Origin of the sequence: Leptospira neocaledonica, from assembly GCF_002812205.1 — a bacterium.
Taxonomy (GTDB): domain Bacteria; phylum Spirochaetota; class Leptospiria; order Leptospirales; family Leptospiraceae; genus Leptospira_B; species Leptospira_B neocaledonica.
On the sequence record NZ_NPEA01000006.1, the window covers coordinates 328,089 to 374,595 of the forward strand.

Sequence of the window (46,507 nt, forward strand, 5' to 3'; positions counted from 1 at the left end):
GAACAAGATTTGCTCAAACAATCTGATCCAATGGAATTTTGGCCCACTTGGAAATTGTATCTGCCTTTGATCCCTTATATTGCTTTTGAATCGATCCGATCCATTCGATCCGGATCCATTTCTTCTTTAGGATTTGGAACAATTGCTGCCGCTAATCCAGGCATCCCATTAGGAGGACTCGTAGGCGAATCCAAATATCAAATCTTACAGAAAATAAATCCTACACATGTATTAAAATTCTTTTTAGTTCCTAAAGGTTCCAAAGACGTAAATTCCATTTTAGAAAAAATGAATACTCTTGGATTAGGATTTCCCGTCATACTAAAACCCGATTCAGGACAAAGAGGACAAGGAGTCAGAAAAATCCAAAACGAGAAACATTTAGAAGAATGTTTACTGGAATCGAACGTGGATTTGCTCGTCCAAGAATACCACCCTGGCCCATTTGAGGTCGGAGTCTTTTATTATAGATATCCGAATGAGACCAAAGGTAGAATATTTTCTATCACTAGGAAAGTGTTTCCCAAATTACTAGGAAATGGGATTTCCACTCTTTCAAAATTAGTAGAAAATCATCCCAGATTTAAAATACAGAAAGATAGATTTCAAAAAAGATTTTCGGATACTTGGGACAAAATCCCTAAATTGGGAGAGAATATTTTTCTATCGGAAGCCGGAAACCATTGCCAGGGAACCTTATTTTTGGACGGTTCGGAATGGATTACTCCCGAATTAGAAAACAAGATCCATGAAATTTCCTTGTCCTTTACCGGTTTTTATTTCGGAAGATACGATATCCGATTCTCCTCTCTCAAAGATTTTTTAGAAGGAAAAGATCTTCACATAGTGGAGTTAAACGGAGTTACCTCCGAGTCTACGAACTTATACGATCCAAGATTTTCTTTCAAAGAAAGGTATTCCATACTATTCTCCCAATGGAAAATACTATTTAAAATTTCAAGACAGTCCAAGGCGAAAGGCGCCGGCCTATTCTCCATATTAAAGGAATTGTACAATTTTTATTTCGGGAACAGGATTGTGTCCGATCTTTCCAGTTGAGGCTTGCAATTTTTTCTGGAATGTGAAAGTTTTATCTCTGCTCTAAATATTTAAATTTCTCAAGTTCCGGAGAATTTTATGAAACAAAAGTTAGTCCAGCTCATTTACCTGATCTTCGGAGATCCCAAAAAGAACTCCCTGGAACATAGACTTTTTAACGCCATCTCCCTAGTAAACGGAAGTTTAAATATATTAGGTTCCATCTTCGAAGAACAGACGGAATATTCTCACCGGGTTATTATTCTAAATTTGATCTCCGGTTCCATTTTGCTCATTATGTATTATTTTTCCAGATTTAAGAATATTTATTATGTTCTTTTCTGGCCATTAAACCTAACGATACTCATATACTTATCTTCTCTCTGGTTTTTACATGGGGGTTCTAACGGAGGAAACCATTATTATTTTATCCCTGCGCTGGTGATCGCCACTATTCTTTTAAAAAATCATAATATCTTTTTCATTTATGCGTTTTACGCTTTTGTAACCGGCTTCTTATACATATTCGAATATTTTTATCCGAATTTTATCGTACCTCAAAAAGATCGGGATGCAGAATATATGGACCTGGGAGGAAATTATATCTTCGTCCAGATCCTGACAGGGATACTTATCTTTATACTCAGCAGGAATCTTAATATAGAAAGAAAAAAATCGGATAATCTTCTTCGAAACATTCTTCCCGAATCAATCGCAGACGAATTAAAAATGAACGATACTGTCCAGCCAAAACGTTATGATAGTGTTACAGTATTATTCACCGATATGGCGGGTTTTACCCAAATCGCAGAGAAGATGACACCGGAAGAACTAGTGAAGGAACTCCATTTCTTTTTTGCAGAGTTTGATAAGATCGCCAAAAAATACGGCTTAGAGAAGATCAAAACAATCGGAGATGCATACATGGCAGTTGCCGGACTTCCTACCCCAAACCACACTCATGCAAGAGATGCCGTTTTCTGCGGATTGGAATTCCAACAATTTATGAAAAAGCAAAAGGAAGAGAGACAAAGTTTGGGCCTTCCTACTTGGGAATTACGTTTAGGAATCCATACAGGAAGTGTAGTGGCTGGAGTGATAGGAACTGAAAAATTTGCCTATGATATCTGGGGAGATACAGTTAACACAGCAAGTCGGATGGAGAGTTCCGGAGTCGCGGGAGAAGTCAATATATCCCTAGATACATTCCACTTTGTGCGAGAAGATTTTATCTGCGAGTCTAGGGGACTGATCAAGGCCAAGAACAAGGGAGAGATCGAAATGTTTTTGGTGAAGGGGGCCAGAGAAGCATAATAGGTTCTTGACCTAAGGGTCCCAGGAAAGAATTTGAACCAGTCAGATTTTCTTTCCCATGAATTTTAATAGTTTTGGATTTTTCATATTCCTACTGATTACCTTTGTTCTTTATTATCTTCCTTTTTTAAAAAGATTCCAACTTCTGACAGTCGTTGCCGCAAGTTTTTATTTTTACGCATATACTGATCCTTGGTTGCTTATCCTGCTCTTGTTCTCCATCTTCTGGAACGCGAGTATCGTATATCTGATCCAGGCCCCGGATTTCAAATCCAAAAAAGGAGTCTTGGCCTTAGGCGTGGTCCTGAATCTAAGCGTATTATTCTTCTTTAAATATAGCGGATTGTTCGCTAAAACTTTTTTAGGAAGCTCGGGATCCTCGGATCTACATTGGATCTTCCTAATCCCTCTTCCGATCGGTATTTCTTTTTATACCTTCCACGGGATAAGCATGGTAGTGGATTTTTATCGGATAGGTTCCGAAATTTTCAAGGAGAAGGTCCCTTATCCTAAGCTCGTCCTACAATCTTCTCTATATATTAATTTTTTCCCTCAGTTGGTAGCCGGCCCTATCGTGAAGGCAAAGGAATTTTTTCCCCAGATAAAAACAAAAAATTTCAAGGATATTCCTTGGATCCAAGCTGCAAAGATATTGATTTTGGGATATTTTCTAAAAACCGTAATCGCAGATAATCTAAATGATCTTACGTTCGTTATCGATTTTCCATATAATACTCATCATTCTACTCTCACTTTAATACTTTTGATCTTCGGTTATTCTGCGCAGATCTTTGCTGATTTTGCGGGTTATTCTTTGATCGCAATAGGTACTGCGTTCTTATTCGGTTATAAGTTACCGACCAATTTCAATTTTCCTTATATATCCTCTAACTTTTCGGAATTTTGGAGAAGATGGCATATCTCTCTTTCTACATGGCTTAGGGACTATTTGTATATCCCCTTGGGTGGAAATCGAAAGGGAAATTTCAGGACTTATATAAATCTATTTTTGGTTATGGCCTTGGGTGGACTTTGGCATGGAGCAGAATGGAGATATATGGTCTGGGGAATTGGACATGGACTCTTATTACTAGTCGAAAGATTTTTGGATCAGAATCTACCGTTCAGATTACCGGAGAATCGTTTTTTCTCCTTTATAAAAGCCGGATTCGTATTCTTGAGTGTTTCCCTTCTATGGTTATTATTCCGATTACCTGATTTCGGAACTGCGATTAAATATTTAAAATTAGTAGGTACAAACGTAAGTTTGGGAACAGACTGGGAGCTTTGTACTTTCTTAATATTCTTTTCCATTCCCGTATTCTTTTATCATTTTTATGGATGGTATAAGGAGAAATATCCGGAAGAAACGATCGAGAAAGTTTCCATTATGGGTTATGCATTCCTTCTATTCCTGATCGTTCTGAATAAGGGACCTTCTGCCGCGTTTATCTATTTTCAGTTTTAATTATGAAATTTTTTATCCGACTTAGCATATTTTTTCTGATCTTCTTAGGATTGTATTCCTGTTTTGTATATTTTTTCTCTCCTCAGAAAATTCCAAAACAAAGCTGGTGGCAACATAATAGGGTTAGAGTAGAAAGTTTTTTAACGGAAGGAAAAGATTCCAAATTTGTGATCGTTGGCTCTTCCATGTCGGACAGAATGTTACCAAAACAAAACTCGGGCTGGTTCAATCTTTCTTTAGTGGGAGAAGGTGCGCTAACAGGATTATCTATATTAAAAAATTCGGATACTTCTCCCAAATTTGTTCTGATAGAAGTAAACCAGCTTTCCGTTAAAGAAAATAAAAAATTTTCCCAGGAAAATACCGAGCCGTTTTTCGTTTTTACCAGAAGAACTTTCCCGGTCCTCAGATCCGAAAAACAACCATTGAACTACGCTGTAGGATTTGTGATACAATTTACGGATCGGTTTTTTGCTGCAGAAGCCAAACAAGAACCTAAAGACGAAAAAGAGGCTCTCGAAATTTCGAAAAGACTAAAAGAAGAACATCTAGAAGAAGTAAAACGTTGGTATGGAGCCGCGGTCGAACAGAAAAAGTTGAATGAAAGAATGACGTATCTATCTTCCGCTCTGAAAGATTTGGAAACAAAAGGTATCCGGCCTATTTTTTTCGAAATGCCAATGCATCCTGAAATTCTTGTCTCCGCCAAAGAAACCAGGACCAGAGAAACTGTTCTAAAAAATTTTCCTCCTTCTCAATATCTCTGGTTTATAGATGATAAAAATATCTACGAAGATAGCGATGCTCTACACCTGGCATATCCGGAAGCAGATCGATTCTTATCCAAATTAAAAGAATACGCCGAATCCCTACCCTAAAGGAGTTCCTACCCTCTTAACTTGGTATTTCTCCGCAATCGGGCTATATTAAACATTTTATTCAATATAACAGAATTTTCTGGTATCCAAGAAGACCTGATTCCAAAATTCTTGGACTAGTAAATCCCCACCAATAGGTGATCCAATGAACAAAAAAATATTTATCATATTACTTACCCTTCTTCCTTTTCTCGCCGCTTGCGGAAAGAAAGAAGCTCCCAATCTCCCTGGAGATAGAAAGAACCTGAAGATAGGGATTTGTCCCGGGCCTTACGGGGATCTTTTGAAAAAAGGTGTTTTTCCGGATCTAGAGAAGAAAGGATACAAGATAGAGATCGTTCAGTTCAGCGACTATATCCAACCCAATCTTGCATTAGCTTCCGGTGATATAGATGCAAATTTGTTCCAGCATCTTCCTTATCTGAAAAAATTTACTGCGGATAAAAATCTAAAATTAAGCCCCATTATCAATATCCCAACTGCTCCTATGTCGGTGTTTGCAGGAAAGACCAAAAATCCTAAGGATATAAAGGAGAAGGCCTCCATCGCTCTTCCAAACGATCCAACTAATTTGTTAAGAGCCTTAAAACTTTTTCAAGAATTAGGTTTTATTAAAGTAAATCCAGATGCACTTCCTACTAAGGCGTCCTTAAGCGATATTACCGAAAATAAAAAACAGATCCAGTTCTTACCTTTAGAAGCGGCTCAACTTCCAAGATCTTTAGAAAGCACAGACTTTTCGGCGATCAACGGAAATTTTGCGATCGCATCCGGATTGGATCTGACAAAAGCAGTGATCTTGGAAAAATTAGCAGAAGAACATAAAAACATTATCGTGGTTCGAGAAACAGAAAAAGACAGCGTATTCGCCAAGGATATAGTCGAGGCAGTACAGTCTGAAAACTTCGAGACAATTGTAGACCAAGACTTTAAAGGATTCCAAAAGCCGGAATGGTTCGGGAAACGGAAATAAAAGAAAACCCACAAATTATATTAGAATTTCGGAACGTTTTTAAAACGTTTCCGAAATCTATATATCCTTCTATTGAGGATATCTCTTTAAAAATAGATAAGGGAGAAATTTTCGGTATTATAGGGACTACGGGAGCCGGAAAAAGTACTCTACTTAGATTTGCAAATTTACTAGAAACACCCGATTCAGGTCAGGTATTCTTTCAATCCGAAGACATCTCCCATTTAAAAGGAGAAACACTCAGGCGCCATAGATCCAAAGTTGGAATGGTATTCCAACAATCCCATCTAGTATTAAATAAAAAAGTTTTCGACAATATCGCACTCCCTTTAAAGGCTTCTGGCTGGAAAAAAGAAGAGATCCGTTCCAGAGTGATCGAACTGCTTTCCTTAATCGGACTCGAAGACAAAATCGACGCTTATCCGAATCAACTCAGTGGCGGACAAAAGCAAAGAGTGGGAATTGCAAGAGCGATCGCAAATCATCCCACTCTACTCTTATGTGACGAACCGACTTCTGCATTAGATCCGGAAACCACTCGTTCCATTTTAGGACTTCTGAGAGACATTCATAAAAAATTTTCCATCACCATTCTGATCGTAACCCACGAAATGAATGTAGTACGAGAGATCTGCAATTCGGTAGCAGTATTAGAAAAAGGCAAATTGATCGAAACTGGTTCCGTATACTCCTTATTTGCAGATCCTTCTCAAGAAATTACTAAAAAACTTACAGGTCACGCGTTCACGAATTCTATCCCGGAAGAGACCTTGGCAAGAACAGAAGGAAGGATATTGAGAGTAGTCCTGAAAAACGAGATCGCCACCGAACCTGTGCTCGGAAAAGTCATCCGTGCTACAAACCAAGTTCCGAATATTATCCATAGTAAAATTGAATATATTTCAGGACGACCGATTGGTGTTTTTTATCTAGAAACGGATCCTTCCGACAATAGTACGGACACAATTAAAGCAGCATTCGTTCGATATGGAGCAAGTGTGGAGGAAATTTTCAGATGAATTTTTCCAAGTGGATCGAATTATTTCCTGAACTAGTTAACGCATTCGCACAAACATTCCTAATGCTTGGGATCTCCTTATCTTCTGCTTTGGTATTCGGAATTCCTTTGGGATTTTTAATCTATCTCACCGATAAAAAATTATTCATTCCGAATAGATTTTTTCATACAATACTCGGAGTATTAGCGAACTTGATCCGATCGATTCCATTCGTGATCTTACTCGTCGCACTTATACCACTCACTCAATCCTTGGTAGGAACTACAATCGGCCCTCTTGCTGCCTCGGTTCCACTATCCGTAGCTGCAATTCCATTCTTAGCCAGGTTAGTCGAAACATCACTGAGAGAAATTCCGGAAGGTGTTTTAGAAGCTGCAGTTTCTACGGGAGCAAAACTATCTTTGATCATCAAAGAAGTTCTAATACCGGAAGCATTGCCGGGAATTTTTTCAGCAATTACAGTCACTATCATCAGTTTATTAGGGTATTCTGCGATGGCCGGAATTGTAGGTGGAGGAGGGATCGGAGATCTTGCGATCCGATTCGGATATTATAGATACGAGGATGATATTATGTTCGCGACGGTTTTTGTGCTGATCGCATTAGTTCAGACTTTCCAATGGATCGGAGACAAAACCCGTAAAAAAAGCGATAAACGAGTCTCGCATTAGTTTTATATTAAGGAGAATATTTTACACTACCCGATTAAAAAGAATCCGCAAGTAGACCTGCGGATCAAATGTTGTGGTAATGAAAGCGGCACCGTCTCATTTTCCGAGAAAAACGATCCGGTCCCGACCATTGCATATTCATAAATATTAATTATCAAATGCTCCTAAGGAAACCCATTCACTTCCTTCCTTTTTATATCTAAGAACTCCTTTCAAAGGAATGATCTGCCCACTCTTCGCATCATACCAACGAGAAGAAGAAAGGTTCGCGAGCAATGAAAAATGTAATAACTTCTCCGTTCCGGATTTATTTGTGGAATTTTGCATCACCCAGCCTACATATTCCCTATGATATCTCCCTTCTTGGGCATGATGAACGTAATTACGAACATCTTCTTTTAGTTTTACGTTCGCGGAGAAGGGAACAAACAGCAATTCTTTACTTCCTGAGGAAAAAGATTCCTTCACAGGGATCGCTTTGTCCGCATGTATATCTTCAACGGTTCCAAATAGAGAAAGTCCCTTTTCCAGATCGGATCTATATCTGGAATCGCTGATCTCAGATCCGCAAAAAACCAAGAAGGAGAATAAAATCAAAATGATTCCTGAAAACAAAATAGATCTGACCATATTCATTTCCTCTAATGTTTTCCAGGAACCAAGACAGAGTTCCTTCTCTCAAACATGATATAAGCTTCCAATGCAATCATTTTTGGATCGTCATAAGCCAAGGGTTTTCCTTGCAGAGGATTCTGGATGCACCAGTTGATCATCTCCCTTAAGGTGGAAACTTTACCGATCTGTTTCTGGAATTTAGGATAGGTTTCAGGATGTGTATTGGTCGCATTTGGATGGCACATGGCGCATTGGACTGTATTACCTCCCAGTTGAGGGCCATGAAATAGTTTCTCTCCTTGTGCGACTGTTTCCATAAAGGCTGCATTCCATTTATCCACATTCGATTTCTCCCAGTCATCTCCGAAGACAAGGGATACAATTCCGAAAGTAAAAAAGAATACAGAAACAAAGATCCCGAATAAAATTTTGGATTTAGATTTATCTCTAAAAGTATGCGGATAGTCCATAAAGTTCTCCTAATAATGTGTCTGAGGAAGAATTCTAGATTCCGGTTTTTGGTATGTTGAATCCACCGGATGCCCCGCTGAATCGTCGTATTTTACGATCCGGTCCTTGTTCTCCCAAAGTTTATAATGCATTTCCTCTCTTGCATTGTCCATGTTCACGAACGCCCAACCCGTTCCGTCTCTTTCATGAAATGGGTCCTGACGATTCATAAAAACAGTCATCTTAGGAATATAATGGGGAGACTGAGTATAACTTTCCGGATAAGGCCAAGGCCATGCAGTAGACATCAATGCATAAAAGCTTATATTCTTGATCTGGTTATACAAAACTTGGTGAACATGTCCGTGAAAAACGGTAACATTATCAAATCTACTCAGAACGGATTGGATCTTCTCCGCATCATCCGTCCAAAAATTCCAAGGCTTATAAATTTTATATAACGGTGAATGGGAAAGGACTACTAACGGAGTTCCATTTTTTATATTCTCTAGATCCTTTTTCAACCAAGCAATCTGATCATCACCCACCATAAAAGGAGAGCCGTTCGGATTATCCAGACGAGCCATCTCATTCATTCTTTCTTCCGGAGTTTTCCAACGTTTGATCCAAGTATCATAGGTTAAGATACTATTTAAGACCACGAAGTGAACTCCCTTATGATCGAAGGAATAATTGAGTTTGCTGATCTTATCCTGCCAATAATTTCCCATATCCAAATAATAATCATGCTCTCCGATCACAAACTTGACCGGAACTTTCAATTTGGAGAGAAGTTCCATACCATGATCCAACTCTTCTCTCTTGCCCAATTGAGCAAGATCTCCTCCGAATACCACAAAGTCAGGTCTTGGAAACATCAGGTTCACCGTTTCGATGGCTTTATTTAGACCACTATCAAAATTCCGAACAAAATTAGTTCCTTTAATATGTGTTAGGTGTGGATCGGATATAAAGGCAAAGGTAAATTTTTCGTGAGTGCCTTTTCCTCTTCCTCCACAGGCAATCTCGACTAAACTCATTGGAACGATACTCGCTGCGAGTAGCCCCCCGGTTCTGCGCAAAAAATCCTTCCTGCTCAGTTTTCCTTCTTCCATAACTCCCCTCCTTGTCGGAATATTTCCGATCTCCTCACTTCGGCATGCTAGGCAAAACCGGACTTGTTAAGGATTTCAAAAAAGACACAAGATCCGCTTTCTCTTGGCCGCTCAGTGCCAATGGACGGATACCACTGCTTAAAAAAGGATTTGCTTCCCCGCCTCTATCATACAAATCGATAACCTGCTCTAGGCTTGTTAAACTTCCGTCATGCATATAAGGAGAAGTTAATGCGATATTTCTGAGACCGGGGGTCTTAAACGTTCCAAGATCCTCACTGATTCCAGTCACTGCAAATCTACCAAGTTCGGAAGATTCTAGATTCGTAAGTATTTCTTCGTCTGAAGTCGGACTGTTTTTGGATTCTGCTTTTTTCCGAAGGATCTCCTCTAACTTAGGTTGTATCCTTTTGAACCCGACTCCTAGGTTATGAAATTTATCATCCGTAAAAATTGCATATGTCTCACCTATCGTGTGGCAATCTTGGCATCTAGCCTTACCCATATATAGGTTCAAACCTCGGATCGCAGATTCGGATAATGCCTTTTCCTCTTTTCCAAATCTATACCGATCGAAAGGAGAATTTCCGGATATGATTGTTCTTTCGAAAGATGCGATTGCTAAAGCAACATGGTCTATTCGAATAGAATCAGGATCGATCCCAAATACGGTTTTGAACTTAGAAGTATACTCAGGATCCGCCTTTACGATTTTTATTAAATCATCATGACTGGATAAACCATGCTCTACCGGATTTAAGAGAGGATCTTTAGACTGTCCTTCTAAATCGTTTCTTCTTCCGTCCCAAAACTGTGTTTTATAATAGGCAGCATTTAATACTGTGGGGGCGTTTCTTGTTCCGGTAAGATTTTTAATCCCCCTGGAGACCTTAAGTTTGTCTACAAATGCCTGTTCAGGCTTATGACATGTGGCACACGAAACTGTTCCATCTGAGCTAAATCGTTTATCCGAATATAATTTTGCGCCTAACGATATTTTATCGCTGGACTGAGGATTGTTTTTAGGAACAGGTAAGTCAGGTAACCCTAAAATTCCACTCGGAATATAAGTAAGTTCTGTTAAGTCGGTATCTTTTTTCTTCTGTGAGTCACAACCTACACAATAAAAAATGAATATAAGAAATATATATCCTAGATATTTAGAATCGATTCGCGAAAACATATGAACTTTCATTCGACATCGCCGACAAAATTTTCGCTTAGAATAGTTCTATAATTAAAATAGGTCAAGGCCCGGAGGTAAAAAAAGTTAAGATTATAAAAATTTTTTACATCTCAATTTGAGAGTAAGTTTCAAAACTCAGTAACAAGCTAAAACATTCGTTTTATTTAAAGTAGTAATATAACAGAAAAACTACACATTCTTAAAGTATAATATAACTGAAATAAAAATAAGAAATTGGTGCTTATCTTCTTCTTTTGAAGTTTTTCACGTTATTTTATGTTTGGCGTGCGTTCGGGGAAATTTGAATATTTTAGCGAATTTGGAAATAATTTATTTCATTTCAAAAATGTATATTTGTTTCATGTTGGTATTCCAACACTATCTGGAAGTGTCTGATGTTGGAGTTCCAACGTCAGATTAATAGAATAAGTCGCTACAAGTAGGAACTCCTACATAACACTCAGATCACCTTCTCCGTATAAAATACTGGCCTAGTCCCTAAACAATTGCTCACTCCTTCTCTATTTTTCTCAGTTTCCCGGTAAATCTGAAGGCAATTTCTGTTATTGCAGATATACTATCCGACATGTCAAACTCAACTGTATTGCAAAAAGAAACCAGCAAAGTGCACCAAGAAGTTATTGAAGCGAACCAGAAATACGTTTCCGAGTTCGGGAAAAAGGGAGAATTGGCACTTCCCCCTGCCAGAAGTTTCACGATCCTAACCTGCATGGATGCACGTTTAGATCCAGCTAAGTATGCAGGTCTTTCCGAAGGAGATGCCCACGTTATACGAAACGCAGGAGGAAGAGCGAGTGACGATGCAATCCGATCTCTCATTATCTCCCACAAACTTTTGGGAACGAAAGAATTTTTCGTGATCCACCATTCTGATTGCGGAATGGCTCTATTCACGGACCAGATCATCCGTAATCTTTTGGAAAAAAGCCTTAAGACCGCAACTGTTGATTCCAGCGGATGGAAGAACAAAGAAGAATCCGGAGGATCTGATGAAGCAAGGTTTATCTCCTTTCTTACATTCGAGAGCCTAGAAAAAAGTGTGATAGATGATGTAAAAAGGATCAGAAACCATCCATTGATCCCTAAAGACATTCCTGTTTACGGATATTTTTACGATGTAAGAACCGGAAAACTTGTAGAAGTGGAAGAAGCGACCAAGATCGGAAGAGCTTCTTGATCCTTAAAAAGGGCAGCCGGAAGAAAAATTAGATACTTAATTTCTAATATTCTCTTCCGGTTTTTATTTTAGATCCTGATAGAATATCCGAAAGACCAGATAATACTATGTAACGGAATTTTCTGCTCCAAGTGTTTATTCACTAAGGCTTGTTTTACATTAGGATCCAGTCCGGAATTTTGGATGGAACTTAAGATAAAATCATTCACGAGCCCATAACCTTTGGAAGGATCTATAGTCAATCCGTCATTCGTATTTCCTGTTAAAGGCCCTACCCAAGTTGCTCCAGGAACTGTTCCGACCGTTTGACCTCCTACAGAATTTGGATAATAATAATTATTATCTATCATGTAAGTATTAGGCCTGTATACGTCAGTGAGCGAGAAAGAGAACCCCAAATACTTTACGGTTACCTTATAATCAATATTCTTAAATCCGGACCTTCTATCAATATTATCATTATAATATTGGTATCCGAAATCGATCCCTGGCTGGATTTTAAAATTTTCAGTGATATCGTATTCATGAAAAACGGAGAACCTATGAAAAGTTGTACCGTTAAACGCATTCGTAGGATATCCAGACTCCATATCCTTCTCCCCTGCGATACTTGAACCACCGATTCTTTCCGAAGTTACTCTCACATTATAAGTATAAGTCGGATGAATATACTTTAGTACAGGCAATGCCCAACCGAAGGTAAAAAGTCCCAGAGCAAAACTCGGCTGGTTATTCGCATAATAGATCCAACCTGCATTCCAATCTCCTAAACGATTGGTGGACCATTTATAATTAAGAATAGTGGCAAGACCCTCTCTTAATCCGTTAGGTTCTTTTCTCAATCTGTTCGTATTCGGATCTTCCGCTACCTTCTCCAGGTCAACTCCCGGTCCGTACGGATGTGATTGAAAAACTCCGTCCACATCTCGATTCGTTCTTCCTGTTAAAGGAGAATAGTCCCTTATGATCAGATTCAAACCTTCCACAGGAGTGGGAATATTTACCATCGTATCTAGGATCAAAGATTTAGGAACTTCAGAATAAGGCAGATCTCCCCTTCTTGCAAAAGCATTTCCGAATAAGCTGTTCCCGTTGATGAACACATCATTTGTTAAAGATTGAGTCCAAACCAGATCATAATTTCTTTTTTGAGGGATTTGTTTTTGGTCCTTCAACTCTTGGATATTGTTTTCTGCTTGGACACTTGCAACCTCTGACTTGGAAATCCGGATCGGGATAGAATCCTCCAGACTGAAAATATAATATTCTTCCGCTTCTTTCTCCAACTTCAGATTTTTCAGTACTTTCCCGGATTTAAGCTTCACCTCGTCTCCGAAAAGTGGGGCGATCAAAAAGAAGGAAAACAGCAAAATTGGAAAACTTTGGTAGGTTTTCTGAATCGACCTAAGTACTATCATAGGAGTCTCCTCTGTCCCGTTCGCCGATCTTTTTGGGTTTTAAAGCAAAACGAGGCAATTCCCATTAGTTCAATAATATTTGAACTTTAAAACTTAGAAAGTACTTGTCAATCTTTTGTTCAAATATTATTGAACTTTATAAGGAGTACTTGGAAAAAAGTTCAGATGTCTAAACAGCCGACTCATCCTAATTTAGATCAGATCGAATTGAACTCCATATTCGAGGCAGTAAGCGATCCGATCCGAAGGAAAATCTTATTGGACCTATCAGAAAAGGGAGAATCCAATTGTTCCGCCTTCCTAATTTATGCGCCTAAAACAAATCTTTCGTACCATATGGGGAAATTAAGAGACGCAGGGATGATCTTTACTAGATACGAAGGAACTCAAAGGTTTTCCATCATTCGTAAGGACGATTTGGAAAAAAAATTTCCAGGGTTACTCGAAACAATTTTAAAAAGTGTAAGGATAGAAAACGATCAAGAAGAAGTTTTCGAGATCCAAGCCTAAAACAAGTAACTTAGCCTTTCATTAATTGCAAGCCTTGCGCCACGCTGACCACAGGTTTGTATCCTAATTCTTTTTTGGCCTTGTCTATCCGGATAGTACATTCTTTTCCCATAATATCTACCGGAAATCTCATCATAGGTGGTTCTTTACGAATTCCGAATATTCTCCAGATTCCCTCCACGATCATCGCCAAAAATCCAGCAAGTTTAGAAGGTACCGAAGCCTGAGGAAGTATAATTCCCTGTGTCTGCATCATCTCTGTTAAGAACGTTTTTACAGTTTTATCTTCGTCGTCTGTGATAAAATATATTTGTCCTGGCAAACCTTTAGTCAGAGCAAGTTCAGTTGCATGGACTAAATTCGGAATACAAGTCACGGAAGTTTTAGCCCTTCCCCCATCCAGCCACATAAATTTTCCTTCGGCCACCATCTTCTTTAGAACCGGAAGAACAGACGTATCACCAGGACCCCAAACTAACCTTGGTCTTAATACAATCGTCTCGAAGCCCGGTTGATTTGCAGATACTACTCTTCTTTCTGCCTCTCCTTTTGTGCGACTATAATAGTAAGGAGTTTTTTTAGGATAAGGATAAGTCTCATCGATTTGTACCATATTCTGTCCATGAAACAAAGCGGCCTCTGTTCCCATATGAATGAATCTTTTCACTCCTGCTTTTTGAGAGGCTTCCAAGAGACGAGTAGTTCCTTCTACATTTCCTTTCCAAAAATCTTGGTAACTTCCCCAAGGGCCTACAAATGCAGCGCAATGGATCACGATATCTGTTCCGGCCAAATCTTCCGCAGTAATGGATTCTAAACTTCCGCTCACTATCCCAAAACCTTGTTGGGTTAATGCAGAATCCGTCTTTGCAGACCTGGATAATACCTTTATTTTATGTTTTTCTTTCAGGTGACGAGCAATCGCACCGCCTACAAAACCGGAAGCTCCTGTGATGAATAGATTCATATCCTCTCCAGAATTCAATTTTCCATTGGAAAGTTTTGGAAGTATACCAGAAAATCCGAAAGTCGTTGACCTTTAGCGGTTTTAAAAAGAGAATTCTACACATTCTTTTTAGGTGCAGAAGAATATGGGTCTTTATCAGAAATATTATGTTTTTATTCTATTAAACCTATTTTTAATTTCAAACTCTCAAGCATCGGAAGAAATTCCCAAAACCGGAACTTCTGAAAAAAGAAAACAAAAATTCGAACTATTATTAAAGAGGCAAACTTACAGTTTTATTCCATATAATTTCACTTCTTATTCCGAAAAAACGAATCCGAATGAATCCATAGAAACAAACCATTTACAACAAAATCAAAAGGTATTAGTTCCGGCGGTTTTCAGTTATGAAAATTACGAAAAAAATTACAAAGCTGAGATCTCTTATTACGAAGTAGAATTGGTAAATCCGAATTCGAATGTGATTAGATCCAATTCTACAGGTTTATCGGCAGAAAGGTTCTATTATTCTCCTTTAGCAAGATCCGAATTTGAAACAAATTTTTATAAAATCATTTCTCTGATCCAAAATTGGAATTTATATTTAGGCGGAGGACTCCGCAATATCAACAAGTATACCTACGGCAAATACATGTTAGACGGTGCTTTCCAGGAATATTTTTATACGTACGGTCCTCAAGTTTCCCTCCAATCTTCTTATCAATTTGCAGAAAATTTTTCCGCAAATATAAGTTTGGATGTATTTTATACAGAAGGAACTAGATTTTTTAAAACCCCTATCATTTCTCCGGATACATTGGTTTTTACGAATGGAAGCGCAGGCACTAGGGGGATTTTCAGAGGATTTGAGTCGGAAATTTCTCTCCAATACAAGTTTCATGAGAATATGAGATTTCATTTGGGATACAACCAAATTTCCTCTTATTTTAGTTACTTACATTTCGATCAATGGAATTTACATTATAATTTTTCTTCACCTTCTTCTATCTCTATCAGCAATGGATCTAGATCTGGAAACTATGAGATTTTAAGAGGATTCTTCTTGGGCTTTTCAGTATTTTTTTAAAAACATTCTTATGCAAATTTCTATACAGGTTTCAAGCGGAGAATAAACTGGAGACCAGATATTAGGATGAGATCATCTATCTTTCATTTACTATTTCTCCTGGTATTTATGGGATGTTCTCAAAAAACCGAGGTCTATTCTCCGCAAGCAAAGGATGGGATTTTAGATCTGAGAGATTGGGATAGAGATCGTTTCTTTACCGTTGCCTTAGACGGAGATTGGGAATTTGCAGACGGAGTCTTAGATCCTGAAACTTTCACAAAAGATGGATTCATTTCCGTCCCAGGCGCTTGGAATTCGTTCGCAAAAAATGGCATCCGACATGAAGGAGAAGGTTTAGGAACTTATAAACTTACGGTTCTATTGGACAAACCGGTAAAAGATCTAGCCTTCCAAATTGGAGATGTTTCCACAGCATTCAAACTTTTCCTAAACGGAAAATTACTCATCGAGAATGGAAAGATAGGAAGCTCCAGAGATCAGATGCTTCCTTCTTATAAACATCCGATCGTACTCATAGACGAAGAATCCAAAGAACTAAAACTCATATTACAAATATCGAATTTTTATCATGTAACCGGCGGACTCCGTAAATCTATTAAATTGGGAAATACGTTAGCGGTATTCGAAGAGAAAAAAAGGCAGGTTGCACTTGGTTGGGTAGTTTTCGGCGCCACCTTCTTCATGGGCCTGTATCATTTGATTCTATTTTTAATGAGAAGAGTGGATAAATCCGCCCTTTGGTTTGGACTATTCTGCATCGATCTAAGTATCCGAGGCTTTTTTACAGGATCCGTCTTTATATACGAAGTTACTCCCGATTCCTTTTGGGTTTACATCCATAAACTGGATATCCTGACCTTCGTCTTGGCTCTTCCTTTATTTTCAGTTTTCCTAAAAGCGGTATTCCCTGACGAAAAATTCCATTATTATTTTAACAATATATTTATAAGTGTCAGCCTTGTATTTTTCATTCTCGTTCTTGTGCTTCCTTCTACAGAATACATGAATTATATCAGAATCTTCCAAGGTTTTGTAGGCGTAAGCATACTTTACTTTTTTGTAATGATCACTCTTTGCATTTTCAGAAAAAGAGAAGGTTCCATTTTATTTGCCGTAGGCTCCCTGATTTTATTTCTAACCACGTTAAATGATATCTTAAATCAAAGTTTGTTAATCAAAGCGGAATATATAGCAAGCTGGGGACTTCTCGCATTCTTATTCTCCCAGACAGTAATGCTTTCCGTTCGATTCTCCAATGCTTTCGTCAGATTGGAAGAGCTCCAAAAATCTTTAGAACATAAAGTGACGGAAAGAACTAAACAGCTTGCAGAAGCGAAACATATTGCGGAAGAGGCAAACTCACTTAAGGACACATTTCTGTCCTTGGTCACTCATGACCTGAGATCTCCTATCACAACAGTGATAGGCATTTTACAATTGATCAAAAACGATTATAAACAATTGGACGATGGATCATTATTAGAATGGATTTCCAGGGCGGAATACACTTCTTCCCAATCCTTAGAGATGATCGCAACACTTCTGGATTTGAACAGACTTAAATCGGGCTCTTTTCCTCTGGACAATAATTTAATCTATGTGTATCCGGAAGTAGAAGGAGTATTAGCTAAACTTATTCCTCAAGCGGAAGCCAAAAAAATTCACATCATAAATGAAATCCCCAATGATATAAAGTTGAACGTTGATCGGACCTTATTCGCCGAGATATTCATCAATCTAGTTTCCAATTCCATAAAGTTCTGTAGAGAGAATGATACGATTCGTGTCGGATTTTCCAACGAGAAGAATGATCCGGAATTTTTCGTGGCAGATACCGGAATTGGGATGCCTAAAGACATGATCCCGAATCTTTTTTTAACAGAGATCAAATCCACTCGATTAGGAACAAAAAACGAATCCGGCACCGGCTTGGGCCTTCCTTTGGTTTATAGCATTATAAAAGCATATAACGGAAAAATTTCAGTCGAATCGGATGAAAGAAATGGAAGCAAGTTTACATTCTGCATCCCTAGAATCTAAAAAGTTTTAGAACAAATATCACAATTTTCGCAAGAATGGAAAGTCGCACCGAAATATTCGTATAAAAATTCTCTTCTACATTTTTCAGACTTTAAATACATAAGCATCTGATATAAACGATTCAAACTCGCTTTTTTCCGTTCTTCCAAAATTTTTGGGTCGGTTAAAACTGCAGGTAATTCTCCGCGCAAAACAAGGGACCTTCTTTCCAACTCTCCGGATGTAACTCCATGTCTTTCGAAAAGGTTGAGAACCGTTTGTAAACGATGGTCTCCTCTATTTTTATGCACCACCATGGACTGCAGTTCTTCATATTCAAGAGAAGATAGTTTTTCCCCCACGGATTTTAAAACTCGATGCACTCGGATCATAAAATTTTCATCCGGATTCTGCCATTCGATAAAATCCATAAGAACAGCCAGATCATCCTGGTTATAAAATAATAAACATTCCGAAGGATTTCCATCCCTTCCCGCTCTTCCTATTTCCTGGTAATAAGATTCCAAGGAAGAAGGTAGTTCCGCATGGATAATTGTTCGAATATTCGCCTTATCTACCCCCATCCCGAATGCATTCGTAGCTAAAAGTAAACTGTCTTTCGAATTCAGAAAATCATTTTGTATTCTTCTTCTTTTGTCGGGAGGCAACATCCCGTGATATACTCGATACCGAATTTTTTCTAAATCCAATGCTTGCGAAAAACTTTCGATATTTTTGATCAGATTAAAATATACGATCGTATTTCCTTTTAGATGTTTCAGATAAGAAACTAGTTCTTTTGTTTTAGAGGAAGAATCAACAAAGGTCCTGACTTCCAAATAAAGATTCGGTCTAGAAATACCTTCATTATAGATTTGCACTTCAGATTCGGATAATCCGATCTGTAGTATCATATCCTTTTGTATTTCTTTTGTCGCCGTGGCTGTTAAAGCGATAACCCTAGGATTTTTTAAGATCTTTCTAAATTCTGAAATTTTAGTATAGTCCGGTCGGAAATCATGTCCCCATTGGCTGATACAATGTGCCTCATCCACTACCAATAAAGAGACTTTTCGAGTTTTAAAAATTTCTAAAAAGGAAAATTTGCGAAATCTCTCCGGGGAAACATAAAGAATTTTGTATTTTCCGTTCTTTAAGTTTTCATAACGAAGATTACGTTCTTCTTTAGAAATAGAAGAATTTACAAATTCCGCATCTATCCCCAAAGACTTTAATTTGTCCACTTGGTCTTGCATAAGAGCGATTAATGGTGAAATAACTACAGTTAATTCTTCCAATACTAGAGCAGGCAATTGGTAACATAAAGATTTACCCATCCCAGTCGGCATGATCACCAAGCAGTTCTTGCCTTCTAAAACATCTCTGATAATTTTTTCTTGAGAGGATCTAAATTCGGAGACTCCGAATTTCTTTTTTAATTCTTGTAAATCGGACATTCGGACTCACTCCGTTCTGGATCCGATCCACTTTTTGCCAATCCGGTTTTTAAAATTCTTTTAAGGACTTTTTGGTCAGAGAGTGAAATTTCTCTGGTATTCCCTACAAAAATTCGAATCATTTGCTATTAAACTTTCAACCAAGAGAACAAAATGAATCTTTCAACATTTAAAATTCTTCTGACTACCCTGGGTTCTATATTTACTGCAGGCTTTCTGTATCTCGTGATTCCACCTTTATCACAAAACTTCGATATTATCGGAGCCTTCTTAGGAGGATTCGTAAATCCATTCTCCAGCGCTTATGCTCTAGATATAATTTTCACATGGCTTGTTCTTGCAGCCTGGGTCATATATGATGCAAAAACAAAAGGAATCAAAAATGGATGGATTGCTCTATTACTCGGTGTGGTTCCAGGTGTGGCAGTAGGAGCAGCTTATTATATTTATCTGAGGGAAAAGCAGAATCGTAACTGATTTCTGTCTTCCATTTGTAGGAATTCCAACATTCGGTTTCCACTTTACGGGAACCGACCAACTTCCATCGACCTACAAAACCATTGTATCTTCTAAAATTGGTGTGGGCCAATCAACCTGAGTTTTGTATTTTGGATAATCCCATAATTTATTGAACGGTTTGAAGGAATCGTATGAACTCCAACTCTCCCATTGTTTCCATCCAAAACCTCTCCAAATCTTATTCAAACGGATTCCAAGCCTTAAAAAACATTAACTTGGATATTGAAAAAGGAGAGATCATCGCTCTTTTAGGCCCGAATGGCGCCGGAAAAACAACTCTAATCTCGGTGATTTGCGGGATCGTTAATCCCAGTTCAGGTTCTGTTTCCGTGGGTGGTTACGATATTATAAAAAACTACAGACAGACTCGATCTATGATCGGTCTTGTTCCACAAGAACTCACGGTTCACGCTTTCGAATCAGTATTAACTACTACGAATTTCACCAGGGGTTTATTCGGAAAATCACCTAACAAAGAATATATCGAAGAACTTCTAAAGTCTCTTTCTCTTATTGAGAAGAAGGACCACACAATCATGACTCTATCCGGAGGAATGAAAAGAAGAGTAATGATCGCTAAAGCATTATCTCATGAACCGTCAGTTTTATTCTTGGATGAACCCACCGCCGGAGTGGATGTAGAACTTAGAAAAGATATGTGGAATGTAGTGAGAGCTCTTAGAGACAAAGGAGTTACCATTATTCTCACGACACATTATATAGAAGAAGCAGAAGAGATCGCCGACAGAGTCGGTATCATGAACAAGGGAGAATTAGTCCTTGTAGAAAAGAAAACCGAACTCATGCACAAGCTTGGAAAAAAACAGATCTTATTAGATCTTGTTTCTCCTCTCCAAAGTTTACCGAATAATTTTAACGGTTACGAACTGGAATTAAAGAACGAAGGAAAACAATTATTATACACCTACGACGGTAAGGAAAAACAAACTGGGATTGCAAGTTTCTTAGATCAGTTAAAAAAATCCGGAATTGAATTCAGAGATTTGAATACAACCCAAAGCAGTTTGGAAGAAATTTTCGTACAATTAGTGAAGGAATCCAAATGAATCTGAACGCAATCAAAGCCATCTACTTTTTCGAAATGGCAAGAACAAGAAGGACGTTAATGCAAAGTATTGCGTCACCTGTACTTTCTACTTCTTTATATTTTATCGTTTTCGGCTCTGCGATCGGATCCAGGATCCAAGAAGTGAATGGAGTATCTTACGGATCTTTTATAGTTCCAGGGCTTGTGATGCTTTCCCTACTGACGGAAAGTATCTCCAACGCTTCTTTCGGAATCTATTTCCCTAAATTTACTGGCACAATTTATGAAATTTTATCCGCTCCGGTTTCTAGTATGGAGGCTGTGATCGGTTTTGTGGGAGCTGCTGCAACCAAATCTTTGATCTTAGGCTCGATCATGCTTGCGACTGCTTCCCTGTTTGTGGAAATCAAGATCGCTCATCCATTCTTAATGGTCTTCTTCTTGATACTTACCTGCATTTCATTTAGTTTATTCGGATTTATCATTGGGATCTGGGCGGATAATTTCGAAAAACTGCAAGTGATCCCTATGCTTGTGATTACTCCTTTGGTTTTCTTGGGGGGAAGTTTCTATTCTGCAAATATGCTCCCTCCCTTCTGGCAAAAGGTTACTCTATTCAATCCGATCCTATATTTGGTCAGCGGATTTAGATGGAGCTTTTACGAGATCGGGGATGTAAGTCTTGAGATTAGCCTAACTATGATCTTATTCTTCTTAGTTTCTTGCTTAGGAGTTGTTGCCTGGATGTTCAAGACAGGATATCATATTAAAAAGTAAGAATGTATTATCCGAAGGACACCTAACCCGACTCAGGTTCCTTCGGTTAACCGTTTCCGTTCGAAAGACGGTTCAGATATTTTTTCAAAAGGCCTTCCACTTTCAAAACTGCTTCATTCTTCGGGTCCAAACGAATCGCATCTTTTAAAATAGAATCTGCCCTATCAAAATTTTTGACTGCAATATAAATTTCTGCGAGATTGGCTAAATTTTTAATATGAGAAGGCTCTCTTAAACGAAGACGTTCACTAAAATCGAGTGCCTTTCTAATCTGACCGGCCTTTCTCGCAGCAAAAGAAGCCACATATAAAATCTCACTATCTATCGGATTCATCTTAAAATAATCTTCAGCGTATCGCGCAGCCTTTTGGTAATCCTTCAATTTGAGGAACAGTTTTATAAAATTCTTTTTCACCTCAGGAACACGGCTATCCAAAGATTCCGCTTCTTCCAAATAACTTAGAGCCTCTTGTGTATCTTTATTTAAGAAGGTCTCCTTGGCATTTCTAAGCAGCTCTTTGATCCTCTGCCTTTTTTCGTCCTGAGGAATTTGTTGTTTTCCATTTCCAGTAAAAGACAATCGGATCAAAGAAAGATCATCACTCAATTTACCGTTATTCAGAATAACATTATATATTTCCTGAAGATCTCCCCTTCCCTTTTCCACGGAATTTAAGAACAACTTTTCATCGTCGTTAATGATCCGGTCCCCATCCGAGTCCATACCAACAATGATATCATCCCTACCATCTGATCCTACAAAGATACAATCACCCGGCTCCAACTGGAAAGTTTTGATAAAAATAGTACCTTCTACGCCAGTAGTTCCCAACTTGCGAAACATAAACTCATTTTCTATAAAACTAGCGATCCCATCCCTATACAGTACCGTCCAAGGATGTTCAGCATTAATATAATATAATATTCCGAGTTCATCGTCCACTAATCCCATCACGGATGAAACCAACATTGACCCGTCAAAACTTTCGAAAACCTTATGTAATTCTATAAATGCGTTCTTTAACCATCTTTCCGGAGATTGTTTTTTGATGATGTCCACCACTCTTGTTCTTTCTATGATGGACTCGAAAACGGATCCAAGAACTAATGCACCCCCCGCACCCTGCATGGACTTACCCATTGCATCTCCGTTTAAAAATACCGTATAAGACCTTCCTTGCAAATCGATATGGTTTGAAATATTAAGGTCTCCTCCTATCTCATCCTCATGCTTCCGAAAAGTGAATTTTTTCTTTTGTTTCAGAAGGAATTCCACTTTTACGTTTTCCTGATTTGCCTTATTCGATCCCAAAGGTTTGATCAAAAGAGAAGTCAAAAAATAATCCGCGTCCTGCTGTTGTTTTAATTCCTGGACTTCGTTCAGAGTTTGCTCCAACTCTTTAGTACGATCTTTAACTTTTTCTTCCAGCTCGTTGGCGTATTGTTCTAATCTTTTCCGAGCTGCCTGTATAGACCTTGCCATCCTATTAAAAGAACGAGCAATAAATCCGATCTCATCTTCCACTCTTGGAACTAATCTATATTCTAAATTCCCGGAGTTTACTTCCGTCAAACCGACTACTACATCTTCCATCGGTTTTACGATCGCGTTATGGAAGAAGAGCCTGAAACCAAAACTAATCGTAACAACCATTACCAAAAGACAGATCACCAATATTAAAGAAGGAGAATGTAGATATTCTCGAAAGGATTTATAAGTGAATCCTACTTCGTAAATTTTTCCATTCTGAGGATGAATTACCAGATAAGCCAAGTAGAACTCAGGAGTTTTTTCGTTTGCCTTATTGAACTTGGCTCCTCTATACATCCTTTCTCCCACTTCTCTTAAAGAAGTTAATGGAAGAATAAGGGAAGATCTAACTTCTAATTCGGACTTCCCAGAAGAGATGTCCTTCTCCACTTTTTTACGAACTTGCTCTAATACCGACCTTAAACCGATCTCTTCGGAATTTAGAAGTTTAGCCACTGCGGCCTGATCGGTTTTAGATGGAAGATTGGAAAATTTATTTTTTATAATATTCAATTTTCGATTCAGAAAACGAAAAAAATCGACAAGTTCCTCATCCGAAATTTTTTCTTCTCCTTTTGATTCGTAAAAGTTTTTTATCCCTTCTGAATAAGCATAAAACTCCTTAGGAGAATCGGAAAGAATAACTTTGGACCTTTCCCATCTTTCTTTTGCATTTAATGTCCCCAAATTCGTAAGCTTTCGAGTCACATTAAAAAACTTGATCTCTAAACGATCTTCCGAATCGAATCTGGAGTCCTTCTCCCCTTTTTCCAAAATGAATTCTTTGGATTCCGGATCAAAAGATATAAGATAAGCAAATCCTTCAGGCTTCTTCCCTTGAAATGCAGCAAGTTCGGAGGCCTGTATCTTTAACGTATCAAAGGAAGTTTCATAACCATTTAATATTGCATAACCTACCAATTGAAACGCCAAAAGAAAAGTGGCCATGGTCACAGCCACAATCTTACTCAAAATGGTGGTCCTTTCCTTGGTGGCATTTGCATAAATGATCAAGACCAGAAAAAGACCAGCGACTAGTGCGATATCCGTAGTATGTTGGAACACCTTTCTAGAAACGGAACCATCCCTGCTCATCACATTCAGAATACCCGGAATAATAGTGATCGTAGAATATGCGATCGCGATATAAATGATCCATCTTCTCTCTTTTCCTTTTTCTACGACGGCTCTCCAGGTAGCCGATGCCAAAAAGGAAAAGTTATATATCAAAATTATAATAGAGAAAATTTTATAGAACTTATGAGATTCAAAATCCCAATAATTACTTCCGATATTAAAACGATGATCCGATTGTAATGTTACCACAATAAATGTAGCCGTAACAATCGCGAGCCCGGCATATAAAATGGAATAAACAGTTAAACCGAACTTAACATTTCTCGGATTCGGGAAATAAAAGAAAAATATAAAACACTGCACAAACCCCATCATAGGAGAAGGGATCGCCAACCATCGATGAACAATAGTCCATTGATCGAAAGAGATGAACGCAATAATATAAGCCAAATGGAAAATGGTCATCGCCAGAGTGGAAAGACCTAGGTGAAATGCTGCCTTACTTCTATCCTTGATACTCAAAAAGAAGAAGGTAACGTAGATGGAAAAAAGGCAGGCTAGTAGAGAACCGAAAAAGTAAAAATTAAAATAGAACTGATGCATATCGGCAGCATAAAAAGAATCTTAAAACCGGTTTCCGTCAAGAAGATTGTTTGCAGATTAGAACCGGTTATAGGAGAGCCTGTGATTAGAACGATTCCACTCGGAAAACAACTAAGCTCCCAACCTCTCCTGTTCTGAATTTCTAGGAGAAAGACCATGGATCCTTTTGTAAGCTTTGGAAAAAGCAAACGCAGAAGAATATCCTACAGTCCTTGCAATCTCTTCTAAGGTGAAATTCTCTTCTGCCATCAGAGTTTTTCCCCTATCTATTCTCAATTTAGCCAAATAATCCATGGGAGTACTTCCCAAAACTTCTCTGAATTTATTTGCGATAGATGCTCTTGAAACACCTACTGCTCTGGATAATTTTTCCAAGGTCCAAGGATAAGAAATTTTTCTGTGCAATGCCTCTAACGCTCTTAAGATTTTTTCGTCTTTAAAAGCGTTTCTCCAGCCGGGAGAAGAAGAAGGATGTGTCTCCAGCCAATGTCGAATTACGTAATACAGAAGGATGTCAGTTAACCTTTGCAAAATCAAATCTGATCCGATGCCAGAATCCAATTCTTGAGAAATTAATACTTGAGTAGTGTTTAAAGGATGATGAATCAAAACATCAGAAGACTTTACTAAAATATAATCAGGAAGTTCTAAGAAAAATGGATGTTGTGTAGTTTCCGGAACCTCGTAGCGAACGGAAACGAATGTGGTTAAGGGAAGTTTTTCCGACTTTTTTTGTTTTTCGGACATATCAAGAAACTTGGAAATTTCCACCACCTTGTCACTGGGAGAATATACCAATTCGTGATCCAAACCTTTTGCTACAAATAATGTATCTCCTTTTTCTAAATGGACCAGTTTTCCTTTGATCCGTGCATAACAGGAACCTTGAGAAATAATATGAAATCCTCCACTCCTTTCACATGGATAACGAAACCCCCACGGTTTATATAAAGAAGTCCTGGCAAGTAGATCTGCTTTCCAACCTGCATTGGTCAATATTTCCGAAAGAATGTCCATACTCTAAGAATAATCCATAATATCCAAAAGTCGATTCCTTTATACTCTTGGATATGTTTTTTGGATCCTCAGACATAGCCTAAATCCGGATCATCTTGTATCATTCAAAGTTACAGGAGAATAATCAAATGAAAATTTTCGTTTATGGCGGAGCAGGACAGATATCCAGTTCCGTAATTTCTAAACTATTAGATTTAGGGCATGAAGTTTATGCAGGTACGAGAAAACCCGAGGCAGGCAGAAAACTTCCAGGGCTACATTGGGTATTTGCAGATGCTACTCAACCTACAAAAGGAACAGAAATATTGGAAAAAGTGGAGAGAGCCTTCTTCATTTCTCCCCCAGGATATACGGACCAATATTCAGTATTAAGTCCTTGGTTTGAAAAAGCAAAAGTGGCGTCTTTAAAGAAGGTTGTTTTGATGAGCGCAATGGGAGTCGACTTTGCTCCTCCTGAAGCTCCATTTAGAAAGTTAGAGATCAGTTTGGAAAACTCAGGTGTCCCTTATACAATCTTAAGGCCGAATTGGTTTATGCAGAACTTCCAAACATATTGGCTTTCAGGAATATTAAAAGATAAGAAGATATACTTTCCTGCAGGAAACGCTAAGACCAGTTTTATCCATACGGATGATATTTCTTCTTCCGTGGTTTCCGCACTTTTGAATGACCAATTTAATGGTAAAGGAATTGCATTGACCGGAAAAGAGGCGCTCACTCATGAAGAAGTGGCCGAAAAGATTTCCAAACATACAGGCTTGAAAGTGAGTTACTCGGATATCAGTCCGGAGACATTTAAAACAAACCTTTTACAAGCAGGCGTATCCGAAGACTATGCAAGTTTTATGGTATTCATAGCCGGGTCACTCAAAGAAGGTCATTCCTCTCCCATCCTGAATACTGTTCGGGAGATCACCGGAAAAGATCCGATCTCTTTTGATGAGTATGCAGAGCAAAACAAAAAGGTTTGGCTGAATTAAAATTAACTCTCTTGTTCGACCTTAATCGTATCTTTTAGATCGATTAGGGCCGAGCGATTGTTATAAGAGATAAAATCACCTAATTATAGAAAGTCGAAAGAAGAAAATAGTACGAAAGTTTTAGTGCACTTTGCAATTTAGTATAAATTCTGAAACAGATTTGAAATGATTTTCTAATATCTCTTATTTTCTCTTCCTTCAAATCTTTTTGTCGATCAATTGCTCGATAAAAAACTGAAATAATTCTCTGCAATGCTGCTATTTATTCTGTATTCAAGAATCCTCTTGACATTTAGTCATTTATGCAAAATCTAACAAGTCCGATATGGAAGCCTCCATTCTATTCTCCCATCATGCAAGCGGTGTTTTCTCCTTATTCCTTTTAACCTTCGTTCTAAGCGGCTTCTTGGTATTCAAGAAAAGCAGGACCTTGCCTACATATTATCTACTTATAATGTATCTCGGCTATGGGACCATGTTTTTTGGGTATTTTCTCTCCTATTCCATATTCAGCCCGTTAGCGGCGTATCATAGATATCTTACAGTTTTTGTGATCTTCGGGATCGTTGGATTTATAGGTTTCTGTTATCATTTTCCAAGGAATATATATCCAAAAGAATCCAAGATAGTCATTCCATTATCCTTGGTGATCGCTTTAGCCGCATGGATCCATTTTATCCTAAAAACAGTGGGAAAAGAGAAGATATATCTATTCTCCGCTCACCATTATAGTTTCGATTTCGGAAAAGAAGCTAGTTTTGCGATCCTCTTATGTTTTATTATTAGCACAGTTATTCTGATTAGAAAAACGATCTATTTTTCTCGTTATTCTGGAATATTCCAAAAATGGAATACTTCTTCCGACTCTTTAGCTCTTCCTGTCCGTATTCTTGCAAAAACCCTTATTTTTCTTCCTTTGAATATCATGAAGATCATTCTCCCTTCCAGAAAAGAAGGGATCGCACTCCGAGCATTTTTAGTCACTGTAATCTTAAACATATTGAATGCGTATAATAACGTATTAAATAAATCTGGAGTTCTATCCTACGACACGTACGCAATCGCGTATTTTATCCTGTCAGTAGTCACAATATTTTTCATACAGAGTGCTTATCTAAACCATTCCCCGGAACCTACAAGCTTTATGGGAAAGATACTTTCCAGCGCAGTGGTTACTGTGGTGTTAGCTTTAGGAGCGATCAGTTATATTACTTTATTCTCCACAGATAAATCGATAGAAAAAGAGGATCTAGTCGAGATGAATTCGGTTAAAACTGAAATTCGAAATGGAGACACGAATTTTCCTCCTAATGTTAGATATGTTTTATCTCGTCCAGTCGGCCCGGGTATGTTTGATCATAAATATGATATTCTTTTTTCAAAGGACGGTTTGAACCAAACCATTCTGAAAGAAGGAGAAAAATATTATAAAAACCAACAACTGAAAGAAGCGATCGAAAAAAACAAAAAACTTCATAAAGGAAAATCCGAATCCGAATTAGAGGCAATTACTCTTAAAGAGATGAAGGATACAAATCTTCCATTAGGCTCCAGACTCTATAGAGTCGCCGGAGATTTTTTCATCCATTATGATTTTGTGATAGGTCAGACAAGATACGAGGTAGGATTTGCGTATGTCGAATTCAGACAAGTGATCCATGATGTAGCCCGTTGGTTAATCCTGATCATTTTTGGAACCACAATCTTCATATTGATCGCATTCCCGATCCTACTCAGAGTCAGCTTAATTCATCCTCTTAATAATCTATTGTCTGGAGTGGAAAAGGTCAACCACGGAGATCTAAATGTAAACGTTCCGATTAAAGCTATGGACGAGATCGGCTTCTTATCTCTTTCTTTCAACTCAATGGTAGATTCCATCCGAAGTGCAAGAGAACAATTGCAGGAACATGCAGACCATCTGGAAGAAAAGGTAGAAGAACGTACAAAAGAAGTTCAGGAGAAAATGGAGGAAGTCCAAAGACTGAAGATCCAACAGGATGGGGACTATTTCTTAACTTCTCTACTTGCAAAACCGCTCTTCTATAATGCAAACAAATCTTCCAAAGTAAACACTAGCTTCCTCATCAGACAAAAGAAATATTTCGAATTTAGAAATAAACAAGGCGAACTCGGTGGAGACATATGCCTAACAGGAAATCTGAGATTAGGAACTCCTGATAATTATAGAAAGTTCACGATGGCAATGAATGGAGATGCAATGGGGAAATCCATGCAGGGAGCAGGAGGTTCCCTAGTTATGGGAGTCGTCATGAACTCTATTATGGCAAGATCCGCTGCAAACAAAAGAGTCTTAGCTAAAACACCGGAAGAATGGCTGACCGAAACCTATACTGAGATACATTCCGTATTCAAAAGTTTCGACGGAACAATGGTGATCTCGGCGACTGTAGCCTTGATCGAGGATGAAACCGGAGAAATGTTCTACTGGAACGCAGAACACCCTTTCTCAGTATTATATAGGGACGGGAAAGCCTCTTTCATCGAAGACACATTAGAACTTCGTAAATTAGGGCTGGATTCGGAATTCGAATTTAAAGTAAAAACATTCCAGCTACATCCGGGAGATCTGATCATACTCGCTTCGGACGGAAGAGATGACCTTCTACTTTCCGTACATAATAACAAAAGAATTATCAATGAAGATGAAAATGTATTTTTGGACGTGGTGGAAAGATCTCACGGAGACATCAAATCCATCGAACAAAATATCCGAAGTATCGGAGAAGTCATAGACGATCTTTCCATCCTAAGGATCGGATTCCAAGAAGTGAATGCTCCTGCAATCGAACAAAGAGACGAGAATAACGAATTCGCGGACAAGGTAGTTTTACAAAGTTTATATAAAGAAGGAAAAGAATTATATCGCAACGGAGAAGCCCAGAAAGCGATCTCAATTCTTCTGGATGCATACGCAACAGATAATAATAACCAAAAATTGAACAAACTGCTCGGCTTGATCAGTTTTAAAGAAAAGGATTATCCTTTAGCAGTAAAAGTTTTGAGTAAATATCTGAGCCAAGACCCTGATACCGCTGAACTTTGGTATTATCTCTCTATAGCGGAAAAACGAATCGGCAACCTGGCCCAATCCCTGGAAGCCGCGATGATGGTAAATCAAATGCAACCTATGAATGTACAGAACTTGGTACATCTTTCCGATCTAAATCGACTTTTGGGAAATAGAGAAGAAGCCATAGGCTTCACAAAATCAGCGGAAGAGATCGATCCGGAGAATAAGAATATTCGAAAGTTGAAAAAACTTTTGGAAATGGATTAAAAATAGAGAATGTATTCTCTACTCTAAATAAAGCGTTCTTCGTAAAACATCTAATAGCTTCGGCGATTATGATCCAAGCTGCAACCCTGCTTTTCCTTATATATCGCCTTAGATTTAAAGTTGGAAAAGAAGGATGAAAATTCTATAGATAAAGAATTTTCATCCTGGATCCAAAGATCAGAAGAAAAAAATTGTTTTGTATAATCCTTACAATATTCTTCCGAACCTTTGGAAACAAATAAACAGGAACAACCTTCTTTAGCCACAAAAGAAGAATATACACTCCCAAGAGAGTCAGGAAGTATTCTCCATTTCCAAACAGAAAATACAACAAGGAAAAATACAACAAGAACAGACCCAGATGTATATAATATTTTTATAAATTTCTTCACTGTAATTTCCCCGAATCGCTTTTGTTCAAAATTGAAAGCAAACGATCTAAAAATTCTCTTATTGGAAATTTGGAGCCTCTATCATTTCCCAATCGAATCACTATCAATTTTTTCTCAGGATCCACTACTAAAAATTGTCCCCAATGTCCTGAAGCAAAAAAGGATCGAGGAGAAAGTTGTGGATAATACAGATCCTCCGAATCGGGCGAAAATCGATTTAAATATACGTGTCCCCCCATACTCGGAATACGAAACGTATCCAAGTACCAGGGTCTTTTACTCTTAAGATCATAAATTCGAAAAGTTTTTGAAATCCAATCTTTGGGAAAGATCCCGGAAGATCTTCCAGAAATTTCATCCGAGTAAAGAAGTCCGATTTTAGCCAGATCTCTTGCGGAAAGATAGGCATAAGAAGAAGCTACCGGAATTCCTTTGCCATCCCTTTCCCAAACATATAACGAAATCCCGGTCCGTTTAAAATACATCTCGGGAAAATTATTTTCCACTGAACTCAAGACAGCAGATAATAGATTTGAATCTCCGCTGGAATAAGATATTTTTTCTCCAGGAACATGAGAAAATTTTAATTTGGAAATATAATCCGTGATGTCCCGATTCCCTTCCCCATATAATATTTCTAGAATATCCGAATTAAAAGGTGCCCATTCATATCTTTCTTTCCACTCGATTCCGGAAGCAAAGAAGAGTAGATGTTTTACTTTCAGTTCTCCTAAATTTGAAATCGGGAATTTTTGGAGATAAAATCGGACAGGTTTTTCTAAATCCAATTTCCCGAGAGCCACAGCTTGTCCTACTGCCCCATTCAATAAAAATTTGCTAATAGACCAAGTTGGATGTAATGTTTTAGGCCCGAATCCGGAAGAGTAAGTTTCTAATATTATTTTTCCGTTTTGGATCACCAGAATCGCATTTGTGCGGATCTTAGAATTGTTTGTTTGGTATTGGCCCTCCGTAGCCCATCTTGCTAGGGATATGATTTCTTGTTTCTCGTTAAAATGGACTGTGTATGCAGAATATGGAAAATTTTCCGCTTTGGTACACCCACCAAAGAATATAAGAAGTATGGGCCAAACCTTTCTGAAATACATTCCCATCGAAAACCCTCGGTTAAAAATGAGAAAGATCTGGATTAAAAAATATTCCAAAATATCCGAATAGAATATGAAATTTTAGATACAAAGTGAGGTTGCTCGCGGCAGCGATGCGTAGATCTTTAGTCCGGGCAAAGCCCGGATGAGCGCTAGCGAAATCGGAGCAGCGCGACCCGAGCGTTAGCGAGTGGGGCCGCCCAGAAATTACATTAAATATCTTTTTCCTAAATTATCTCTTTTTTCCGTGTCTGCCCCATTGGAGATCAGAAGTTCAGAAATTTCCGCAAGCCCATCGTAACTATAAGAAATATGTAATGGAGTTACGCCGCTCGGATCGGAAACATTCGGGTCGGCTCCATGTTCCAGTAGGATCTGCACAGGTTTGATCTTACCATTTTCCACCGCTTTATGAATAGGAAAAATTCCGTTCCCATCCGGAAGATTCGGGTCCAAACCGGCATTCAATAGGGTTTCCAAATAAAATGGATCTTGGATCTCGGACGCACAAAAACCGAGAAGGCCCTTAGTACATTCTTTCAGCTCACCTTTGTTGGGAATCAGATCCAAAATTTTTCTAAACCCTTGCTTGTCTCCGTTTTCGATCTTAGAAAATAATTCTCTTCCCCTTTGTATCGTCTTACGATTCTCAATCCAATTTTTAACCCAAGCTAGCATATGATTCCCCGAATCTATATTTAGAAAATAGACTGTTTGGATCCGGATTTTGATCTTACCTTTATGGAGAATCCAAAAAATCTTGTACCAAGGCAGAGGTCAATTCAGGATATCGATCCCTTCCTTGTGACATGATCGCCTCTCCTAAATAATCACCATGTCCACCAGGCAAGATCAAAAGTCTTGCATTTGGGATCATTCGGACCATCTCGACGGCATGCTCCGGTTTAGGAACATCTCTATCCCCGAGCAGAATCAATGTTGGAATTCCGACAGTTCTAATATCTTTATCGTTAAGATCTTTGAAGTTACGCATTCTAGCAGCATCTTTCTCATACATAGTGTGCAATTTTTGAGGATCCGGATTTACTTTTAGAAACGCATCCTTGAGAGCCTGAGGCATATTTTCAAAAGTAGCATTCTTCATAAAATTCCAAAACATAGGATAGGCTCCTTCTCTCTTTGTAATGGAAGAGGCAAATACAAGCTTACGCACCAATTTCGGATGTCGAATTGCAATATGTAGGGCGACACTTGCACCATTACTAAAACCGAAAATATCCGCCTGCTCCACTTTGAGAAATTTAAGAAGTGCAACAACATCCTCCGCTGAAGTTTCGAAACTAACAGGTCCATTTCTATCCGTAGTTCTTCCATGCCCTTGCTCGTCCAAAGCAATCACTCTGCGATCTTGGGCCAGAATGGGAAGAATTCTACTATAAGTAACTTCTATCGTTGAGCCACCGCCGTTTAATAGAACAAGAGGAATTCCATCCTTCTTACCATGGATCTCATAATACATCTGGATGTCTTTGATAGGAGCGAGACCTTTTTCGATAGGTTCAGATTCAATCTTAGGAGGAATTCCACGAAGTTGAAATGGTTGGTTAGCCGAACAAGCCACCACCGTAAATAGTATAAAAATATAATGTAGTAAATTAGAAACTTTCATCTGAGTTCTCCTTATTTGACTTTTTCGAGATAGTCGGTTAATCTAACCAAATGTGCCAAGGTGCCTTCTTTTCTGGATGCGACACCTTCTCTACCTATGGTTTGATCTAAAAATGCAACCTGTTCTGTAAACGTAAGTTTTGTGTTAGAGGAATCCACTTCTTCAATTTCTACGGAAGCGATGGATACCGAATGGATCTTGCCGCTTAAAATCATATCATAAACGAAAACGATCCTCTGATTTTCAATCAGGTCAGAAAATCTAGCTTTGTATAAGGTCTCTTTTCCATTGGGGAATCGACCATGCAGTATTTCTTCCCCACCTACACGGAAGTCTAACTTTCTCTGAACTACCGACCAATCTCCAGGTCCTATAAACCAATTTGCTTTGGCTTCTATATCACTCCATGCGGAATACACAGATCCAGGATCGGATTGGTATATTCTTTCTATACTAAAAATTTCATGGGCTACTTTCAGTTTTTCCATTGTTACTTCTTCCCTCTCTCCGTTTTTTCTAAAAATTCTCCCAATCGATCCAAATTCCTTTCCCAGAATTTTCTACGTTGGTGGACCCAGTTCTCGATTAGTTCCAATGAATTCGTTTCGACCCTACATGATCGTACTCGACCTATCTTTTGGGTTTTAATCAAACCGCTTTCTTCCAAAATTTGTACGTGCTGAACAACTGCGGCCATACTCATGTCCAAGGGGCTTGCAAGTTCGCTCACGGAAGCTGGTTTTTTGCTCAGTCTTTCTACGATATCACGGCGAGTAGGATCGGATAAGGCGTAGAATATTCTATCCAAGGAGGAATTGTTAAGCATTTGCTTAAGTATATACATGAAAGATAAATAGTCAAGCGTTTACTTAAGTATTTTTTTTGAGATTTAGGCAACTCAAGAAAAAGTTTAAATATATTGTTTTCCAATGGAGAAGCCACCGAAAATCCATTTGAAGGAGGGGCAAACGACATCCCAATCACTTCAATGAGCAGGATAATTGAAATAGATTTAAGAGAACTTCTTAATGAAAAAGATATTCCGCCGCCCATTTCTCCGGTTAATAATATTTTAATGTAAAAACTTTTACTCCGGACAAACTTCGCATTCCAATCTCGGCAAAATAACAGTCTATTATTTATGAAGAAGATATTATTTACCCAGAGAGCGAATACACCTCATTGGGTAGGAGACGGTTTTCCAGCGAGATCCATTTTCAGCTACCACGATATAGCTAAGGATATTTCTCCATTTTTACTTATGGATTATTTAGGCCCTGCCGAATTTCCTCCATCAAGATCAAGTCATCGTCGAGGTGTTGGTGAACATCCGCACCGAGGCTTTGAGACAGTTACAATTATCTATTCTGGAGAAGTAGCACATAGAGATTCTTCCGGTGGGGGCGGCGTTATTCGTGCTGGCGATGTACAATGGATGACGGCTGGTTCTGGATTGGTTCATGAAGAATTTCATGGAAAGGAAATCTCAGAAAAAGGCGGCGAGCTTCATGGCGTTCAAATTTGGGTTAATTTGCCAAAAGAGCATAAAATGACCAAACCCAAATACCAAGCGATCAAAAAGGAAAACATTCCAGTAATCCAACTCCCAGATGGAGCTGGAAATGTAAGGGTAATCGCCGGTGATTTTAACGGAACAAAAGGTCCTGCATCGACTTTTACCTCTATCAATATGTGGGACATTGATCTTAAGGCTGGCCGACTAGTTGAGTTTAAGGTTCCTGCCGATCAAACTGCAGTCGTATTTGTGGCTCATGGACCGGTCTCAATCAATGAAGGTCAGTTCATTGAAGATGCAGAAATTGCAGTTTTAGAAAAAGAGAATGATACTTTTACTCTTAAATCTACCCAAGATGCGAAGCTTATGTTTTTGGGTGGCGCTACTATAAACGAACCGATTTCTGGATACGGACCATTCGTAATGAACACGCCGGCTGAAATCGCTGAAGCTTTGAAAGATTATGAAAGCGGAAAAATGGGTGTCTTAGAAAAGTTAGAAGGATCGGAATAAGACCGGTGGATAGAGATGGAGATCAGGTTCGTATGTATTTCTCGAATCCGTTAGTAACGACTGATATTTTGCTCAACAATCTTTCCACTTATTTTGAAAAGACCTCGTATAACTACGATCTTATCTCCGAAGATTAGGTATTAGTACCAATAGAAATTCCCAAAAAATTTAGATACTATTACTTATTACCTAAATCTTTCGGGACTTTTCCATGATCCTTTTTAAACAAATTCGAAAACTATTATATGCTGTTTTTTTTATATTCTTCTTAGCCGCTTGTTCTAATGGAAGCGGCGGAAATAGTTCTCTTGCTTTAATAGCTCTCTTGGGTGGATCTTCCGAGTTGCCTGCACAATGGACTTGGGTAAGCGGTCGTTCCTTTGATACCGTAGGTGGTGGATACGGCATAGGAGTATACGGTACAAAGGGTATCGCCGACCCCGCAAATTTCCCGGGAGGGCGTCAAGATGCAATGCAATGGGTAGATTCCTCGAACAACCTCTGGCTATTCGGAGGAACTGGTAGAGATCCAGGTACAGGTTTTGGAAGATTAAACGATCTCTGGAAATTCGACGGCACCAATTGGACTTGGGTGAAAGGATCCAATACTGTTAATGCTGCTGGGGCTTATGGAACGAAAGGTGTCGCTGCTCCTGGCAATGATCCAGGAGCAAGGGTTAGCGGAACTACTTGGGTAGATTCGTCAGGAAACCTATGGCTATTCGGAGGTTGTGGTAATATTAACAGTGGGGATTGTTATAGCGATCTTTGGAAATTTGACGGGACAAATTGGACCTGGGTAGCGGGGCCAAATACCAAAAATACAAACGGAGTTTATGGTACAAAAGGTGTAGCAAATTCGGCCAATTTTCCGGGAGGACGGCAAGGTGCAGCCGGCTGGAAAGACTCATCCGGCAATTTATGGATATTCGGAGCAAACGCCGGCTTAGAAGAATCGTTTGGCACTCCTTCAACGCTGAACGATCTATGGAAATTTGACGGAACCAATTGGACTTGGGTAGCAGGACTAAAAACAATAGGAGGACCAGGAGATGGGAACCGTGGAACAATCAATGTCCCGGCTCCGAGCAACCTTCCTTCTTCTCGAGGAAAGGCAATATCTTGGGTTGACTCTAACGATAATCTTTGGTTATTCGGGGGAGATAGTTACGATGGCTATTGGAATGATCTTTGGAAGTTTGATGGAGCAAATTGGACATGGGTAGGCGGCTCCAGTACACCAAACGAAGCCGGAGTTTATGGTAAGAAAAATACCCCTAGTTCTCAGAACAAGATTGGATCTAGAGGAAATGGGATAGGAGGGAAACTTCCGAACGGAAAGATCTGGATTTTCGGAGGAACAGGAATAGATTCCGTGGGCACCTCAGGCGGATTAAATGATCTTTGGATCTTTGACGGAAAAAATTGGACCTGGAAGGGAGGCACAGACCTTGCCATTCAGGCGGGTAACTTCGGACCTAAAGGAAAAGCAGGAACTGACTACTATCCAGGCGGACGTTTTGGACCAAGCGGATGGACTGACTCCAAGGGATATATCTGGATCTTCGGAGGCCAAGGTATCGACGCAAACGGAAATAATGAATTCCAGAACGATCTGTGGAAGGTTCGTCCTTAAGTTTTAAAATATTCTAAAATACTAAAATACTAAAATAAAAAAAATCGAAGATTAATAATTACCTTCGGCTTTCTTTTTCAATAGTAATAAGGTCATGTCATCACTTTGATCCTTTTCGAACTCAGCAACCGCAGAAAAAATCTCAGTGCCTAATTGCCTAAGAGGTAGACGAGCGTTCGATTCTAAAAGTTTGATCAGTCTCTCTTCTCCGAATAAGTCCTCAGTCTGATTTCGTGCCTCCGTGATTCCGTCTGTGTACAATAGAACAATATCACCTGTTGACATTGGTATACGATTATCTTTTAAAACGGAACCCAGATCATCCACTATTCCCAGCCAAGATCCGTTAGTCGGAATTACTTCCACCTTTTTTTCTCTGGCACGATAAACCATAACATCCATATGTTTTCCGGCTGCTAAAAGATAATCTTCCTCTAATTGGAATAAAACCATCGTCATATATCGATCTGTTCCTAAACGTGCTATATTCTCCTTAATAACTCGATTGGCCTCGTGTAATATTTTCGAAGGGCAAAGTATCGCATCCTGTTGGACAATCGCCTGAATTGCTGTCTGAGCCATCATCATGATCAATCCGGATTCTATTCCGTGACCGGATACATCCCCGATTCCAACCCATTTTTTTCCGTTAGGTGCATCGATGATATCGTAGTAATCACCTCCAACCGAATCGGTAGGGACCATAAGTGCAGCTACTTCGTATTGTCCGATATGGTTTGCTTGCGGAAGAAGTGCAGTTTGGATCATCTTTGCAAGTTGCATTTCTCCCCAAAGAGCATCTCTTGCTCGGAGCACATCCGCTCTTGATTCATCCAAATTGATATTTGCGCAGACCAATTCGTCTCTCAAAAGATATTCCGATCTTACTAACTTAAATCTTACCCAAGATATGGCCGCAGTGATAATGATAGTGGATCCAAGAAAGAAAAGATTATTCACTAGGATCCTCGGATCGAAAGGAAGGTTCTCAAAAACGTTAAATCCAAGGTAGAGAGCAAGTACAACCAGACCATTGATCACTGAATGTATGGGTCTCCAAGAAAGTAGAATATTCACAGCCATCAACACAAGCATCAAGCCTGCATAATAACTCGAATTAAATCCACCTAGATCTACGGTCATCAGTACAATCATTAAACTGATCATTGCAGATATAATATATCCATGTAGAGGATAGTAACTATTTGGACGAGTAAACCGTATCAGCAAATATTCTATTATAACTAGGAAGGTAGTAGCACCTCTGTAGATCGCAAAACGTAAATGTAACTCGGGAGGCTGGGTATAATAATCCAAAAGTAAGAAGAATGGTATCAGGACGATGCACAACATCGTAAGAACCTGCATCCATTCTCGGACGATTCCTTGAAGGTATTTCTCAAAATCCTGTCCGACTTTCGAATTGATTATAACATTATCCTTAAGTTGCATACTATTGACCCACTACCTGTCGGGCGCCCGCAGCTCCATAAACATCTGGCATCCTTTTGCTTCGAAAAAGATTCGATTATAATGTGCCGGAAGGTTTTCCGTCAGAGCCAACATCTCTTCTTCGGTTCGATGATAAAGAACCCAATCCAGCCAATATTCCATAAACGCCTTATCCGGATTTCGAACATGAAAATTTCCAACAATCAGCCTTCCGCCAGGTCTTAATAATTCGAATAATCTAGTAAGAACTGCCTTAGCTACAGGAGGAGTCAGATAGTCGAATAATCCCATCGAATAAATGAAATCGAATTGTCCCCATTCTTTAGCGAGATCTCGAATGCGAAGCATAGAACGGACAGAGTCGTTTATGTAGTTAACGTTCAACGAAAAGCCCTTCTCCTTCTTTAATCTTTCCACATTGTCCATCGCCATGCGAAGAGCTTCCATGTCTTGATCCAATAATGTGAAATGAACATTTTCCATCTCTGTCACTTCTTCAAATGCATCTCCAATCTCCTCTGCGGGACCGCATGCAACTGACATTATACGAAACTCTGAATCGTAATGACGATACATCTCATCTCGGATCTCATCCGAAATCATCTTCCTCCGATTACGTACCGCGTCTGCTGCAGGAATTCGCAAAGGATAACTATGTAACAATCTGGAAAAGATGGTTTTTCCGGACGGCTGGTTCTCGTAAACCATTCGCATCATCTCATAATCGCCCGCGTAACCTCTAGGTTTCAAATTTGTTCGAAGCATAAAAGCAGATTGAAGAATAAAATCCCATACTTGCCTTCTAAAGAAAAAACCATGAGCTTCGTTCTCATCTTTGGAAAAATTTTTAGTTTGCTCATCCAATTCCCTAACCTTATCTTCGAAAAATTCAGTGAACGCGATCCCCTCGCGATCCAAAATCATCTGATGTAAATGATCCTGAACTGGTCCTGGCTCTTTTCTGAATTTTCTATCTAAATCGTCAAAGAACTGCTTATACACATTCAATTCAAAAGTAAGATTTGCGCTGTATTCCTTGAAACGATGGCTTACTTTTTCCTTTTGATTGAGTATAAGTTGGAGATTAAATAGCCCTGTATCATAAACAGTTAATCTACCTTTGCCGATCAGATCTCCTACATCTATTGTCTCATCCAAAAGTAGAACTCTGTATTCAGGAGTAGAGGCACTGCTCTCTATGGGCAGCATCCTACATCTACCTAACTCTATTTTTTTTCCATCCAACTCTATAACGAACCCATCGGCAACGAACGGGACTGCAAACAATGGAACTTTAGACATCCTGATCTGTAGCGAATAACGTGTATGACCGTATACTTGAACGGTCGTAACATTTCCGTTCGATCGAAGTATGCCAACGATGCTTCCTTCCGCGATCATACACTACTGCCCTACTACCTGGATTCTTCCGTCTTTGGTCTCGAAGATCCTTAACGCGGAAAAACTCAGGTCCTGCCATTTCTTATCTTTATTATAGATGAGCCGGATCTTTCCCGATCCTTTCTTTACGGTTTCCAAAATTTTGATCACCGGGGTTATTGTAGAAGAGTTCATATAGTCTAGATGAGTAAAGTCCCAAACGACGACCTTGTTCTCGTTAGATCCTCTCTTCATAACGTCGGATAACGTGGGTATGATAAATTGGCTCGGATTTCTTTGAACACTTTTGCCGAGCCAACGAACTTGTATAGGATCACCGTTTATAATTTCCAATTGAAGCTGGTCTTCCGAAAAGATCTGACTGTCTGCGTTCATTCTACAACCACCTGTTCCCTGTACAATTTCGGTTGAAGGGCCGATACATAGAGAATATTGTCTTCGTTCACATAGAAATCCAGGATTGCTTCTCCTTCATAAGCAATCCGAATGAGGCCTAAGCCGCTCTCATTATTTTCCAAAGGTTGACCTGCTACTAGTTTTAATCTTTCTAGATACGCTTGGAAAGGAGATTGAAAACTTCTGATCCATTGAACGATGGAATCTAATCTTCGTAGATTCTCTACAATCCCCGCGGAAGGAAGTGGGCTCCATGCTTGGACAAGTATCCCATCCTTACCTGCTTCTATCTTAAATGTAAATTCTTGGCTTTCATTTGTGAAATAACCGTATTTAATCGCGTTCTCAAGAATTTCAGACGTAATCATACAAAGTGCGTCGGAGGTTTCGTCAGTTGATCCTAACCTCTCCAAAAAGTTGCGACATTCTTCTCGAGCCCGTTCTATCTCGCCCCAAATTGGACGAAGTTTCATCTCAAGTAATTTAGGCTCATTGATATCGTTCATCTAAATCCTCCGCAGAACATGACCCTCATAACATACCGATTGGAAAAAAGACTTCCTGCGCTTCCTTTTTTCCCCTGATCTGAAACTCCCCGATCCTTTCAATATTGATCTCCTCCTTAACGCAACTAGTCGTAAAAGAATCCAAAAGAATATCATGCCCTGTTGTTTTGGTTAATGCTTCAAGCCTACTGGCAGTATTAACTGCATCTCCAAGTACGGTGTATTCCATATGGCGAGAAGAGCCAATGTTTCCTGCAAATACGTGGCCGGTGGAGATCCCCATTCCCATTGCCACGGAAGAGACTAGCTTAGGATTCCGATTCGAATTAAAGGCTCTTAAATACTCTCGAATTTGTAATGCCAAACGAACGCAATTGAGCGTATCATCCTCTTCCGGAAAAGGACAACCGAATGTAATCAAAAGTCCATCACCCAAGAGCTTGTTCACTGAACCTCCATTTGCATATGCGAGATCCATTAAGCCCGTGAATAACTCACTTAGAAATTCCGCAAACTCGTTCGGTCCTAATAGTTCCGCTATTCCTGTGGAATTTCTGATATCGCAGAACAACATAGTCGCGCGGACATTCTTTCCCTCCAGCTCTCCCTGACGTCGATGGTCCACAAGATAATCCACAAGATTCTCCGGGAAATAACGCTCCAGAAGACGTTTCGCCTGTTCTATATCCTCTACTCTTTTACTGAGTTCCATGGATTTGGCATGCAACTCGCTAATATCTCTAAATGTAAAAACGTATCCTTGAGAATTTCCGAAATTATTATGAATAGGAGCAACTGTACAAATAACAGGAGTATTTTTTCCGTTCGATCCAGAGAGCATAACGTGTTCGAAGACCGAAGGAATCCTTTTTTTGACCGCTTCCTGAACGATATCTTTAGTGACTGAACCTTTTGCATCACAAAGATTTATCACCTCATCAACGACCCTACCTCGTGCACTTTCCTCTTCTACTCCGAGTAACTTCTCTGCAACAGAATTTAAAAATTTCACTCGATGAATAGAGTCCGTAGCGATGACCCCATCTCCAATAGAACTTAAGGTGGTATTTAACCAGGCTGCATTCTCACGAGAACGTTTCTCCATTTTATGTTTATAAAGACACATTTCTATCGTGATTTGAAGTTCCTTAACATCGATTGGTTTTAAAATATATGCATAAGGTTCCGTTATTCGGGCCCTTCTTAAAGAAGATTCGTCGCTATGCGAAGTAATATAGATTACAGGAACATCAAGCAGTTCCTTAAGCTTAACCACAGCCTCGACCCCATCAATAAATCCAGTACTAAGTACGATATCCATTAATACCAGATCAGGTCGAGTTGCTCTGGCCATTTGTATCGCTTTTTCTCCGTTAGCAGCAATCCCAACGGAAGTATAACCGAATTTTTGAAGAATGATCTGGATATCTCTCGCGACAATTCTCTCATCTTCTACGATAAGGATCCGCGAAGTGTAAGATACTGCTCCATTCGCCGCCATTTTTATTACGACCTCCGTAACTCAGGCATCCAATTCGGCTCCACGCTTTGGAAATATCCTTTTAGCGGGATGTATTTTTCGTATCCGTATAATTTTCAACTATCGTGCGGCATCACTTAAGGAACTGTGTAGGCAAAAAACCAATGCGTTAGACACACGTTAGATGTTTAAACAAGCGAAAAAAGAAGGTAACAGAGAATAAAGCGATCGTCAATAAGTTATTAAATTAATTTGCGCAATTGAGATTTGAAGGGAAGAAACGGTGTGAAAAAAATATCTAAAAGCTTGTAACACAAATTAATAGGAAATCGGTCACAAAAATTAACGGCACCCAACTACAACTGAACAGAAAATTCGAAAAACAAATTTAAAAAAAGATCAAATCAACCCCCAAAGAGGAAGGCTTACTCATTTTTAAAAATTATATTAATAATAATTAATATACATACAACCATCAACCGATTTACATAAAACCGTCCATACGATAAAACTCTTTCGGGACAAAACTCATCAGCAAAAATCAAATTTGGGCTTCTTTTTTCGCTACGCACCAAAGCCAACATTCTAATTTTCTAAAATTTTTGCACCGTACAAGAAACAAACAAAATTGTTATGCGAACAGAACGGAAAACAAATTCACTTCAAATCGACTAACACAAACGTTCCAAATAAAATAGATTCCGAAATAACTAATAAAATATTTATTGACTAACACCCCGCCGCAACTAACGTCTCTCGAATCTCCCAAAAATATCATTCATAAAGGTTTCGATTGATGATTCATCAAGAGCAAAGTTTCAGACGATTCGTCTGGGCACTCGAAAAAAAATGGATCCAAACCGTCTGCATCTTAGGTTTCACCCTGGTTCCTATATTCGGAGGTTTGGATTATTTTATCATTCCGAAAGAATATTTAGACGAAAACCTCGGCTATTTTTTATCGTTAAGGGCCTTCGCTTCCGTTTTCGTATTTATCCAATATATAATATTACGTTTTTCCAAACCAAACGTATGGAATACGGTCCACGCGTTTGTCTTCACATTCGTTGTCGGAGGAATTATCACCTTAATGACCGCACGTTTAGGCGGATTCGAATCCTCCTATTACGCTGGATTAAATCTAGTTTTGATCGCGGTGAACCTATTCCTACCATGGAACGCCGTTAAAGGTGCCTTAAATAGCGGAATCATCCTCGTTCAATATATAGTTGTGAATCTGATATTCGACAATGACTACAAATTGATTTCGATTATCAATAACCTGTATTTTTTAGCCGGAACCATGATCATTTCGGTTACCATCGCCCATTTCAAATTTAATCTTACTAAATCCGAATTCGAAAAGATGGATGTAATCAGCACATTAAAGTCGCAACAAGACGGAGACTATTTCCTCACTTCTCTCGTATTACAGCCCTTAAGTCTGAATCTTTCCAAAAGTGATATCGTTCCTGTCGAATTCTTCACTAGCCAAAAGAAAAAATTCACCTTTAAAAATTGGACCCAGGAGATCGGCGGAGATATCAGCGTATCGAACGTTATTACTCTTAAGGGAAGAAGGTACGTTGTTTTTGTAAATGCGGACGCTATGGGAAAATCTCTGCAAGGTGCAGGCGGAGCGATTGTTTTCGGCGCCGTATTCCATGCGATGATCCAAAGAACGAAGATGCTGGAGGCGAACCAGAACCAGTATCCGGAACGTTGGTTAAGAAACGCGGTCATCGAATTACAAAAGACCTTCGAAAGTTTCGATGGGGCGATGATGATCTCCCTCGTAATCGGACTCGTAGACGAGGAATCCGGCTTAGTTTATTATATAAATGCAGAACATCCCTTTCCTGTATTATATAGGGATGGAAGAGCTTCCTTTATCGATTCACAGATATATTTTAGAAAGATCGGAATGTTGGAGATCAAAAGTAGATTTTTTGTAAGTATATTCCAACTTCTGCCAGGGGATAAACTGATCCTTGGCTCCGATGGAAGAGAAGACTTGATGATATTCGATCCGGCTATAGGCGGCAAGAGTATGGTGGAAGACGAAAATTTCTTTCTGCATATCGTTGAACAAGGAAAAGGCGAATTGAGAGATATAGTCTCCACTTTAAAGGATTCAGGAGATATAATCGACGACCTTTCCCTGGTAAAAATTTCCTTTGATCCAGCAAAACGAGAAATCGAATCGATAAATTCATTACGAGATTCGTTTCAAAATTCCGAAAACGGAACGTATACGTACGGTCATAAACCCACCGAAGATTTAGAAACTTTAAAAGAATTGGTATCTTCTTCCTCTAAGAACGGAGATATAGAAGAGTCCATTCGAGTCGCGATGAGGTTGGTGGACGTTTACCCCGGAGAAAGTAATTATTTTTACTTCTTAGCGAAAACTTTCAACAGACATAGAGACTACAAAGAATCCGTGGAACAAGGCGAACGTTTTCGTTACCGCCAACCGGATCATGTGAATAATCTTCTGGTACTTTCCGATTCTTATCGCCGCCTCGGAAACAGAAGAAGGGCCGAACTGCTCCTAAAAGAGGTATTTTCTTTCGAGCCCCAAAATCAAACGGCGATAAATCTTTTAGGTAAATTAAAAAATCATAATGGAAAAGACCTCATCAAATCAAATTGATAAAAGTTACGAAAAACTTCTTCCAAAAGAAGAGGTTTTTATCCCGACATATAGTTGTTTTTATAAAATTCACTCCGTGAATAAAGAGGAAAGTTCCGCGAAAGCAGTGTTGGGAGATATATCCAAGTACGGCACCAGGATCATCTGCGAAGAACGTATCTCCGACCAAACCGTACTAGGCTCGGTCTTAGACATGAGCATCGTTACGGATGTTCTACAATATAGTCGTAAACTAAGTGGCGTGATTCGTTGGGAAAAAAGATCTGAAAAAGGTTGGGAATACGGAATCCAGTTTGATGAGCCCATCCATTTAGATCTATTTCGAGCGATTCATGATTCGTTAACCGGAATCAAGGTCCGGGTAGAATCTGCGGAACCGAAAACTCCTCACCAGAAAGCATTATCTATCGTCTTTCAGACGAAGGAAAAAATCCAAAGCATCCAACCTTTATTGTCTCAACTTGAATCCAGTTTAAACGATCACGAATATGCGGTAGGCTATAATCTGAAAGAGGAAATTTACAAATCTGTATTTCTTCTTTTGAGCCCAATTTATAATTTTCTAAAAGAAAAAACGAATGAACTCTATCACGAATTAGATCCGACCGAGGTTAATTACAATTTCTCTTATCTTAGAGAAGAACTACAATGTTATCTTTTTCTAGATCCTTTCGTTAAAAGAGCCACGACAAAACCTTTAGGTTATGCAGGTGATTTCGAGATGATGGATGCAATCTATCGAGATACAAACGAAGGCACCAATCTTTTGGGAAAAAGTCTTCATAAATGTACCTTAAATCTGAAATCCGCACAAGCGGTGTTTCATAGGCAGAACTTTTTTTACAGAACGATCCTAGATAGATTAAAGAAAAAAGAAGATAAACTTTGTGTTCTATCTGTAGCCTGCGGTCCGGCAAGAGAAATGATTACACTTATCAACGATGCAGATCAAAGTACATTAGATAAACTGACAATCTACCTATTAGATCAGGATCCGAGAGCGATTACCGAAGCTAAACACGGAATCCGAATTGCCTTATTAAAAAATCATAAACAAGTCGATTTTCATTGTCTAAACGTAGAAATTGCAAGATTCGCTGCAAATCCAGGTAAATTCGTCCAGCACACTGGGATTGATATGATCTATTCGGCAGGACTTTTCGATTATATTAAAATGAAAACGGCGCAGAAGATTTGCACTCATCTGTATTCTATCCTGAATCCGACTGGAGAAATCTTTTTAGGAAATTTCTCGGATGCTTCCGATGAGATCGGCATCATGGAAGTTATGGATTGGAGTTTAATCTATAGAAGCGACGATGAACTTCTAAAGTTTGCGGATACTATCCGGGGTCCGAAAACGACTGGGATCATCGACGATGTTCTTCCTCAGAAGTTTTTCTATCTGTTAAAATCCAGTGATTCTAAAAATTAACCTAACCCAAGAAAGATTAAATATTCTCTCTTCGCCAGCTGAAAAGGCCTGAGACTTGCACGGGGCCTTAGTGAAGTACGGAGTTTGATCAACCTTCCCCAGCAAATAAAAAAGCCGAAGATTTCTCTTCGGCTTTAAGTGTAGAATATCTTCTACAAACGTTATAA

Annotated in this window: 41 protein-coding genes (1 of these 41 running past the window's edge); 21 read left to right on the forward strand and 20 right to left on the reverse strand. The window is 39.0% G+C overall.

The window, feature by feature from the left end; translation table 11 throughout:
• The 7 genes from CH365_RS12750 to CH365_RS12780 all read left to right on the forward strand — a co-directional run.
• Positions 1-1,059, forward strand: the 3' portion of a protein-coding gene (locus tag CH365_RS12750) for an ATP-grasp domain-containing protein (RefSeq protein ID WP_100768939.1). Its footprint begins 18 nt before the window's first position; the window shows 1,059 of its 1,077 coding nt (coding positions 19-1,077); its start codon lies beyond the left edge, outside the window; it ends in the stop codon at positions 1,057-1,059.
• A 78-nt stretch (positions 1,060-1,137) separates the two neighbouring features.
• Positions 1,138-2,352, forward strand: coding sequence for an adenylate/guanylate cyclase domain-containing protein (locus CH365_RS12755; protein ID WP_100768940.1), 1,215 nt, complete (start codon positions 1,138-1,140; stop codon positions 2,350-2,352).
• 58 nt (positions 2,353-2,410) lie between these two features.
• Positions 2,411-3,820, forward strand: coding sequence for an MBOAT family O-acyltransferase (locus tag CH365_RS12760; protein WP_100768941.1), 1,410 nt, complete (start codon positions 2,411-2,413; stop codon positions 3,818-3,820).
• Positions 3,821-3,822: 2 nt separating this feature from the next.
• Positions 3,823-4,698 (forward strand): hypothetical protein, encoded by an 876-nt coding sequence (locus tag CH365_RS12765; protein ID WP_100768942.1) that lies wholly within the window; start codon positions 3,823-3,825, stop codon positions 4,696-4,698.
• A 145-nt stretch (positions 4,699-4,843) separates the two neighbouring features.
• The gene (locus CH365_RS12770; RefSeq protein ID WP_100768943.1) at positions 4,844-5,671 is read left to right on the forward strand and encodes a MetQ/NlpA family ABC transporter substrate-binding protein; all 828 of its coding nucleotides are present in this window, start codon (positions 4,844-4,846) and stop codon (positions 5,669-5,671) included.
• Positions 5,650-6,690 (forward strand): methionine ABC transporter ATP-binding protein, encoded by a 1,041-nt coding sequence (locus CH365_RS12775; protein ID WP_100768944.1) that lies wholly within the window; start codon positions 5,650-5,652, stop codon positions 6,688-6,690. The genes CH365_RS12770 and CH365_RS12775 overlap by 22 nt, the downstream gene beginning before the upstream one ends.
• The gene (locus tag CH365_RS12780) at positions 6,687-7,361 is read left to right on the forward strand and encodes a methionine ABC transporter permease (RefSeq protein ID WP_100768945.1); all 675 of its coding nucleotides are present in this window, start codon (positions 6,687-6,689) and stop codon (positions 7,359-7,361) included. Before CH365_RS12775 ends, CH365_RS12780 begins: the two co-directional genes overlap by 4 nt.
• 147 nt (positions 7,362-7,508) lie before the next feature.
• Here CH365_RS12780 and CH365_RS12785 read toward each other — a convergent pair whose 3' ends face one another.
• Genes CH365_RS12785 through CH365_RS12800 form a run of 4 tightly spaced genes read right to left on the reverse strand, consistent with a single transcriptional unit; the run spans position 7,509 to position 10,724 of the window.
• Positions 7,509-7,991, reverse strand: coding sequence for a hypothetical protein (locus tag CH365_RS12785; RefSeq protein WP_100768946.1), 483 nt, complete (start codon positions 7,989-7,991; stop codon positions 7,509-7,511).
• 11 nt (positions 7,992-8,002) lie between these two features.
• The gene (locus CH365_RS12790; RefSeq protein ID WP_244283174.1) at positions 8,003-8,446 is read right to left on the reverse strand and encodes a c-type cytochrome; all 444 of its coding nucleotides are present in this window, start codon (positions 8,444-8,446) and stop codon (positions 8,003-8,005) included.
• A 9-nt stretch (positions 8,447-8,455) separates the two neighbouring features.
• The gene (locus CH365_RS12795; protein WP_208861208.1) at positions 8,456-9,541 is read right to left on the reverse strand and encodes a metallophosphoesterase family protein; all 1,086 of its coding nucleotides are present in this window, start codon (positions 9,539-9,541) and stop codon (positions 8,456-8,458) included.
• A gap of 34 nt (positions 9,542-9,575) precedes the next feature.
• Entirely contained in the window at positions 9,576-10,724 is a 1,149-nt protein-coding gene (locus CH365_RS12800; protein ID WP_100768947.1) for a cytochrome-c peroxidase, read from the reverse strand.
• 589 nt (positions 10,725-11,313) lie between these two features.
• On the opposite strand from CH365_RS12800, the gene CH365_RS12805 reads away from it, so the two are divergent.
• The gene (locus CH365_RS12805; RefSeq protein ID WP_100768948.1) at positions 11,314-11,925 is read left to right on the forward strand and encodes a beta-class carbonic anhydrase; all 612 of its coding nucleotides are present in this window, start codon (positions 11,314-11,316) and stop codon (positions 11,923-11,925) included.
• Between the two features lie 68 nt (positions 11,926-11,993).
• Here CH365_RS12805 and CH365_RS12810 read toward each other — a convergent pair whose 3' ends face one another.
• Entirely contained in the window at positions 11,994-13,343 is a 1,350-nt protein-coding gene (locus tag CH365_RS12810) for a hypothetical protein (RefSeq protein WP_100768949.1), read from the reverse strand.
• Between the two features lie 165 nt (positions 13,344-13,508).
• On the opposite strand from CH365_RS12810, the gene CH365_RS12815 reads away from it, so the two are divergent.
• Positions 13,509-13,853, forward strand: coding sequence for an ArsR/SmtB family transcription factor (locus tag CH365_RS12815; RefSeq protein ID WP_100768950.1), 345 nt, complete (start codon positions 13,509-13,511; stop codon positions 13,851-13,853).
• 10 nt (positions 13,854-13,863) lie between these two features.
• Here CH365_RS12815 and CH365_RS12820 read toward each other — a convergent pair whose 3' ends face one another.
• On the reverse strand, positions 13,864-14,820 hold the full coding sequence (locus CH365_RS12820; protein WP_100768951.1) for an NAD-dependent epimerase/dehydratase family protein: 957 nt from the start codon (positions 14,818-14,820) through the stop codon (positions 13,864-13,866).
• A gap of 124 nt (positions 14,821-14,944) precedes the next feature.
• Between CH365_RS12820 and CH365_RS12825 the strand changes: the two genes are divergently transcribed.
• A complete protein-coding gene (locus CH365_RS12825; protein WP_100768952.1) occupies positions 14,945-15,886 on the forward strand; it encodes an LA_2444/LA_4059 family outer membrane protein in 942 nt (313 codons plus the stop codon).
• Between the two features lie 66 nt (positions 15,887-15,952).
• On the forward strand, positions 15,953-17,929 hold the full coding sequence (locus CH365_RS12830) for a sensor histidine kinase (protein WP_100768953.1): 1,977 nt from the start codon (positions 15,953-15,955) through the stop codon (positions 17,927-17,929).
• Here CH365_RS12830 and CH365_RS12835 read toward each other — a convergent pair.
• Positions 17,926-19,365 carry a RecQ family ATP-dependent DNA helicase gene (locus CH365_RS12835; protein ID WP_100768954.1) on the reverse strand — a complete coding sequence of 480 codons (1,440 nt, stop codon included), beginning with the start codon at positions 19,363-19,365 and terminating at the stop codon, positions 17,926-17,928. The genes CH365_RS12830 and CH365_RS12835 overlap by 4 nt on opposite strands.
• A 153-nt stretch (positions 19,366-19,518) precedes the next feature.
• Here CH365_RS12835 and CH365_RS12840 point away from each other — a divergent pair, with 153 nt between their 5' ends.
• From CH365_RS12840 to CH365_RS12850, 3 genes are all read left to right on the forward strand, one after another.
• Positions 19,519-19,842 carry a DUF2834 domain-containing protein gene (locus tag CH365_RS12840; RefSeq protein WP_100768955.1) on the forward strand — a complete coding sequence of 108 codons (324 nt, stop codon included), beginning with the start codon at positions 19,519-19,521 and terminating at the stop codon, positions 19,840-19,842.
• 173 nt (positions 19,843-20,015) lie between these two features.
• Positions 20,016-20,951 (forward strand): ABC transporter ATP-binding protein, encoded by a 936-nt coding sequence (locus CH365_RS12845; RefSeq protein ID WP_100768956.1) that lies wholly within the window; start codon positions 20,016-20,018, stop codon positions 20,949-20,951.
• Positions 20,948-21,709: an ABC transporter permease gene (locus CH365_RS12850; protein WP_100768957.1), complete on the forward strand. Its 762-nt coding sequence runs from the start codon at positions 20,948-20,950 to the stop codon at positions 21,707-21,709. Before CH365_RS12845 ends, CH365_RS12850 begins: the two co-directional genes overlap by 4 nt.
• A gap of 46 nt (positions 21,710-21,755) precedes the next feature.
• Here the strand turns inward: CH365_RS12850 and CH365_RS12855 are convergent, their stop codons facing one another.
• Both CH365_RS12855 and CH365_RS12860 read right to left on the reverse strand, forming a co-directional pair.
• Complete coding sequence (locus CH365_RS12855) at positions 21,756-24,920, reverse strand: SpoIIE family protein phosphatase (RefSeq protein WP_100768958.1); 3,165 nt, start codon at positions 24,918-24,920, stop codon at positions 21,756-21,758.
• Positions 24,921-25,031: 111 nt separating this feature from the next.
• Positions 25,032-25,937: an AraC family transcriptional regulator gene (locus CH365_RS12860; protein ID WP_100768959.1), complete on the reverse strand. Its 906-nt coding sequence runs from the start codon at positions 25,935-25,937 to the stop codon at positions 25,032-25,034.
• Positions 25,938-26,065: 128 nt separating this feature from the next.
• Here CH365_RS12860 and CH365_RS12865 point away from each other — a divergent pair, with 128 nt between their 5' ends.
• Entirely contained in the window at positions 26,066-26,917 is an 852-nt protein-coding gene (locus CH365_RS12865; RefSeq protein WP_100768960.1) for an NmrA family NAD(P)-binding protein, read from the forward strand.
• A 325-nt stretch (positions 26,918-27,242) separates the two neighbouring features.
• The gene (locus CH365_RS12870; RefSeq protein ID WP_100768961.1) at positions 27,243-30,218 is read left to right on the forward strand and encodes a SpoIIE family protein phosphatase; all 2,976 of its coding nucleotides are present in this window, start codon (positions 27,243-27,245) and stop codon (positions 30,216-30,218) included.
• 50 nt (positions 30,219-30,268) lie between these two features.
• Here CH365_RS12870 and CH365_RS12875 read toward each other — a convergent pair whose 3' ends face one another.
• The 6 genes from CH365_RS12875 to CH365_RS12900 all read right to left on the reverse strand — a co-directional run bounded on the left by CH365_RS12875 (position 30,269) and on the right by CH365_RS12900 (position 34,175).
• On the reverse strand, positions 30,269-30,610 hold the full coding sequence (locus CH365_RS12875) for a hypothetical protein (RefSeq protein ID WP_100768962.1): 342 nt from the start codon (positions 30,608-30,610) through the stop codon (positions 30,269-30,271).
• A complete protein-coding gene (locus CH365_RS12880; protein WP_165782605.1) occupies positions 30,607-31,719 on the reverse strand; it encodes a serine hydrolase domain-containing protein in 1,113 nt (370 codons plus the stop codon). Before CH365_RS12880 ends, CH365_RS12875 begins: the two co-directional genes overlap by 4 nt.
• A 207-nt stretch (positions 31,720-31,926) precedes the next feature.
• Positions 31,927-32,397: an ankyrin repeat domain-containing protein gene (locus CH365_RS12885; protein ID WP_100768964.1), complete on the reverse strand. Its 471-nt coding sequence runs from the start codon at positions 32,395-32,397 to the stop codon at positions 31,927-31,929.
• 61 nt (positions 32,398-32,458) lie between these two features.
• Positions 32,459-33,349 (reverse strand): alpha/beta fold hydrolase, encoded by an 891-nt coding sequence (locus tag CH365_RS12890; RefSeq protein ID WP_100768965.1) that lies wholly within the window; start codon positions 33,347-33,349, stop codon positions 32,459-32,461.
• 11 nt (positions 33,350-33,360) lie between these two features.
• Entirely contained in the window at positions 33,361-33,837 is a 477-nt protein-coding gene (locus CH365_RS12895; protein WP_100768966.1) for an SRPBCC domain-containing protein, read from the reverse strand.
• 2 nt (positions 33,838-33,839) lie between these two features.
• Positions 33,840-34,175 (reverse strand): ArsR/SmtB family transcription factor, encoded by a 336-nt coding sequence (locus tag CH365_RS12900; RefSeq protein WP_100768967.1) that lies wholly within the window; start codon positions 34,173-34,175, stop codon positions 33,840-33,842.
• Positions 34,176-34,268: 93 nt separating this feature from the next.
• Between CH365_RS12900 and CH365_RS12905 the strand changes: the two genes are divergently transcribed.
• The 3 genes from CH365_RS12905 (at position 34,269) to CH365_RS12915 (ending at position 37,014) form a co-directional block, all read left to right on the forward strand.
• Positions 34,269-34,430: a hypothetical protein gene (locus tag CH365_RS12905; RefSeq protein ID WP_208861209.1), complete on the forward strand. Its 162-nt coding sequence runs from the start codon at positions 34,269-34,271 to the stop codon at positions 34,428-34,430.
• A 60-nt stretch (positions 34,431-34,490) separates the two neighbouring features.
• Positions 34,491-35,378, forward strand: coding sequence for a pirin family protein (locus tag CH365_RS12910; protein WP_100768968.1), 888 nt, complete (start codon positions 34,491-34,493; stop codon positions 35,376-35,378).
• A 211-nt stretch (positions 35,379-35,589) separates the two neighbouring features.
• The gene (locus tag CH365_RS12915; RefSeq protein ID WP_100768969.1) at positions 35,590-37,014 is read left to right on the forward strand and encodes a Kelch repeat-containing protein; all 1,425 of its coding nucleotides are present in this window, start codon (positions 35,590-35,592) and stop codon (positions 37,012-37,014) included.
• 51 nt (positions 37,015-37,065) lie between these two features.
• Here CH365_RS12915 and CH365_RS12920 read toward each other — a convergent pair whose 3' ends face one another.
• The 5 genes from CH365_RS12920 to CH365_RS12940 are packed head-to-tail and all read right to left on the reverse strand — an operon-like array spanning position 37,066 to position 42,270.
• On the reverse strand, positions 37,066-38,466 hold the full coding sequence (locus CH365_RS12920; protein ID WP_100768970.1) for a PP2C family protein-serine/threonine phosphatase: 1,401 nt from the start codon (positions 38,464-38,466) through the stop codon (positions 37,066-37,068).
• Between the two features lie 12 nt (positions 38,467-38,478).
• Positions 38,479-39,867: a class I SAM-dependent methyltransferase gene (locus tag CH365_RS12925; protein ID WP_100768971.1), complete on the reverse strand. Its 1,389-nt coding sequence runs from the start codon at positions 39,865-39,867 to the stop codon at positions 38,479-38,481.
• Positions 39,868-39,870: 3 nt separating this feature from the next.
• Positions 39,871-40,242 carry a hypothetical protein gene (locus CH365_RS12930; RefSeq protein ID WP_100768972.1) on the reverse strand — a complete coding sequence of 124 codons (372 nt, stop codon included), beginning with the start codon at positions 40,240-40,242 and terminating at the stop codon, positions 39,871-39,873.
• Entirely contained in the window at positions 40,239-40,769 is a 531-nt protein-coding gene (locus CH365_RS12935) for an ATP-binding protein (protein WP_100768973.1), read from the reverse strand. Before CH365_RS12935 ends, CH365_RS12930 begins: the two co-directional genes overlap by 4 nt.
• A gap of 25 nt (positions 40,770-40,794) precedes the next feature.
• Complete coding sequence (locus tag CH365_RS12940; RefSeq protein WP_100768974.1) at positions 40,795-42,270, reverse strand: adenylate/guanylate cyclase domain-containing protein; 1,476 nt, start codon at positions 42,268-42,270, stop codon at positions 40,795-40,797.
• Between the two features lie 775 nt (positions 42,271-43,045).
• Between CH365_RS12940 and CH365_RS12945 the strand changes: the two genes are divergently transcribed.
• On the forward strand, positions 43,046-44,905 hold the full coding sequence (locus CH365_RS12945; RefSeq protein ID WP_100768975.1) for a PP2C family protein-serine/threonine phosphatase: 1,860 nt from the start codon (positions 43,046-43,048) through the stop codon (positions 44,903-44,905).
• Positions 44,877-46,340, forward strand: coding sequence for a PilZ domain-containing protein (locus tag CH365_RS12950; protein ID WP_100768976.1), 1,464 nt, complete (start codon positions 44,877-44,879; stop codon positions 46,338-46,340). The genes CH365_RS12945 and CH365_RS12950 overlap by 29 nt, the downstream gene beginning before the upstream one ends.
• Positions 46,341-46,507 lie beyond the last annotated feature (167 nt).

Bases quoted from the DNA above. Each gene is read 5' to 3' on its own strand.
- CH365_RS12815 (WP_100768950.1), top strand. From the start codon at position 13,509: ATGTCTAAACAGCCGACTCATCCTAATTTAGATCAGATCGAATTGAAC.
- CH365_RS12770 (WP_100768943.1), top strand. From the start codon at position 4,844: ATGAACAAAAAAATATTTATCATATTACTTACCCTTCTTCCTTTTCTC.
- CH365_RS12885 (WP_100768964.1), bottom strand. From the start codon at position 32,397: ATGCTAGCTTGGGTTAAAAATTGGATTGAGAATCGTAAGACGATACAA.
- CH365_RS12890 (WP_100768965.1), bottom strand. From the start codon at position 33,349: ATGAAAGTTTCTAATTTACTACATTATATTTTTATACTATTTACGGTG.
- CH365_RS12920 (WP_100768970.1), bottom strand. From the start codon at position 38,466: ATGCAACTTAAGGATAATGTTATAATCAATTCGAAAGTCGGACAGGAT.
- CH365_RS12800 (WP_100768947.1), bottom strand. From the start codon at position 10,724: ATGTTTTCGCGAATCGATTCTAAATATCTAGGATATATATTTCTTATA.
- CH365_RS12915 (WP_100768969.1), top strand. From the start codon at position 35,590: ATGATCCTTTTTAAACAAATTCGAAAACTATTATATGCTGTTTTTTTT.
- CH365_RS12845 (WP_100768956.1), top strand. From the start codon at position 20,016: ATGAACTCCAACTCTCCCATTGTTTCCATCCAAAACCTCTCCAAATCT.
- CH365_RS12840 (WP_100768955.1), top strand. From the start codon at position 19,519: ATGAATCTTTCAACATTTAAAATTCTTCTGACTACCCTGGGTTCTATA.
- CH365_RS12935 (WP_100768973.1), bottom strand. From the start codon at position 40,769: ATGAACGATATCAATGAGCCTAAATTACTTGAGATGAAACTTCGTCCA.
- CH365_RS12865 (WP_100768960.1), top strand. From the start codon at position 26,066: ATGAAAATTTTCGTTTATGGCGGAGCAGGACAGATATCCAGTTCCGTA.
- CH365_RS12765 (WP_100768942.1), top strand. From the start codon at position 3,823: ATGAAATTTTTTATCCGACTTAGCATATTTTTTCTGATCTTCTTAGGA.
- CH365_RS12945 (WP_100768975.1), top strand. From the start codon at position 43,046: ATGATTCATCAAGAGCAAAGTTTCAGACGATTCGTCTGGGCACTCGAA.
- CH365_RS12880 (WP_165782605.1), bottom strand. From the start codon at position 31,719: ATGTATTTCAGAAAGGTTTGGCCCATACTTCTTATATTCTTTGGTGGG.
- CH365_RS12940 (WP_100768974.1), bottom strand. From the start codon at position 42,270: ATGGCGGCGAATGGAGCAGTATCTTACACTTCGCGGATCCTTATCGTA.
- CH365_RS12870 (WP_100768961.1), top strand. From the start codon at position 27,243: ATGGAAGCCTCCATTCTATTCTCCCATCATGCAAGCGGTGTTTTCTCC.
- CH365_RS12855 (WP_100768958.1), bottom strand. From the start codon at position 24,920: ATGCATCAGTTCTATTTTAATTTTTACTTTTTCGGTTCTCTACTAGCC.
- CH365_RS12830 (WP_100768953.1), top strand. From the start codon at position 15,953: ATGAGATCATCTATCTTTCATTTACTATTTCTCCTGGTATTTATGGGA.
- CH365_RS12850 (WP_100768957.1), top strand. From the start codon at position 20,948: ATGAATCTGAACGCAATCAAAGCCATCTACTTTTTCGAAATGGCAAGA.
- CH365_RS12755 (WP_100768940.1), top strand. From the start codon at position 1,138: ATGAAACAAAAGTTAGTCCAGCTCATTTACCTGATCTTCGGAGATCCC.
- CH365_RS12930 (WP_100768972.1), bottom strand. From the start codon at position 40,242: ATGAACGCAGACAGTCAGATCTTTTCGGAAGACCAGCTTCAATTGGAA.
- CH365_RS12760 (WP_100768941.1), top strand. From the start codon at position 2,411: ATGAATTTTAATAGTTTTGGATTTTTCATATTCCTACTGATTACCTTT.
- CH365_RS12825 (WP_100768952.1), top strand. From the start codon at position 14,945: ATGGGTCTTTATCAGAAATATTATGTTTTTATTCTATTAAACCTATTT.
- CH365_RS12780 (WP_100768945.1), top strand. From the start codon at position 6,687: ATGAATTTTTCCAAGTGGATCGAATTATTTCCTGAACTAGTTAACGCA.
- CH365_RS12925 (WP_100768971.1), bottom strand. From the start codon at position 39,867: ATGATCGCGGAAGGAAGCATCGTTGGCATACTTCGATCGAACGGAAAT.
- CH365_RS12820 (WP_100768951.1), bottom strand. From the start codon at position 14,820: ATGAATCTATTCATCACAGGAGCTTCCGGTTTTGTAGGCGGTGCGATT.
- CH365_RS12950 (WP_100768976.1), top strand. From the start codon at position 44,877: ATGGAAAAGACCTCATCAAATCAAATTGATAAAAGTTACGAAAAACTT.
- CH365_RS12895 (WP_100768966.1), bottom strand. From the start codon at position 33,837: ATGGAAAAACTGAAAGTAGCCCATGAAATTTTTAGTATAGAAAGAATA.
- CH365_RS12810 (WP_100768949.1), bottom strand. From the start codon at position 13,343: ATGATAGTACTTAGGTCGATTCAGAAAACCTACCAAAGTTTTCCAATT.
- CH365_RS12795 (WP_208861208.1), bottom strand. From the start codon at position 9,541: ATGGAAGAAGGAAAACTGAGCAGGAAGGATTTTTTGCGCAGAACCGGG.
- CH365_RS12835 (WP_100768954.1), bottom strand. From the start codon at position 19,365: ATGTCCGATTTACAAGAATTAAAAAAGAAATTCGGAGTCTCCGAATTT.
- CH365_RS12900 (WP_100768967.1), bottom strand. From the start codon at position 34,175: ATGCTTAACAATTCCTCCTTGGATAGAATATTCTACGCCTTATCCGAT.
- CH365_RS12775 (WP_100768944.1), top strand. From the start codon at position 5,650: ATGGTTCGGGAAACGGAAATAAAAGAAAACCCACAAATTATATTAGAA.
- CH365_RS12805 (WP_100768948.1), top strand. From the start codon at position 11,314: ATGTCAAACTCAACTGTATTGCAAAAAGAAACCAGCAAAGTGCACCAA.
- CH365_RS12910 (WP_100768968.1), top strand. From the start codon at position 34,491: ATGAAGAAGATATTATTTACCCAGAGAGCGAATACACCTCATTGGGTA.
- CH365_RS12790 (WP_244283174.1), bottom strand. From the start codon at position 8,446: ATGGACTATCCGCATACTTTTAGAGATAAATCTAAATCCAAAATTTTA.
- CH365_RS12785 (WP_100768946.1), bottom strand. From the start codon at position 7,991: ATGGTCAGATCTATTTTGTTTTCAGGAATCATTTTGATTTTATTCTCC.
- CH365_RS12860 (WP_100768959.1), bottom strand. From the start codon at position 25,937: ATGGACATTCTTTCGGAAATATTGACCAATGCAGGTTGGAAAGCAGAT.